Below are 57,352 nucleotides of genomic sequence, written 5' to 3'. Positions count from 1 at the left end.
GCTGACGGCAAACACCAACCGAAGGATAAAACTCATGCTGAAGATGACGCATCTCTCCAAGGTCTACCGCACCGAAGTCGTGGAAACGTACGCGCTTCGCGATTTCAACATCGACGTGAAGGAAGGCGAGTTCGTCGCCGTGACCGGGCCGTCCGGTTCGGGTAAAACCACCTTCCTCACCATCGCCGGTCTGCTGGAAACCTTCACGGGTGGCGAATATCACCTCGATGGTGTTGAAGTGAGCCGTCTGGACGACAACGCGCGCTCGAAGATTCGCAACGAAAAAATCGGCTTCATCTTCCAGGCGTTCAACCTGATTCCCGATCTCAACGTGTTCGACAACGTGGAAGTGCCGCTGCGCTATCGCGGCATGAAGGGGCCGGAGCGCAAGGAACGCATCATGGGCGCACTGGAGCGAGTCGGTCTGGCCTCGCGCGCTAAGCACTATCCCGCCGAACTTTCCGGCGGTCAGCAGCAGCGCGTAGCCATCGCACGTGCATTGGCCGGCAGCCCGCGCCTGCTGCTCGCCGACGAACCCACCGGCAACCTGGATACGCAAATGGCACGCGGCGTGCTCGAACTGCTGGAAGAAATTCATCGCGAAGGCGCCACCATCGTGATGGTGACGCATGATCCGGAACTGGCCGCACGCGCACAGCGCAACGTGCACATCATCGACGGTCAGGTGGTGGATCTTGCCGAAGATCCGCGTTTCCACACCGCGTACACCGCGGCTGCGGGTCAAGTTCGCGGCTGACGCTCTTCGCTCCCTCTCGCCCCTCTTTGATTAAGGATGGGCGAGAGGGCTGGGGTGAGGTGCCAACCTCGCCAAAAACTTTCACATCGAGATCGAACACATCCCCATGTTCGCCTACTACCTCCAGCTCGGCCTACGCAGTCTACGGCGCAACCCTATGCTCACCGCGCTGATGGTGATGGCCATCGGTTTCGGTGTGTCTGCGTCGATGATTACCTATTCGGTATTTCGCGCGGTGTCTGGCAATCCGATACCGGAAAAATCCGCGCAATTGTTCGTGCCGCAGGTCGACGCGTGGGGGCCGCAGCAGAATGAAAAAGGCGAGCCGGCCGGTGCGCTGACATATACGGATGCCATAGCCTTGATGCGGGCGCACCAAGCATCGCGTCAGACGCTCATCTATCCGGTGATGCTGTCTGCTCTGCCGTTCCGCGCCAACAGTGTGCCAGTGGCCGCCAGCGGCTATGCCGTGATGAGCGATTTCTTTCCGATGTTCGACGTGCCGTTTTCGTACGGCAGCGGCTGGAGCGGCGGTGATGACGAGCAGAGGGCGACCGAGGTCGTGCTCTCGCAGGAATTCAATCAGCGCATGTTCGGCGGAGCCAATAGCGTGGGGAAGGAAATCACGCTGTCGGGACATGACTATCGAATCGTCGGCGTAACGAAACATTGGAATCCCTCGCCCCGCTTCTATGCAGTCTGGGGCGAAAGCGGCTTCAACGATCCGCCCGATTTTTACGTGGTGCTCAATCGCATGCTTGATCTGAAGATCGATACCTTCGGTAGGAATAGCTGCCGCGGCCACCTGACCTTCACTACCTATGATCAATGGTTGCAAAGCAACTGTGTATGGCTGATGCCGTGGGTGGAACTGGATACGGCCGCTGACGTCGCGCACTATCGCCATTTTCTCGAGGCGTACGCGGCCGATCAACAGCACGCGGGACGCTTTGCGTGGCCGTCCAATGTGCGTTTGCGTGACGTGATGGAATGGCTCGAGCAACAGAAGGTTGTGCCGCCCGAAAGTCGTATTTCGCTGACGGTGGCGGCAGGTTTCTTCGCCATCTGTTTGGTCAACACGATCGGGCTGTTGCTGGCCAAATTCCTGCGCCGTGCTGGCGAGATTGGTGTGCGCCGCGCACTTGGCGCGACTCGTCATGAAATCTATGCGCAGTACCTGGTCGAGGCCGCCGCCGTCGGTCTGGCCGGCGGCTTGCTGGGTTTGCTGCTGACGGCAATAGGCATGTCCGGCGTGGGGCTGCTGTTTGCACCCGAGATCGCGAAGCTGGCGCATCTGGACATTTCGCTAGTGGGTATGACGCTGGTGGTGGCCATTTTCGCCACCGTGGCGGCTGCGTTCTATCCCGCTTGGCGGGCTGCGCAGGTGCAGCCGGCCTGGCAGCTGAAATCCAATTGAGGCGAGGAAGCAAGCATGCAGATTCAACCGATACTCGCCGCCCTGCGCCGCCACAAGGCCGGCACCCTGCTGATCGCCCTGCAGATTGCGCTGACCCTGGCGATTGTTTGCAACGCACTGTTCATCATCCATCAGCGTCTGTCGCATCTGTCCGAGTCCAGCGGCGTGGATGAAGCTAACCTGTTCGTGATTTCAAACATGTGGGGCGAGGAGTATTCAACGGAGGAGGCAGCCGCCAAGGTCAAGCAAGATCTCGCAGTCTTGCGGCAATTACCTAGCGTGCAAGATGCCACGCCCAGCAACAACTACCCAATGAGCGCCGGTGGATGGGACAACTTCATCACCATGACGCCGGAGCAGGTCAAGCCAACCACCGACGCATCGGTCTATACCGGCGACGAACAGTTTCTGCGCACGCTCGGCCTGAAGTTGATTGCGGGGCGGGATTTCCGCGCGGACGAAGTGCTCAACCTGGGCAACCGCGAGAACGTCATTCCACCCGTCACCATTGTCAGCAAGACACTGGCCGACAAGCTGTTCCCCAAGGGCGATGCGCTCGGAAAAGCGTTCTATTCCATGAGCAGCACGCCGACCACCATCATCGGCATCGTGGAAACCCTACATCGGCAGGACGTCGATACGTGGAGCGCGCCATACGCGGGTCAGTCGATGATCTGGCCCATACGTCTGGCTATGCCAGTGGGTGTGCGCTATCTCGTGCGTGCCAAGCCGGGCCAGCTAGAGGCCGCCATGCACGAAGCGCCCAAAGCGCTGTACGCCGAAAATCGCATGCGCATGATCGATCCGAAGGATGGCCTCCTCAGCTTTGCTCAAGTGCGCGAGCGCGCCTTCGAGCGCGACCGAGGCATGGCCATACTTATGGGCATCATCTGCGTTGTGCTGCTGGCGATTACCGGTGCCGGCATCGTCGGCCTCACCAGCTTCTGGGTCGGTCAGCGCCGTCGACAAATCGGTGTGCGCCGTGCACTGGGCGCCACACATCGCGACATCCTGCATTATTTCCTGACGGAGAACCTGCTGATCAGCCTGGGCGGCATCGCGATCGGCGTGCTGCTGACATTTGGCTTGAACCTCTGGCTGGTGACGCGCTTCGAATTGAAGGTGATGCCGCTGGCTTATGTGCTGAGCGGTGTGGTGATCCTGCTGTTGCTTGGCCAAGGCGCGGTGTTCGCACCAGCATTGCGCGCATCGCGCGTGCCACCAGTAGAGGCGACGCGACCGGTATGAGCATGCATTCGTCGGCCCGCAAGGGGAGGGAGTGATCAGCATGCTCGCTCACTATCTCCGTCTTGGCCTGCGCAGCCTGCGGCGCAATCCGATCCTCACGGTGCTGATGGTGCTTGCCATTGGCGTGGGCGTGGCGTCGTCGATGACCACTTATGCCGTTTTCCGTGCTGTATCGGGCAATCCGTTCCCGGAAAAATCCGCGCAGCTTTTCGCGCCGCAAATCGATATCTGGGGGCCGGAAGCCCGCGCTCAGGGACAGGACCTTCCCGACGCGCTCACTTATACCGACACCATTGCCTTGATGCGCGAGCACAAGGCAAAGCGCCAGACCGCGATCTATCCCGTCAACTTCACCCTCGTTCCGGATAGCGCGTCGAGTGAACCGTTTGCCGTAAGCGGTTATGCCGCCAGCGCCGATTTCTTTCCGATGTTCGAGGTGCCGTTCGTCTATGGCGGTAGTTGGAACGCTGCGCAAGACGAAGCGCGCGCCGCCGTGGTGGTGATCAGCGAGCAACTCAATCAGCAGCTGTTCGGTGGCGCCAATAGCATTGGCCGCACGGTGCGCCTGGGCGATCACGATTACGAAATCGTGGGTGTCGTGGCGAATTGGAATCCGCGCCCTCGCTTCTACGACGTGAACAATTCCAACGGTTTTACCGATCCGCCGGATTTCTTCCTGCCGTTCACGCGCGCGGTGGACATACAAACGGATACCGCCGGCAACAACAATTGCTACGGCAGCGCTGGACGCAAGCCTGGCTATGACGGTTGGTTGCAATCGGATTGTGCGTGGGTGTCCTACTGGGTGGAACTGCCGGACGCCCATGCAGCGAAGGCTTATCGCGATTATCTGGAAGGCTATGCGGCCGATCAGACCCACGCCGGGCGTTTCCACTGGCCACCCAGCATCACCTTGCGCAACCTCACCCAATGGTTGGATTACGAAAAGGTGGTGCCGCCCGAGGCGCGCATTTCCCTTTTGTTGTCGCTGGGTTTTCTGCTGGTCTGCCTGGTCAACACCATCGGCTTGATGCTGGCGAAATTCATGCGTCGCTCGGCGGAGATCGGGGTGCGTCGTGCACTGGGCGCTTCGCGGCGCGAAATCTGGGCGCAGTTCCTCGCTGAGGCGGCCATGGTCGGCATCAGTGGCGGCGTGGCAGGCGTGCTTTTTACCGGTGTCGGCGTGCTGAGCATCGGCCTGGTATTCGAACCGGATATTGCGCGGCTTGCGCATATCAACATCGCGCTGGTGGGCTTGACCTTGCTCGTCGCCGTGACGGCCACCTTGGCCGCCGCGTTTTATCCCACCTGGCGCGCATCGCGGGTACAACCCGCGTGGCAGCTCAAATCCAATTGAGGCGATGAGCATGCAAATTCGCCCGATCCTCGCCACGCTTCGCCATCACAAGGCCGGCACCTTGCTGATTGCATTGCAGATTGCGCTGACGCTGGCCATTGTCTGCAATGCGCTATTCATCATCCACCAGCGGCTGGTGCATCTGTCCCAACCTACTGGTTTGGACGAGGCAGACTTGCTGATGGTGCACAACCAATGGGTTGGCCAGCCCGCGTCCGGCAAGATTGCATCGTTAATGGCAGCGGATCTCGATACGTTGCGAAGAATGCCGGGCGTCGCCGATGCCTACGCCAGCAACAGCTATCCGTTGAGCGGGGACGGTGTTACCTACGGTATTGGCCATAACCCCGACAAGCGAAAATTTGTGTCCGCCACGGCCATCTATTTCGTGGATCAAAACAGCTTGTCCACGTTGGGCTTGAAACTCGTCGAGGGTCGCAACTTCCTCGCGGACGAGATAGGCCAACTTGGGCCGCGTGACAAGATCGCCGCTCCCGTCATCATCATCACCCGTGATCTGGCCAAGCAGCTTTTCCCGAATGGTTCCGCGGTAGGCAAGCTGGCTTATGCCAGCGATCGGCCAAGCACCATCATCGGTGTGGTCGAACGCATGCAATCGCCGTTCGTGGACACCAGCATGGCGAAATGGGCGGATTGCTCCACATTGCTGCCCTTTCAATGGTTGACCGGTACCACGCAATACATCGTGCGTGCACAGCCAGGGCAGTTGCTGAGCGTGGCGGGCCGTGTTCGCGCGAGCTTGTATGCAGCCAACCGCATGCGCGTGATCAGCCCGAAGGATGGTGTGCGAACCTTCAGTGACGTGCGCGAAGTCGCGTACAAGAGCGATCGCGGCATGGCGATCTTGATGGGCGCGATCAGCATCATTCTGCTCGGTGTGACGGGCGCCGGCATTGTGGGGCTCACCAGCTTCTGGGTCGGCCAGCGTCGCAAGCAGATCGGTGTGCGGCGTGCGTTGGGGGCGACGCGGCACGACATTCTGAGCTACTTCCTCACTGAGAACCTCTTGATCGGTGTGGCCGGCGTCACGCTGGGCGGCCTTCTGGCAATCGTGTTGAACCTCTGGCTGATGAACCAGTTCGAGATGGGAAGGCTGGCGCCGGGTTATGTGGTGAGTGGTGTCGTGATGCTTTTGCTACTGGGGCAAGGGGCTGTGCTGGCTCCTGCATGGCGGGCTTCGCATGTGCCGCCGGTGGAAGCGACGCGTTCGGTATGAACGGAAAAGTTCTTACGCAGGAACGAACAATAGAAACGGGGAGGTAATTATGTTGGGCTATTACTTTGATCTGGCACTACGAAGTCTGAAAAGAAGCCCTGGCCTCACCATGCTGATGATCTTGATCGTCGGCTTTGGCGTCGCCGCGTCCATGACCAGCTATTCAGTGTTCCGTGCTGTGTCGGGCGATCCGATTCCATGGAAGTCTTCGCAACTGTTCGTGCCGCAGATCGATATCTGGGGGCCGAAAGGGCAATCGGACGGTACCAACAACAACGAGCCGCCGGAAGCGATGGATTACACCGATGCAGTGGCGCTGATGCGTGAGCACCGCGCAAAGTTTCAATCGGCCATGTATCGCGTGTCGCCGTCGATCGTGCCGCCCGATGCAAGCAAGCATCCCATCAACGTTGGCGGCCATGCCGTGTACAGCGAGTTCTTCCCGATGCTCGACGTGCCGTTCAAGTTCGGTAGCGCATGGGGCGCAGATGGCGACGCGCAGCGCGCGGCCGTGATAGTGATCAGCGGCAAGCTCAACCAGAAGCTGTTTGGCGGTACCAACAGCGTGGGCAAGACGATCGACATCGACGGCAAGGATTATCGTGTCGTGGGCGTGCTGGGCGATTGGAACCCCAAGCCGGTGTTCTATGACGTCGTAAACACGGGCGGATTCACAACCGGGCAGGAAGACGTATTTCTGCCCTTTACCCGCGCCATCGACGTGGCTATGCCCAACGATGGCAACACCAATTGCTCGGAGATTCCCAAAGGTTCGGGCTTCGTCGGTCTGCAGCAATCCTCTTGCGTCTGGATCTCCTACATGGCCGAGCTGGACGACAAGGCTGCGGCATCGGCTTATAAAGACTATCTGGATGGCTACTTTCGCGATCAGAAGGCGGCTGGTCGTTTCAACTGGCCTGTCAACAATCGATTGCGCGATCTGCCTGCGTGGCTGGAAGCCGAGCACGTCGTGCCGAGCGACACCAAGATCTCGCTGATGGTGGCGTTGGGCTTGCTGTTGGCCTGTCTGGTGAATACCGCCGGTCTGTTGCTGGCGAAATTCCTGCGCCGCAGTTCGGAAATTGGCGTGCGTCGCGCACTGGGCGCACCACGTATGGCCATCTATTCGCAATTCCTGATTGAAGCGGCCACCGTCGGATTGACCGGCGGCGTGCTCGGCCTGTTGCTCACCTGGGTGGGTGTGCATAGTGTGAGTTGGGTATTGCCTAAGGAAATCGCCTCGCTGGCGCGTGTCGACGTTGTCCTGCTGATGCTCACCCTGGCGGTGTCTGTGATTGCCACCATGCTGGCGGGCCTTTATCCCACCTTTCGTGCTTCGCGCGTGCAGCCTGCGTTGCAGCTGAAAACGAACTGAGGAATTCCGCTATGACCTTGCATCCCATGATCGCGGCATTGCGCAAACACAAAGCGGGTGTGGTGCTGATTGCTCTGCAAATTGCGGTGACCCTTGCCATCGTCTGCAATGCGATCTTTATCATCTATGCGCGCATCGAAAACGTGCGCCGGCCTACCGGATTGAATGAGAACAACCTGTTCCTGGTGACCCAGCAGTGGGTCGGCGCGCCGAGCGGAGACGATCCTGCCAGTGTCCAGAAGCTCGATGCGATGTTGCGCGAGGATCTCAGTGCGCTGCGCGCGATGCCCGATGTCGAATCGGTGGCACCGGTCAACTCCGTGCCGCTGCTTCAATCGAGCTGGAATGGCTCTATATCGCTGAAGCCCGGTTCCGAACTGCGTTCGGGTAATGCGCGCAGTACCTACTATTTTGGTGACGAGCAGCTGTTGAAAACCATGGGATTGCACCTGGTTGCCGGGCGTGGCTTCACGGCGGCGGATGTGACCAACAAGGCCTTCCGCGACAACTCGGAGCCGAGCATCGTGATCGTTACCAAAGCACTGGCCGACAAGCTGTTTCCGCAAGGGAATGCGATCGGCAAAGTGGTCTATCTCGATGGCGCCTCCAGCCCAACCACCATCATCGGTGAAGTGGAACGTTTGCAGGTGCCTTCGGTTAGCACCTGGGCCAGCAGTTTCGTATGGAATTCGACCATCGAGCCGGTCCGGTTGAACGCCAACTTTTCGCGCACGCTGGTACGTGCCAAGCCAGGACGGCTGGAGGCGGCCATGCGTGCGGTGCCACCCACGCTGTATGCGGTCAATCCTATGCGCGTACTCGACGACGATAGCGTCAAGTCGTTCAAGGATATTCGCGCCGAAGCCTATCGTGCGGACATCGGCATGGCGGCACTCATGGGCGCGGTGTGCTTGATCCTGCTTGCGGTCACTGCGGCGGGTATCGTCGGCCTCACCAGCTTCTGGGTCGGCCAGCGCCACCGCCAGATCGGAGTGCGGCGCGCGTTGGGTGCGCGCAAGATCGACATCCTGCATTACTTCCAGCTGGAGAACCTGATGATCGCCGGCGGCGGCGCCGTCGTAGGCATCGCGCTCGCCGTTGCCTTGAACCGTGTGCTGATGAGCAAGTTCGAGATGGAGAGCATGCCGGTCTATTACGTGCTGATTGGTTTGGCCGTGGTGATGCTGCTGGGGCAAATCGCGGTATTCGTTCCTGCGCGACGTGCTTCGAACGTGCCGCCGGTAGTGGCGACGCGGTCGGTGTGAGGCGCAGGGTTACCCAGTCGTCAGCCAGCAGGGAAATGCCATGTTCGGTTATTACCTCGATCTCGCCGTCCGCAGTTTGAACCGCAGCCGCGTGCTTACCGCGCTGATGGTGCTGGCTGTCGCACTGGGCATCGGTGCGTGCATGACCACGTTGACCGTGTTGCACGTGCTGTCTGGCGATCCGCTGCCCGGACGCAGCGGGTCGCTGTATTACCCGCAGCTTGATCCGCGTGACATGCAGGCCTATACGCCGGGCGTCGAACCGCCCGGGCAGCTGACCTGGATCGACGGCATGTATCTGCTGCATGCGAAACGCGGAACGCATCAAGCCTTGATGACGGGGGGCATGGTGCCGTTGCAGCCGGCGCAATCGAGCATCGACCCGTTTCATGCCAACGCGCGCTACACCACCGCCGACTTCTTCCCCATGTTTGGCGTGTCGTTCCAATACGGCAGTGCTTGGGGTGATGCCGAAGACCAAAGCAAGGCGCGTGTGGTGGTGATCAGCTCCGAGCTGAACGACAAACTGTTTGGCGGCAAGAACAGCGTGGGCAACACGCTGCGCCTGCAAAAGGCAGATTTCCGCATTATTGGCGTGCTTGGCGATTGGCGGCCGAATCCGCACTTCTATGACTTGTACATGGGCGCTTATGCCAATTACGAGCAGGTGTATGTGCCGCTGTCGACAGCGCGCGATCTACAGATGGAGCACGATGGTTCCATGGATTGCTGGGGTAATGGCGGCGGCGATCAGGCGAATTTGGAGCAGTCGCCTTGCACATGGCTGCAGTTTTGGGTGGAACTGGATTCGCCGGCCAGTGTGGCGGCCTACAAGAGCTTTCTTGATCATTATTCGGATGACCAGCGCGCCGCCGGGCGTTTTGTGCGGCCGAACAACGTGCACTTGCGCAGCGTGATGCAGTGGTTGGATTACAACCAGGTAGTGCCCAGCGACACGCGCCTTCAGGCATGGCTGGCGCTGGGCTTTCTGGTGGTTTGCCTGGTGAATACGGTGGGCTTGATGCTGGCCAAATTCATGCGCCGTGCCGGTGAGCTTGGGGTACGCCGCGCCTTGGGTGCTTCGCGGCGCACGCTATTTGGGCAGTTGCTGATGGAATCGGGCGTGGTCGGTTTTGCTGGTGGCGTGCTGGGCCTTCTGCTGGCCTTGCTCGGACTTTGGCTGGTGCGCCAGCAACCGTCGGATTACGCCAAGCTGGCGCATATGGATTCGGCGATGTTGCTGGCGACCTTTGTCATCTCGGTGGCGGCAAGCATGCTGGCAGGTTTGCTGCCCGCCTGGCGCGCGTGCCGCATTGCTCCCGCATTGCAACTGAAGGCGCAATAACATGGATATTCGGCCGATATTCTTTACGCTGCGGCGGCACAAGCTGACCTGTTGCCTGTTGGTTCTGCAGATTGCGCTCACCTGCGCCATCGTTTGCAACACCATCTTTCTGATCAGCCAGCGCCTCGATCGCATGAATATGCCCAGCGGTATCGCCGAGCAGGAACTGGTTTATGTGCAGATGGCTTATATCGGCAGCCGTCCGGATGCAAAGGCGCGTGCGGCGGAGGATGTGGCCGCCTTGCAGTCGATTCCCGGCGTGAAATGGGCAACGCTGATCGGCGAGATGCCATTCGACTACGGCTCGAACAATATGGATGTGCGAACCGATCCCTCACAGCGCATGCCTACGCTAAGCTCTACTCAGTACTTTGGCGAAAACACGGCGAAAACACTTGGCGTGCAGATTGTGGAGGGGCGCGATTTGCGGCCCGAGGAATACATCTTCCTGTCTGACGTGTTTACACTGCTGGCGAAGAAGCAATACGACAAGTTGCCGAATGTCACGCTGATAACGCGCACCATGGCGGAGCGCATGTGGCCGGGACAAGACCCGCTCGGCAAGCGGTTTTACGTGGGACAAGGTATCCCGCTCACGGTGGTTGGCGTGATGGCCAATCTGATCCGGCCGGGCCGTGATCGGCTCGACTTGGGTGCTCAATACAGCACCCTGTGGCCGGTGCGTGTGACGATGGACCAGGACGCCTCTTTCCTCATCCGCACTGCACCGCAGGAGCGCGATAGGGTGTTGCGTGCGGCGGTGGACAAACTCAAGGCGTTGGACCCCAACCGCATCGTGCTGGACAAGGGCACGATGGAACAGCACCGGCGTGATTTCTTCCAGAACGACCGCGCTATGGCCGGCATTCTCGTCGGCGTTTGCATTGCATTGCTGGTCGTGACTGCACTTGGCATCGTCGGTCTCGCCAGTTTCTGGGTAGCGCAGCGCAATCGCAGCATCGGTGTGCGACGTGCGCTAGGCGCCACGCGCGGCAACATCCTGCATTACTTCCAGACTGAGAACTTCCTGCTCACCACCATGGGCATCGTGCTCGGCATGGTGCTGGCCTACGGCATCAACTTGTTCCTGATCGTGCATTACGAATTGCCGCGCCTGCCGGCGATCTACTTCCCCATGGGTGCGATCTTGCTTTGGAGTCTGGGTCAGGCCGCGGTACTCGGCCCGGCTCTGCGCGCGGCGGCGGTACCGCCGGTGGTGGCGACGCGATCCGTCTAGGGAGGGAGCATGTTCGGCTATTACTTTGAGCTGGCTTTGCGCAGCCTGAAGCACAACAAAGTGCTGACGGGCTTGATGGTGCTGGCGATTGCGGTGGGTATCGGCGCGAGCATGACCACGCTGACGGTGATGCATTTGTTGTCGGGTGACCCATTGCCAGGCAAGAGCGGCTCTTTGTTCTACGTACAGGTTGATCCCGATCCGACTAACGTATCAGCCCATAAGGAGCCGCCCGATGTCATGGACGATCGCTCCTCGTTGGATCTGTGGCGTGCGCGGCACGCAGACCGGCAGGCACCGGTGGTGGATAGCCCGACAAAGGTATTTGCACCGGGCCAGCGCATGCCGCCATTGATGATGTCGATGCTCTCCACCACCGCGGATTTCTTTGGGATGTTCGACGTGCCGTTCCAGTACGGCGCGGGCTGGAGCGCCGACGATGATACGCGTCGTTCGCGCGTTGCGGTGATCTCGGCCGATCTCAATAACAAGCTGTTCGGCGGCGCCAATAGCGTTGGAAAAACCCTGCGCTTGCGCAACACGGATGTGCGCATCATCGGCGTACTCAAGCCATGGCGGCCGTCGCCGCTGTTCTACACGGTAAGAGGTGGGCGCTTTGCGCACGGCGATACGGCGAGTTTTTATGGCAAGCCCGAGGACGTCTTCGTGCCGTACGAAAGCAGCATGGAGATCAACGACGGCAACTTCTATCAATTCACCTGCTGGAATTTGCCCAAGCAGCCTGGTCATTTGACCGATTCGCCCTGCGAGTGGGTGGCTTTGTGGGTGCAGTTGGGCGATGCCGGCAAGGTAGCGGCCTATCGTCGCTTCGTGGCGGACTATGCCGCCCAGCAGAAAGCGTTGGGCCGCTTCACGCATGCCGAGAACACGCGCCTGCGCAATCTGATGGAATGGCTCGACTATAACGGCGTGGTGCCGAGCGACGTGCATCTGCAAACCTGGTTGGCGTTTGCCTTTCTCGCCATTTGCCTGTTCAACACGGTGGGGCTTTTGCTCGCTAAGTTTCTTCGGCGCGGTGGCGAGATCGGCGTCAGACGTGCGTTGGGTGCCTCGCGTGGTGCGATCTTCATGCAGTTTCTGATGGAGGCAGGTGTGGTTGGCCTGCTTGGCGGCGTGGGTGGTTGGCTGTTGACGCTGGCCGGTCTGTGGTTGGTACGCCGACAGCCGACACCTTATGCGGACATGGTGCATTTGGATGTGGCGATGTTCGCCACGACCTTTGCGTTATCCATTATGACCAGTCTGCTGGCAGGTACCCTGCCGGCGTTGCGTGCCAGTCGGGTCGCGCCGGCATTGCAACTGAAAGCTCAATAGGGGATTCGTATGATGTGGCAGATCCGACCCATTCTTGCTGCGTTGCGCCGTCATCGGTTGGCGACCTTACTGATCGCGCTGGAAATCGCACTGGCTTGCGCCGTGCTCTGCAATGCTTGCTTTCTGATCACCAATCGCCTGCAGCGTATGAAGCTGGACATCGGCGTGGATGAAGCCTCACTCGCTACTATCCAGCTGACAGGCTTTGAGGGCGCAAACGTGAAGGATTTGAATGCGCGCATGCTGAGCGGCCTGCGCGCTATCGACGGCGTGCAATCGGTCAGTGTCATCAACACGGTGCCGTTCGGGCAGCAGGCAGGTACGGTTGGCATTTTCCTCAGTCCGTCCGCGCAACATGTCAGCGCCGTTATTGACGTCTATGTCGGCGGCCCGGGCAGTATGCAGGCGCTGGGCTTGAAGCTGATCGAGGGTCATGCACCACAGGAAAGTGATTACCAGCCTGTGGACAATATTTTTCCAAATGATGCACAGGTACTGATCACCCGCTCTCTGGCTGATCATCTATGGCCGGGCGTCGATCCGCTGGGCAAAGAATTCTGGTGCGACACCTATCACTTTCAGGTGATGGGGGTGATCGATCGTCTGGCCATCGCGCAGCCCGGCAGCCGCGGTGCCAGCAGCGTGGACTGGTCGGTATTCGCGCCAGGTCAACCTGGGCAATCACTTGCCGGCAGTTATCTGCTGCGTGCCGATCCGAAAGACATTCCCAGAGTATTGCGTGACGCGCGGCTAGCAGTATCCAAGCTTGCTCCGGACGCCGTGCTGGATCAGGAAGACAGCCAGCTGCTAAGTGATCTTCGCTATCGCTATTTCGAAAACGACCGAGCCATGAGCCGAGTGCTGATTGGCGTGATCGCAGCGTTGTTGCTGGTGACTGCGCTGGGCATCGTCGGCTTGGCCAGTTTCTGGGTTGGGCAGCGACGTAAGCAGATCGGCATCCGTCGCGCGATTGGCGCTACACGCGGCGATATCTTGCGTTATTTCCAGGTGGAAAATTTTCTGATCGTCAGCTTCGGTGTCGTGTTGGGTATCGTGCTGGCCTATGCCTGCAATCTGTTGCTGATGAAGCGCTACGAACTGGCGCAGCTTCCGTTCTATTACATGCCCATTGGGGCCATCGTTCTTTGGCTGCTCGGCCAACTCGCCGTGCTGGGCCCGGCTCTGCGCGCAGCTGCGGTGCCACCGGTGGTTGCGACGCGATCGGTCTAGTCACAGAGATAAAAGGGGCGATGTCACGGATGTTTGCGTACAGCGTGGAACTGGCTTTGCATGGTCTTCGTCGTTTTCCCAAGACAACGGCATTGGCTGTAATGACCGTGGCGATCGGTATGGCCGCAAGCGTGACGACGCTCGCGCTGTTGCATATGCTTTCTGCGGATCCGCTGCCCGGGTTGAGCCGGCATTTGTACATTGCCTGGGTCGATACGGTGCAGGCCAAACCGCAGAACTACACCTCGCTTGATGGCGCGACCACTTATGATTTCAAGCGCCTCAAGATGCCGGATACCGAAGTACTTATGGCAGCGCATAAGGCGGTCGAGCAAACCGTGGCAGCCGATATCTGGAAGCGGGTTGATGGCGATGCAGGGCGGCATTTCGATGAGGCCGTACTGGCCACGACCGGTGATTTCATTCCGATGTTCGGCGTAGCGCTGCGCGATGGACGCACCTGGACCGCGCAAGAAGACCAAGCCCATGCGCCGGTGGCAGTCATCGATACTGAGCTGGCCCAGAAGCTTTTTGGTACCGCCGGGGCAGTAGGCCGGGTGGTGCGCATCAACAATCATGCTTTCCGCGTAATCGGCGTCAGTCAACCCTACGCACCACAGCCGCATTTCTATGGCTTGAACGAATGGTCATTCAGCGGCAGTTCTCGGGAAAGCGTCTTCGTACCTTACCGGGCCGCGCTCGACGCGGGTATTGCACCTACCGGTACCGATGGCTGCGATGATGCGACAGATAAAAACATGACCATGCTGCATGTGGACCCTGTGCATTGTGCGTGGCTTGAGTATTGGGTGCAGCTCGATACACCGCAGGAAGTGGCGGCTTATCGCAGTTATCTTGATCGCTACGCTCAGCAACAAGCTTCGCTGTCGAGCTATGGAAAGAAGCCGCAATCTCAGCTACTGAGTGTGCGTGAATGGTTGATGCTGCAGAATGTGATTCCGGACAACGTGCGCCTCAATGCATGGCTCGCCGGGTCGTTCCTGATGCTGTGCATGATGAACGTGGCCGGATTGCTCGCGGCCAAATTCATGCGCCGCGGTACAGAGGTTGGCATTCGACGTGCCTTGGGAGCTTCTCGCCGTAGCGTAATGCTCCAGCATCTTGTCGAGGCCGGTTTGATTTGCCTGCTTGGCGGCGTATTGGCTTGGCCGCTCACGCTGCTCGGTCTGGCGCTGTTGCGCATGCAAGATCAAGGCTTTACCGATCTCGCCCGATTGGACGTGACGATGTTTGCTTCGCTGTTCGCCCTGGCATTGCTGGTGGGCTTGCTCGTGGGCTTGTTGCCGTCTTGGCGCGTGTCGCGCATACAGCCTGGCTTGCAGATCAAAAGTGCTTGAAGGAGATGTCCATGCGTATCATTCTGGCTCCCTTGCGTCGTCACAGTCTGATGCCTGCGCTGGTCTTGCTGCAGGTCGCTGTGGCGTGCGCCATTCTCTGCAACGTATTTTTTCTGGCCTGGCAGCGCTTGCAGCCGATGCTGGCGCCGAGCGGCGTGGACGCCGACAACTTGATACTGGTGGACAATTTGGCCGCGCAAGGGCGCAGCTTCACAGTTGCAGAATCTCAAGCGGGAGAAGAAGCATTGAGAGCGGCACCGGGCGTGCGTGCCGCATCGTCCGCATTCGGCCTGCCGATGGTGAGCATCGCCTCAATCATGATCAACCTGCAGGGGCCAACGCATGCAGCGGTAGGCGTCAACGGTTACTTCGGGCAGGGATTAATGCAGACGCTCGGGTTGCAGATGGTGGGAGGTCGCGACTTTGTGCCGAGCGAATATCGCCCATGGGGAATCGGCGCCAATAATGGAAGCAATTCGGAATGGGATACCGGCACGCCACAGCCCATCATTATCACGCAGGCGCTGGCGGACAAATTGTTTGGCTCAGCGCCAGCACTTGGAGGAGTGCTGACCGATCCGTCGGACAAGCAAGATCACGGCTATGTGGTAGTTGGTCTCGTGAAGCACTTGCTGCGCAATCAAGTCGGGCTGGCCACGGATGGTAGGGCGGACTATACGGTGCTTCTCGCACGCAATATCGGCAATACGGCCATGTTGAGCTATGCCGTACGCGTGGATCCGTCGATGCGTGAGATTGCTCTGCAAGGCGTCAGGGATGCGATCAAGCGCCAATTCACTGCGGCTACCGCAGGCGGGCCCCAAGCCAGGGTGGAAACCTATAACGAGAAGCGTGATGCTGCTTTCAAGGAATCTCGCGCCACGCTCTGGTTATTGTTGGGCATGGTGTTGGCGATCATGATCGTCACCTTGGTGGGCATCATGGGTCTTACCGGTTTCTGGGTACAGCGGCGCACGCGACAGATTGGCATTCGTCGTGCGCTTGGCGCGCGACGAGCAGACATACTGCGTTACTTCCTGTTGGAAAACGCAGTGATCGTTGGGGCGGGTATCGCCGTGGGCATGGTGCTGGCTTATGCGGCCAACGTCTTGCTCATGCACTATTACGAGCTGCCGCATCTGCCTTGGACATATTTGCCGGTTGGCGCGGCCGCGATGTTGGTGATGGGGCAGGTGGGTGTGCTCGGTCCAGCCCTGCGCGCTGCAGCAGTGCCTCCAGTAGTGGCAACGCGATCCGTCTAAGGGGGAAGCATGTTCGGCTATTGTTTCGATCTTGCACTGCGCAGCTTCAAGCACAACAAAGTGCTGATGGGGCTTATAGCGGTGGCCATCTCCGCGGCTGGTCTGTTTCCTGTTGTGCACGCGCGCGCGCATGACGCCATCGATGGGGCGGACCAGCTCGTGGTCGTTACCACCACCACCTGGAATAGCGTAAGCGGCAGGCTGCAACGGTTTGAACGCCATGGATCGGGTGATGGGTGGAAGGCGATCGGGCAGCCGTTTCCCATCGTCGTAGGGAAGACCGGGCTGGCATGGGGCGACGGCTTGATCACCAACGAACGGCTGGGGGCCGAAGCTGGCGATCCCATCAAACACGAAGGAGATGGCAAGGCGCCGGCAGGTGTGTTCGCGCTGGGAACGGCATTCGGGTACGAGCCAAAGCCTCTGGTCGGCTCGCGCATGTCGTACGTGCACCTGACTCCATCGGTCGAGTGCGTGGACGACACGAAGTCGCAGTACTACAACCGCATCGTCGACCGCCAGAACGTCAACGCGCCGGACTGGAGCAGTTCCGAACACATGCTGCGCGATGACGAGCTGTACCACTGGGGAGTCTATGTTGACCACAACGCCAACCCGGTCAAGCCAGGTGGCGGTTCGTGCATTTTCTTGCATGTCTGGCGCGGGGCCGGCCAGGGCACGGTCGGATGTACCGCCATGCCGATGGAGGATATCCAGCAGCTCATCACGTGGTTCGATCCGAAGAAATCGCCGCTCCTGGTGCAGATGCCACGCGGCCAATACGACAAGCTGCGCAAGCATTTGAAGTTGCCCGAACTCGCGACAACCGAATGACGTTAACGAAATAAAACTGGAGAAATGGATATGAAGACAGCTGGACTGATGTATCGGTTGGCGCTCATGGTTGCGATGCTGCCGATAAGCGTTTCGGCGGCAACGCACGGCGACGTTTCTTCGCAAGACAAGGCGTCGCCCATGACTCGCGCTGAGGTCACCCGAATCATCGCCAATAGCCGCCGCATCGTTAGCCCCAACGGTATCGAGACACTGGTCAAGGTGCCGATCAACGGTACGGATCAGTGGCTTTCGATTCGCGGCAAGAATCGCCGCAATCCCATTCTGCTAGTGCTGCATGGCGGCCCGGCATCGCCCAGCATGCCAAGTGACTACACCTATCAGTCGCCATGGGAGGACTACTTTACCGTGGTGCAATGGGATCAGCGCGGCGCGGGTAAGACCTATGCGGCGAATACCGAGCAGAAAATGGCCCCTGGCATGACCATCGAAGGTATGACGGACGATGCCGCACAAGTGGTGCAATACCTGCGTGAGCACTATGGCAAGCAGAAAATCTTCCTGATGGGTCATTCCTGGGGAACGGTGCTGGGCACGCGTCTCGCGCAGCAGCATCCCGAATGGTTCTACGCCTATATCGGTGTGGGACAGGTTGTTAACGTACGCCGCAATGAAGAAGTGGGTTATGACTTCGCACTAAGCAGTGCGAAGTCGAGTGGCAACGCAAACGCGATCAAGGAATTGCAAGCTATCGCACCGTATCCCGGTACGGCGCCCATAAACCTTGAGCGCCTTGGTGTGCGCAGCAAATGGGAGATGTATTACGGAGGGTTGACGTACGGTCGCCAGAATTACGCTTACGAATCCGATGTCGAGCAACTGTCGCCCGAGTACAGCCAGCAGGAGTTGGATGCCATCAACAAGGGCAGCGTGTTCACGATCGGTCACCTCGCGGCGCCGCTTCTATCCGTCAACTTCGACGACGTGACGCAGTTCGGTTGCCCGGTCATTCTGTTTGTTGGCGCGCATGACGAAACCACCTCGCATGAGCTTGCCGAACAATGGTTCGACAAGCTGCACGCGCCATCAAAGCGGTTGGTGATTTTCGCCGATTCCGCACACATGGTTATGCAGGAGCAGCCGGGTCGATTTTTGATGCATCTTGTAACCGATGCGCTGCCGCTAGCCCAGGCATCGGGTGATGCGTCGCCTGCAGAGGTCACCCGCCATTGATGGAGCGATCGACCAAGGTGGGCCATAGTGTTGGTACAGAGCGGGATTTACCTGACTATCGATGCGGCTGTCATGGCATTTAACCCCGCTCTGTGCCCCGCTGAGGCGGCCCTGGTCGTAGGTGCCCGCTCCATATGATCGATTTTGATATACGGATGCCGGTCGTCATGGCAACCTTTCCGGCGGGAGCGGCATCCATGCCTGCATGTGTAGACGACGAATGCGTACCGTACTGATCATTGACGATAACCCGGCCGTGGGCGAGGCGCTGTCGTTGCTGCTCTCGCTGCACGATGTGCGTCCGCTGGTGGCGCTTACGCCCGAGGACGGCCTGGCCACCTTGGCGCGCCAGTCCGTGGACGTGGTGATCCAAGACATGAATTTCACGGCCGACACTACCTCCGGTGAGGAGGGGGTGGAGCTGTTCCGCGCCATCCGTCAGCGCCACGCGGATCTGCCGTTGATTCTACTTACGGCGTGGACCCACCTGGAAACCGCGGTGGAGTTGGTGAAAGCCGGGGCGGCCGATTACCTGGCCAAGCCCTGGGACGATGCCAAGCTGCTGGCTACGGTGGAAAATCTGCTGGAGCTGTCCGAGTCCACGCGCGAGGTGAATCGCACGCGTATGGAGCGCCGCAAGCGTCGCGACGATCTGCAACGCCGATACGAGCTTGATGGGTTGGTGTTTGCCTCCGAGGGGATGGCGCGCACCATCGATCTGGCCTGCCAGGTGGCGCGCTCGGACGTGCCGGTGCTGATCACCGGGCCGAATGGTTCGGGCAAGGAACGCATCGCGGCCATCGTGCACGCCAATTCCTCGGTGCGGAACGGGCCGTTCGTAGCGGTGAATTGCGGCGCCTTGCCGGGCGAGCTGATCGAGGCCGAACTGTTCGGCGCCGAGGCCGGTGCCTATACCGGCGCCAACAAGTCACGCGAAGGCCGCTTCGAACTGGCCGATGGCGGCACGCTGTTCTTGGACGAAATCGGCAACCTGCCGTTGCCGGGCCAGATGAAGCTGCTGCGCGTGCTGGAAACCGGGCAGTTCGAACGATTGGGTTCGGGCCGCACACGCAAGGTGAAGGTGCGCGTGCTCAGCGCCACCAACGCCGATCTCAAGGGCATGATCCGCACGGGTACGTTCCGCGAGGATCTTTATTACCGCCTCAACGTGATCGATGTGAATCTGCCACCGCTATCCGAACGCATCGACGATATCCTGCCGCTGGCCGAGCATTTTCTGGCCGGTCGCGCGGAACTGAGCGATGCGGCGCGCGAAGCTTTGCTCACCTATGCGTGGCCGGGCAATGTGCGCGAACTGAAGAACGCGATCGAGCGTGCCGCTCTGCTGGCCGGCAACAACGCCATCACGCCCGAGCTGCTCAACCTGCCGCAGAGCGCCGGCGCCGTGGCGGTGCGCAACCTCGACGAGCCCAGCCGCGAGGTGGTGGAGGCGGCGCTGCACAAGGCCGATGGCGTGATCAGTCGCGCGGCGACCTCGTTGGGTTTGTCGCGTCAGGCGTTGTATCGGCGCATGGAGCGGTATGGGTTGATGACGCAGGCGTGAGTGCTTTCTCCCTCTAGCCCCTCAGCGTAGGTATCCACACAACTGTCTTGGAACCTCAAATTGCCCAGTCGTCATTCCGGCGAAGGCCGGAATCCAGTTCAAATACGCGTCCGAAGGACACAAAATCCCGCTTTTTGAGTGCTTCGCACGGCGTATTAAAACTGGATTCCGGCCTTCGCCGGAATGACGGTGAGGCAAGACCAAGCTTGGCCTCAAGAATGTGTAGCTACCCATGCCTCTGGAAAGAGGAACAAAAGCCTGCATTCCGGCAGTGGTACACACCGACTACAACGTGTAGAACAGCCGCATTCCATTGAGAGATCGGCCATGCCGAAACATGCACGTCAAAGGATCGCCTTATGCGCCTGAGGTCGCTGGAAGCCCGTCTGGCGCTCTGGCTGGCCTTGGCCGCGTTGATGGGCGCCCTGGTCTACGTCGGCGTTACGCAGTGGCCGCTGCCGCAGGCGCTGCAATGGATGCATACCGAACTGCAGCTGCACGTCGCCAAGCCGACCAGCACCGAAGCCATCATCATCTGCGCGGTCGTGCTGGCGCCGTTGTCGTGGTGGTTCGCATACATCGTAATGAATCCGGTCAAGCGCTTGCTGCGTGCACTGGAAGGCGCAGTGGCAAGTTATCGCGATGGCGATTTCAGCATTTCCATTGCACTCAATCGAGCCGACGAGCTGGGCGACCTGGTTCGCGTGCACAACGAACTTGGGCAGACGCTACGCGAACAGCGGCAAAACCTCGCGCAGCGCGAATTGTTGCTGGATACCGTCGTGCAGAACACGCCGGTGGCCTTGGTGCTTACCGATGTCAACGGTCGCGTCGCCTACGCCAACATCGCGGCGCGGCATTTGTTCAATGAAGGGCGCAGCCTCAACGGCCTGCATTTCGCCAACTTGATTGCCGATGCGCCCGAAGCACTCCGCAAGGCGACGGAAGGTTCGGAAGACGCGCTTTTCAGCGTGGAAATGGACGGTAGCGAGGAAACTTTCCACTTGTCGCAGCGTGCATTCCGCTTGCAGGGCCGGCCGCATCGGCTGCAATTATTCCGTCGCATGACGCGCGAACTGTCGCGGCAGGAAGTGGCGGCATGGAAGCGCGTGATCCGCGTGGTCAGTCATGAGTTGAACAACTCGTTGGCGCCGATTTCCTCACTTGCGCATTCCGGCGCCGAGCTAGCGCGACGTGGCGATGTGCAGCGGCTGCCGGGTGTGTTCGCCACCATCGGCGAACGTGCGCGTCATCTGCACGGCTTTATCGACGGCTATGCGCGTTTCGCCAAGCTTCCGGCACCGCGGCCGGTGGCGGTGCAATGGAAACCCTTTCTGGATGCGCTGACGCTGCATTGCCGCTTCCAGTTGCAGGGCGAGGCCCCTAAGCAACCGGGCTGGTTCGATCCGGTGCAGATCGAGCAGGTGCTGATCAACCTGGTCAAGAACGCTCATGAATCGGGCAGCGCACCGGAAGGTGTGACATTGGCGTTGACCCTCATCGGACACGAACTGCGCATCGAAGTGGGCGATCGCGGTCCCGGCATGAGCGAAGCGGTGCTGGCGCAGGCGCTGCTGCCGTTCTACTCCACCAAGCGCTCGGGTACAGGACTGGGGTTGGCGCTGGCGCGCGAGATCAGCGAGGCGCATGGCGGGCGCATTGCGTTGGCCAACCGCGAGGATGGCGGCTTGCGCGTTACCTTAGTGCTGCCGCAGTCGCCGGGCGCGGCGTAGCGGCGTAGGCTGGGATGACAATCCCAGCTTTCTTGCAGTTTCCTGATGCTGGGATTGTCATCCCAGCCTATTTATGGCCGTCATTCCCGCGAAAGCGGGAATCCATTTTGCTCTGATGCAAAAGCGAAGATGGATTGACCAGCTTCGCTGTTGAAAAGCGCCTCCGCTTTCGCGGGAATGACGGCCATTGGGGTTACAAGGGGAGTTGCGTAGGTTGGAGTTCGCATGCGCTCACTCCAGCCTGAGCCTGCGAAGTGAGCCGACTACCCTATACTCCCCGTAAGTCAACAAGGAGGACAGGTCATGGGACAAATCTTTGCATTGGTTGTCGTGGTGGTGGCGATCATCGTGCTGGCCAAGCTGGTGCGTATCGTTCCGCAGGGTTACGAATGGACGGTCGAATGTTTCGGCAAATACACCCGCACGCTATCGCCGGGTCTGCATTTTCTTATTCCTTTCATGTACAACGTGGGCCGCAAGGTAAACATGATGGAGCAGGTGCTGGATGTGCCGAGCCAGGATGTCATCACCAAGGACAACGCGGTGGTACGCGTGGACGGCGTGGTGTTTTATCAGGTACTGGACGCGGCCAAGGCTGCGTATGAAGTCTCCAATCTAGAACAGGCCGCGCTTGCATTGGTGATGACCAATATACGCACGGTGCTCGGTTCCATGGACTTGGACGAATCGCTGAGCCAGCGCGATGCGATCAACGCGAAACTGTTGAAAGTGGTCGACGAGGCCACGCATCCATGGGGTGTGAAGGTTAATCGCATCGAGATCAAAGACATTGCGCCACCGCGTGACTTGATCGATTCGATGGCGCGTCAGATGAAAGCCGAACGCGAAAAGCGCGCCAACATCCTCGAAGCAGAAGGCTTCCGCCAGGCCGCCATTCTCAAGGCCGAAGGCGAAAAGCAGTCGGTGATTCTGGCCGCCGAAGGCGAGAAGGAAGCGGCCTTCCGCGCGGCTGAGGCGCGCGAACGCTCGGCTGAGGCCGAGGCCAAAGCGACGGCGATGGTGTCTGATGCCATCGCCAATGGCAACGTCAACGCGCTCAATTACTTTGTCGCCAACAAATACGTGGAAGCGCTGAAGGAAATGGCCAATTCGCCCAACCAGAAGATGCTGCTGCTGCCGATGGAAGCCACGGGCATTCTCGGCTCGCTGGCGGGCATCGCGGAGCTGGCGAAGGAAGCGTTCGGACAGCAGCAGGACAAGCTTGCAGCGCCACGCCGCAATCCGCCGTCGATGAGCTGAGCGCGAGGAACCAATCATGTTTGCAAGCGTGGCTGCGCATTACCTCTGGTGGATCGTTGCGCTGGTGCTGATTGCCATCGAAGTGATCATGCCTGGCTATTTCATGTTGTGGATCGGCATCGGCGCGGCCGCGACGGGCTTGCTCGTGCTGGTGATGCCGGGGCTACCGCTGCTGGCCCAGGCGGTGATCTTCGTGGTGCTGGCGTTCGTGTCGTGTGCGGTGTACTGGTACGCCGTGCGGCCGGCATTGCAGAAAGACGAGCAGAACGACGGGCGGCTTAACCGGCGTGCCGAGCAGTTGATCGGCGGGCGCTATGTGCTGATCGAGGCCATCGTCAACGGACGCGGCAAGGCGCGGGTGGGCGATGGGCAGTGGCTGGTCAGCGGGCCGGATTTGCCGGCGGGTAGTACGGTGGAAGTGGTCGCAGTGGACGGGACGACGTTAAAGGTGCGGGCTGCTTGAATATTCTTCTTCTTCTTCTTCCTCCGGAAGTTTAGCTGGCGTCGAATCTCAACTCGCCATCATTTGCTCCCTCCCCTGCTTGCAGGGGAGGGCTGGGGTGGGGTGAACACTTACGATGAACTTTTCCGCAAGTGTTCACCCCCTCCCGACCTCCCCCTGCGAGCAGGGGGAGGAGAAAAGCGGGAGGCAAGCTTCATGACATACCCAAGCGACACGCTTCCGGTAAGAATGGCGCCATGCCCGCATCCACCCTCCGATCGCCGTTGCCATCCTTCGCCACCACGGCGCTCAACACCCGTATCGCCTTCCTCGTGGAACTCGCCACTCGCTTGCACAAATACGGCGCTGCTTCGCCGCGCCTGGAAATGGCGATCTCAGGTTCCGCGCAACGCATTGGGCTGAATGCGGAAGTGTGGTCCAGCCCCACGGCCATCATCATCTCCTTCGCCGATCTCGCACAGGGCGAGGAAGGACGGATTGCGCAGGTCACGCAGGTCATCCGACTGCTGCCGGGCGACGTGAACCTGGACAAGTTGTGCCGTGCGGATGAGATTGCCGATCGCGTAATTGCCGGCGAGCTGGATCTGCGCGAAGGGTTTCGTTTGCTGCGCGCGCTGGAGTTGCCGGATACACCGCGCCAGAAGGCTGGCGTGATCGTGAGCTACGGCTTGTCAGCAGCGGCCATCGATGCGTTGTTTCTGCACAGTTCCTGGGTGGATCTATGCGTGGCGGCGTTCGTCGGGTTGATCATCGGCACCATCACGATCCTGTCGGCGACGCGTCCACGCCTGCAGGTGGCTAGCGATGCCATCTGCGCGATGGTGGCGACGCTGGTCACCATCGTCTTCAGCGCGTTTGTGGTGCCGTTGGCGATCAAGTCGGTGGTGCTGGCGGGCTTGATCGTGTTGATGCCCGGCATGTCGCTGACCACCGCGGTGCGCGAAATTTCCAGCCAGCATCTCGTGGCAGGCATGGCGCGCATGGGTGGGGCGATGTCGACGCTGCTCAAGCTCACCTTCGGCACGGTGGCGGCCACGCAGATTTGCGCGGTGCTGCACATCGAACCGCGCGATTTTGCGCTGCCGGCCTTGCCGGTGTGGATGGATTATCCGGCGTTGTTGGTGGCGGCGATCGCCTTCGCGATGTTGTTCCGTGCGGCGTGGCGCGATTGGCCGGCGGTGATCGCCGCGGTGATCGTGGGCTATGTCGCCACGCGACTTGGCGGTGCGATTTCCGTCAACTTGCCTGGCGCGCCGTTTGGGGTGTTCCTGGGTGGTTTGCTGTTGAGCGCGCTGGCGAATCTTTATGCGCGTTATGCCGGGCGTCCCGGTGCGGTGATACGTGAGCCGGGCATTTTGTTGCTGGTGCCGGGAAGTGTGGGGTTTCGCAGTGTTTCTTATCTGCTGGACCGCAATGCGTCGCTAGGATTTGATTCCACCGTGTTGCTGGTGACGATATTGATTTCGCTGGTGGCGGGATTGATGTTTGGCGAGTTGTTGATTGCGCCGAGAAGGTCGTTGTAGACGCGCTAACGCGTCAGGCTAGCGTGGGGCGTATATCTGCCCCATCGTCATTCCGGCGAAGGCCGGAATCCAGTGTAAATACGTTGTGCGCAGCACACAAAACCTTTTTGTGTCGAGTGCTTTGCACAGCATGTTTGTACTGGATTCCGGCCTTCGCCGGAATGACGCTGAGGCTGGGTTTCAGCTCTTTCGAATTTCTGAAGGTTCAAAGAAAAAACGCCGGCATAAGCCAGCGTTTTTTTCACGATCCCAAACCAAATCAGATCGCCAGATCCTTTTCCTTCTTGCCCGCCTTCAGCGCTTCGTTGAACCAGCGCGGACGCTTGCCGCGGCCCGACCAGGTCTGCTCCGGATCGGCGGGATTGCGGTATTTCGGTGCCACCACGCCGGTGCCGCGGCGCTTGCCGCGTACGCCGCCGGCACCCGCGCCGAACACGTCCTCAAAGCTGACGCCTTCGGCCTTCAGCAGGGCATGCACCTTTTCACGCGCTTTGGTGACTTTTTCCTTGCGCAATTCGTCTTGGCGCAGCTGCGCCTTCTGAATCAGGTCATTGAGCTGGCTTTGGTTGAGGCTCTTGATATCAATGGCCATAAGCGGGACTCCGGTAAAAGAAAATGAGAAGGACATTCCGGGCTATTGGATTATGAATAAATGCCTGGACGTATTTTTCATTCTCCCGCATGAAACCTGAAATTGCAAAGCAATAGATATGAAAAAGGCCGCGCAAGGCGGCCTTTTTCGAGTTTTGCGCAAAGGCAAATACATCAAGTAAGTATTTCAAATAGCTCGTCGCGCGTAATAGCGCTGCTGTCGGCTGACGTGCGGGCGCGATATTCCAAGGTGCCGGCGGCCAGGCCGCGTTCGCTCACTACTACGCGATGCGGAATGCCAATCAGTTCCATGTCGGCAAACATTGCGCCAGGGCGTAGGCCGCGGTCGTCCCATACGGTTTCGATGCCGCGTGCGGTGAGTTCGTTATAGAGCGACTCGGCGGCGGCTTCGACTTCAGGCGAGTTCTTGGGATTGATCACGCACACTGCCACGCGCCAGGGCGCCATGGCTTCTGGCCAGATGATGCCGGCGTCGTCATGGCGCTGCTCGATGGCGGCGGCGGCAATACGGCTTACACCAATGCCGTAGCAACCCATCAGCATCACCTGCTTCTTGCCCTGGTCGTCGAGCACGGTGGCGTTCAGCGCTTCGGCATATTTGCTGCCGAGCTGGAACACGTGGCCCACTTCGATGCCGCGTGCGATCTGCAGGGTGCCACGGCCATCCGGCGAAGCATCGCCCGCCACCACCTGGCGGATGTCTTCCACGCGCGTGATGCGCGCGTCGCGTTCCCAGTTGGCGCCGGTGTAGTGAGTGTCGTTGGCGTTGCCGCCGCAGACGAAATCGGCCAGCACCGCGGCGCTGCGATCGACAATCACCGGAATGGAATCGGGCAGGCTGACCGGGCCGATGAAACCGGGACGCACGCCGACGGCGGCGAGGATTTCCTCATCGGACGCCAGCACGGATTCTCCCGGTAGCTCGGGCAGTTTGCTGGCTTTCACTTCATTGATCTCGTGATCGCCGCGCAGGCACAGCGCAACCAGGCCTTCTTTGCCGCGCACCAGCACCGTCTTGACGATGCGCTCGGCGGTGATGCCGAAGTGCTTGGTAACGTCTTCCACCGTGCGCACGCGCGGCGTGTCGACGCGCTGCAGCGCGGCCGAGGGAGCAGGGCGGCTGATAGCGGGCGCCACGGCTTCGGCTTTCTCGGTGTTGGCGGCGTAGTCGGAGCCGTCGGAGAAGGCGATCAAGTCCTCGCCCGAATCGGCCAGCACCTGGAATTCGTGGCTGGCATTGCCGCCGATGGCGCCGGTATCCGCCTGCACGGCGCGGAACTTCAGCCCTAAGCGCGTGAAGATGCGCGAGTAAGCCTGATACATCACCTCGTAGGTTTCGCTCAGCGACTCCTGCGTGAGATGGAAGGAGTATGCATCCTTCATCAGGAATTCGCGCGCGCGCATGACGCCGAAGCGTGGGCGGATCTCGTCGCGGAACTTGGTCTGGATTTGATAGAAATTCACCGGCAACTGCTTGTAGCTTTTCAGCTCGTTGCGCGCGAAGTCGGTGACGACTTCTTCATGCGTGGGGCCGTAGCAGAATTCCTGTTCCTTCCGGTCCTTGATCTTAAGCAACTGCCCGCCGAATTTCTGCCAGCGGCCGGTTTCTTCCCACAGTTCGCGCGGCTGCACCGAGGGCATCAGCATTTCGATGGCGCCGGCGCGATTCATTTCCTCGCGTACGATCTGCTCCACCTTGCGCAGCACGCGCAGACCCAGCGGCGACCAGGTGTACAGGCCGGCGGCGAGCTTGCGGATCATGCCGGCGCGGATCATCAGCTGATGGCTGGCGATCTCGGCATCGGCGGGGACTTCCTTGACGGTGGCCAGGTGGAATTGGGTAAGGCGCATGGGTTGTGGGCAGCAGGCGATGTAAAGGGGCGATTATAGCCTGCAGCTTCGTTGTAGCTGGGAACGGGGAACAGGGGACGGGGAGCATGAAGTGTTAGGCGAGGAGGAAATCACGCCCTCGTCCAAATGGGCGAGGAAAGTGCCGTGGAAGTGCTTGCATGCGAAGCTCGCACCGTTCCCCGCTTTTATTGATTCGCGCAGTACTCGTTGTACTGCGACTGGCTAGCATCGAGCTGTTGCTTGCGCTGGTCCGCATTGAGCAACTGCTGCTGCCCGCCGTTGCTCATCACCACCGGGCCGCTGCCCTGCAACGTGCCGATATTGGCCTTCAGCGAGGTGCACAGCTTGGCGCGGTTCTCGGGGGTGTCTTCCACGGGACCTTGTGGAGCATTGTTGCCGCCGCTTTGCGAGGGCGCGCTGGTGCTGCTCGACGTGGCGGCGGACGCATTGTCCCCACCGGCTGGCGCGGAGGCGCCGGTGTTGACACTGACCTGGCTGTACTTGGTGCCGGTCGGCGGGGGTGTTTCCGAGTAATGGACGGTGCCGTGGGCGTCGGTCCACTTGTAAACCTGGGCGAAGGCCAGGGGCGCTACCAGCAGCAGCGCCAGAGCAATGGACAGTCGACGCATGGGGCAGACTCCGAAAAAGGCGGTAAGTGGGAGAACACGCCTAGTTAACAACCGGCGCGGCTGGGACTCAAGCGGCGGCGCAAGCCGAATGCCGGGAACGTGCTGGCTCGCACGCTTGTACCGGGCGAAACAGGTGAAAGGCGAGCGGCGAGAGCGACCTGTCCAGCCTGCTAAACTGCCGTCCATCCCATCACGGATGGCTTCATGAGCGAAACGACACCAGCCCGGGTGCCACGGCATCGCGGGATTTATCTCCTGCCGAACCTGTTCACCACCGGCGCCATGTTCGCCGGCTTCTACGCCATTGTCGTTAGCATCGGCGGGCATTTCACGGATGCTGCCATTGCCGTGTTCGTGGCCGCCTTGCTGGACGGCATCGACGGCCGCGTGGCGCGCCTTACCCACACGCAGAGCGAGTTCGGCGTGCAGTACGACTCGCTGTCCGATCTGGTGAGCTTCGGCCTGGCGCCGTCGCTGGTGATGTACAACTGGTCGCTCTCCGGCCTGCGCGAGTACGGGCCGCTGCCGGCCAAGATCGGCTGGGCGGCAGCCTTCATCTACGCCGTCTGCGCCGCGCTGCGTCTGGCGCGCTTCAATACCCAGGTGGGTGTGGCCGACAAGCGTTACTTCCAGGGTTTGCCCAGCCCCGCCGCAGCGGCGGTGTGCATGTCGTTCGTGTGGAGCATGGAGAACTGGGGTTTCTCCGGCGACGAACTGGATATGATCATGCCCTTCATGGCGGTGATCGTAGGCTTGCTGATGGTGAGCCGCTTCCGCTATTACAGCTTCAAGTCCCTGCCGATGGGGGATAAGGTGCCGTTTCTGTGGATTCTTATTGCTGTGCTGATCCTGGTGCCATTCTTCGTCGATCCGCCGCGCGTGCTGCTGGCGGTGTTTTCGCTGTTCCTCCTGTCCGGGCCGGTGGTGACGCTGTGGGGCCTCGCCTCGCGTCGCAAGCGCCCGCGTCGTGGAGCGGTATGAACGCAGTGGCGGCCAGTTCGGCACATCGGGCGCGTGTTCTGCGCATGCTGGGCGTGGTGGCCTGGCGCAAGCGGGAGCTTGGCGCAGTTGAATCCATGGCGCAGGCAACGACGCTGGCCGAGCCGCAGTCGATGCCCGCCACCGCCGGCGTAGTGGTTGTGGTGCCGCCGCGCTGCGCGGTGCGCGAGTTGGATTTGCTCGGACGTGCGCTGTCCGCCTTCGGCCCGCAACTGGCCCGTGCACCGCGCATCGAGGCGGTGGATGGCGAAACCATGCAAGTACCGCACGCGCCGGCCTATCTGGTGTTCGGCCAGGCTCAGGCCCATGCACTTGGGCGTGCACTGCCGGCCAACGTGATGCGCGACGCGCACATCGTACTGGCGGATGCGCCGTCGGAGATCCTGGCCCAAGCCAGTTCCAAGCGCAGGCTGTGGCTGGCCTTGCGTACCCTGCGCCGCGCATTGGGGGCTGGAGGCAGGCCGTAATGGTTGCGGTGGCGCGCCCCTCGCTGGAAATGCGAGCAATGCGGCGCGAAGACCTGTCGCGCGTGAGCGAACTGGAAAGCGCATCCTACGACTTCCCTTGGAGCATGGGCATCTTCGGCGATTGCCTGAAGGCCGGGCATCCGTCGTGGGTGCTGTGCCTGGAAGGCCGAGTCATCGGCTACGGCATTCTCTCGGTAGGCGCCGCCGAGGCGCATGTACTGAACGTGTGCATCGCGCCCGACCAGCGTGAGCAGGGCTTTGGGCGTCATCTGATGAAGCGCCTGCTGGACATCGCACGCTGGAACGGCGCCGAGCGCGTATTCCTGGAAGTGCGGCCGTCCAATCCGAATGCGCAGGCCTTGTATTTGTCGTTGGGCTTTCACGAGATCGGGCGGCGGCCACGCTATTACCCGGCGCACGAGGGACGCGAGGATGCGATCGTGATGGCGTTGGAGTTTCGGTTGCCGTAGGGCTGCTATCCACTGAGTGGAAACACCGCGCGCTCTACATGTAGTCAAACCACGCACTTTTGCATGACTACGAAAAGATACTTGGGAGTGTGACATGCCCGTATACGTTTTCTTGGCAGACGGGTCGATTTTTTTGAAGCTGGAGTCCAACTTTAATGAACACGACTACCACCATTGATGCGCAAGATGTCAGTTACACCGCACCTTATACGGGTGCTGTAACGGCTACGCAAAGCGAGCTTAACCAATGGACGTCTCTAAATGTCCTTAACTTCATGACAGAGACGCAACGTGCCGACATTTTGAATAATGTCGGTTCCATTGATTGCACAGCGGCCTTTCAGGCGGCTATCAATGCACTTCCGGTGCAGGGCGGTATCATCGAGCTGCCGTCAGGAACCATCTTTATGACGACGGTGCAAATAAACCGCGGCTATCTGTATATACGCGGCAATCCCAAAGGTACGCGCATTATCGATTCCAGTACGACGGCGGATCTGTTTCAAATCGGTGATGGCTCGACCAAGGTGTCTGGTGTTCGGTTCGAAAACCTGAGTATTTGGGCGTCTTCCACTAAGACAGCAGGCACCGTCTTCAACTGCAACCAGCTTGAAAGTTTTCAGTTCGTCAATGTTTGTGTTGGCTCCAATGACGACTATGTGGCCAACGGGAATGTGAATCGCCTATGGAACGGTTATATCTTCAACCGTTTTGCTCAAGGCCTCGTATTCGGCGGTGAGATTGTATGTGCCAACTATCCGGTGCAGGCTAATGGGAACGTCGACCAGAGTTTCGGCGCGGAACTTGTCTTTGACGGAGGTCTCGATATTCAATATTCCACAAAGAACAACGCGGTACTGCTTGGGGGTGGCACGGGTGGAGTATATTTCGGCCGCGTCAATATTTCTTCCTGCGCCGGAGGCATCTGGTGGTCCAAGACATTGACTGACGTCAATAACCGTGAGGCGTTTGTTTCCGACCTGTGTACTATCGACAGCTGTCCAAGTCGAGCGATCAGCGTTGCTAGCGATTCACTTGAAACCTTGGATCTAAAGGGCTGGATTTCGGCGTGTGGCAATGACAAGTCCAACCCCCTTTTATCGTCGATCTGGGTCGATATCACTACGGCGACGCCGCCGGTGGCCTGCGAGATCAATGCTTCGGGCTTGCGAGTGCAAGACTCCCTTTTTGATGGAGTGCAGGTTTCGTCGGGTACGCTCAATTGGGTGGGTGGCCTCTTGCGAAGCAATGGTACAGGAATCAATGGTGGGCATGGCCTCGTGTTCGGGGCTGGCAGACTTAACCTCAGCGGTGTGCAGGTCTACAACAACGGTAACAGCACGCGTGGTTATGGGCTGTTGATCAATGGCGCTATAAGCTATACCGTCATTGGCAACAACTTCTTCTCCAACGGCCAGGGCTCTATCAACAACGACAACGTGGGCTTTAGCACGACAGGGCTAATTAGAAGTAATGTGGGCTACGTGACCGAAAATATCGGTTCCACACAAATTCTTTCGGGGCAGACGACAGTTGCCGTCAATCACGGTTTGGCCGCTGCTCCGTCATTGGTATTGATCACCATGGCCGGGCAGCAGGATGGCGGTGCGTATGCCTATGTGGCTCCGTCGTCCTATACGGCCACGCAGTTCACGATCACTTACTCGGTCCCCGCGGGCGCCAATCGTCCCTTTGTGTGGCAGGCTTTCATGGGAACGGAATGATGCATTGCCAAGCAGAACATTCCTGCCATTGCTATCGTGAGCTCGGACAGTTTCGCACTGCGCATATCCATGATCACGCAACGGCCGCATGGCGCGGCCGTTGCGATTGAACCAGCACTTAGTCTCGTAGGCTGGGATGAAATCCCAGCCTACGAATTGATTTGAGGCCAGCCTTGGCCCCTCACCTTAGCCAAGCTTGAGCATCTGCTCACGCAACGCGCCAAGCTGCGTACTCCAATCGGCAATACGCTGACGCTCCTGCGCCACTACTTCAGCCGGCGCGTTCGCCACGAAGTTCGCGTTGCCCAGCTTGTTCTCGCACTTCTTAATCTCGCTTTCGATGCGTGCGATTTCCTTGGCCAAGCGCGATTTTTCGGCACCGAGATCGATCAATCCCGCAAGCGGAATCAACACGCGCAGCGAACCGACCACCGCGGCCGCGGCAGCAGGTTCGTCGGCGCCAGAAGCGATCCACTGCGGCGCTTCCACACGTGCGAGAAAGCTGATCTGCGCCGCGAATTTTGCCGCGCGTGCGCGATCGCTGGCATCGCCATCGGCCAGCAACAGCGGAATGGTTTTGCCGGGTGCGATGTTCATTTCAGCACGGATGCGGCGGATGCCGCTGAGCACGTTCTTGAACCATTCGATCTCGGCGGTGGCTGCTTCATCGGCGGGAATCTCGCCTGCGTTCGGCCACGGGCGAAGCAGAATGCCGTCGCCCTGGATGCCGAGCTTCGGCGCCACCGATTGCCAGATTTCCTCGGTGATGAACGGAATGACCGGATGCAGCGCGCGCAGCACGGTTTCGAGGACCACCAGCAACGTGTGACGCGTCGACGCCGCTGCCGCTGCATCGTCGCCGTTCAACGCCGGCTTGGACAGTTCCAGGAACCAGTCGCAATACTCGTTCCACACGAACTCATACAACGTCTGCGCAAGTAAATCGAAGCGGTAAGTAATGAAGTGTTGTTCGACCTCGCCAAGCGTCTGCTTCAAGCGCGTGAGAATCCAGCGCTCGGCTTCTGTAACGGGTGCGTTCCCCGTTTCCCGTTCCCCGTTCCCCGCTTCATCCAGATTCATCAACACAAAGCGCGCCGCATTCCACAACTTGTTGCAGAACGCCTTGTAGCCTTCCGCGCGTTTGATGTCGAAGTTGATGGTGCGGCTGTAACTGGCCAGCGCGGCGAAGGTGAAGCGCAGCGCGTCGGTGCCGATGGCGGGAATGCCTTGCGGATAATCCTTGCGGATGCGCTTTTCCACTTTTTCGCGCACCTGCGGAATCAGCAGCGATTTGGTGGATTTCTCCACCAGCGGTTCCAGCTCGATGCCGTCGATCAGGTCCAGCGGATCCAGCGTGTTGCCCTTGGATTTCGACATCTTCTGGCCTTCCGCATCGCGCACGATCGCGTTGATGTACACCTCGCGGAACGGCACCTTGCCGGTGAAGTACTTGGTCGCCATCACCATGCGTGCGACCCAGAAGAAGATGATGTCGAAGCCCGTGACGAGCACGGCGCTGGGCAGGAAGATTTTGTCGTGCTCCCAGTTCGCGATCACCTCGCCGCGCTCGTTCTTCACCGGACCGTTGAAGGGCCAGCCGAGCGTGGAGAATGGCCACAGCGCGGAGCTGAACCAGGTGTCGAGTACGTCTTCATCTTGCTTCAGCACGCCGACCGGTTCGACGGTGGCGTGCGTGCGTGCGTCGGTTTCGCTCTCGCCGACGAAGATGTTGCCGGCTTCGTCGTACCACGCCGGAATGCGATGGCCCCACCAGAGTTGGCGACTGATGCACCAATCCTGGATGTTTTCCAGCCACTGCGTATAGGTGGTGGTCCAGTTTTCCGGCACGAACTTGATCTCGCCCGAACGCACTGCATTGAGTGCGGGTTCGGTGATCGCCTTGCGGCCGCCGGGACGGCCATCTTTTTGTGTGTCGCTGGTGAGATCGACGAACCATTGATCGGTGAGCATCGGCTCGATCACTGCATCCGAGCGCTGGCTGACTGGCACCTGCAGCTTATGCGGTTTGGTTTCGATCAGGAAACCGCCGGCATCTAGATCAACCAAGATTTGTTTGCGTGCCTCGAAGCGATCCAATCCTTGGTACTTCGCTGGTATGAAGTCGGTGAGGAATGGAGTGTCGATGGTGATGAGGCGATGCTTTGTGATTCGTGGTGCAACGCCGCTTCCCCAAATCTTTTCTTCATCGGTACGACTGATGACTTTTGCATCCAACGTGAGCATGGATTGAATGCCAATGTCGAGATGGCGTTCCATCACCGCGTAGTCGTTGAAGTCGTGCGCGGGGGTGATCTTCACGCAGCCGGTGCCAAATTCGCGATCCACATATTCGTCGGCAATCACTGGAATCTTGCGGCCAGTGAGTGGCAAGTCGACCATCTTGCCGATCAGATGCTGATAACGTTCGTCATCCGGATGCACCGCCACAGCAGCGTCAGCCAGCATGGTCTCCGGGCGGGTAGTGGCAACAACGAGGCTCTCGTCACTGCCACTGACCGGATAGCGAATCGACCACATGTGCCCGTCGCGCTCGACGTTGTTCACTTCCAGATCGGACACCGCCGTGCCCAGCACCGGATCCCAGTTCACCAGGCGGTTGCCGCGATAGATCAAACCGGCGCGATACCACTCCACGAACACCTTACGCACGGCGGCGGACAGGCCCTCGTCCATGGTGAAGCGCTCGCGCGACCAATCGGCGGCCACGCCGAGGCGGCGCATCTGGTTGGTGATGGTGGAACCGGACTCCTCCTTCCACTGCCACACGCGTTCCACAAACGGCTCACGGCCCAGATCGTGGCGGCTCTTGTTCTCCACCGCGAGCTGGTTCTCCACGATCTTCTGCGTGGCGATGCCGGCGTGGTCGGTGCCCACCTGCCACAGCGTGTTCATGCCGCGCATGCGCTGGTAGCGGATCAGCATGTCCATCACCGTCTGTTGGAACGCATGGCCCATGTGCAGCGTGCCGGTGACGTTCGGTGGCGGCAGTTGGATGCAGTAAGGCTCGCCATGCCCGGACGGCCGAGACGTGTCCATTTTGGACATGTCTATTTTGAATTGGCCGCTCCGTTCCCAGCGGGCGTACCACTTCGACTCGATCGGGCGGGGCTCGAAACTCTTTTCCATCGGGGACTCGCAGTGGCGCGCCAGGTGGCGCGCGCGTGTGGAAGGCACAGAAACCGGCATTGTAAGGGGGCGGGTGGAGGTGTGCCAAAGCGCTCGGTTCTAGACTCCCTTCCCTGCTTGCAGGGGAGGGCCGGGGTGGGGTGAGCACTTGCCTGAGACTTTCCCGCAAGTGTTCACCCCCTCCCAACCTCACCCTGCAAGCAGGGGAGGAGCAAGAGGCTACGCGCAGCGGGAGAGCCCACCGCCGCATCCGCTATAGTGCCCCGCTGATTCACTGGCATCCCATGGGGATGGGTCGTATGGAAGTACGAAACGAGGTCGATATCGCCACCGCAGGTCTGCCCAGGCAGGCCGCGGACGCGTCTCGCCCCAAGGTAGTGGTCTGCATGACCAACCACGAGCGCCCGGATTGCGCGCGCATCAACCAGGAAATCATCAAGCTCAACTATCCAGAGCCGTGGCCGATCGTGCATGCCTGCTCGGACGTCACTTACGAGCCGCACATGGAAGACGTGCTGGTGCGCTGCCAGCCGCGCTCCATCATCGAAGGCGCGTTGAACTTGTTGCAGCAGTCGTGCCGGGCGGCGGCGGAGGTGTACAACCCGCAATATCTGCTGCATGTGGAAGCCGATACCTGGGTGTTCGACCAGGGTATTATCCAGCGCTACATCGATCTGCTCGATCGCCATCCCAAGGCGTGGCTTGCCGCGTCCACGTGGAGCACCGATCAGCGCGTGCAATGGCGCCGCCTACAGCATCCGTTCGCCAAGGTGAAGCTGGGCACGGCCAAGGTACTCAATGCCCTGGGCAGCGATTTCGGCGTGAAGCGCAAGCAGACGTTGTCTACGCAGTTCTTCATCGCGCGCAATGATCCTCGTTTCTTCAAGGTGATCGACGGTATCCGGCCGACGTTCGAGAACACGCTGGAATACGACTTCTACCAAGCTTTCGTCGCGGAATTCGGCAAGCGCGCAGTGCTGCACATCAAGGAGCGCGAACCGGTGCATCCGGACAATCGCCATTGGTGCCCCGCGCTTACGCTGCACGCTCAGCATTGGCCAGAGCAATTGGCGCGCCCGGCGGATCTACCCGTTGGCACGCAACGCGAAGGCGTTTCCGGTCAATACGACATTCCCGGCAAGAAGGAAGTGCTGGCGGCTTACGGCTTCAAGCATCTCGGCCCGGCGATGCGCAAATTGCTGGAGGCGAGCGATACCAGCTACTACAACCCGAAGGCAAAGCGGTATTGAGCTGATTCGTAGGCTGGGATTGGCATCCCAGCCTACGAACTGCGGCGATGACCCGGGCGGTAATGACCTCCCCCTCATGCGAGAATCGCCCGATGAATCTGCTAGCCATCGAAACCGCCACCGAAGCCTGCTCCGTCGCCCTCGTGCATGGCGAAACCGTCATCGCCCGCACTGAGCTGGCGCCACGCCGCCAAGCCGAGCGCGTGCTGCCGATGGCGGACGAACTGCTGGCGGAAGCGGGTATCGGCAAGCATGCGCTGGATGTGATTGCCGTGGGGCGTGGCCCCGGGGCGTTTACCGGCGTGCGGCTGGCGGTGTCGCTGGCGCAGGGCATGGCGATGGCGCTGGATCGGCCGGTGGTGACCATTTCCTCACTGGCTGCGCTGGCGCTGGAATCGCCGGATGACGATGCGGCCATCCTGGCCGTGATCGATGCGCGCATGGGCGAGATCTACGCAGCCTGCTATCGACGCGATGACGAAGGCGGTTTGATCGCATTGGATGAAGAGCGTGTCTGCACGGCCGAGTCGCTAGTGTTGCCGCAGGCCGATGCGTGGAATGTGGTCGGCACCGGCTGGGCCACGTACCAGGATGCTTTGCGCAACCGGCTGGGAAGCGAACCGCGTTCGACCGATGGCGCTTGCTATCCGCAGGCGCAGCACGTGGCGACGTTGGCAGTACGAGAGTTCAAGGCAGGTCGTGCGGTGGCACCGGAGCACGCGTTGCCGGTGTATCTGCGGGACAAGGTGGCGTTGACGCTAGCGGAGCAGGGGCGCTGACCGTTTTTCTTCCTCCTCCCATCCTCAATCAAAGATGGAGGAGGGAGCCGCAATCCATCACAACTGCCCCATCACCACCTGCACCAGCAGACTGCTCACCGCCACCGCCGCCCACACACCCAGGCCCAGCAGAATTGGCCGTACACCGGTCGACGCCATCTTGCGCAGATTCGCCGACAGGCCGATTGCAGTGAGTGCCACGATGATCATGAACTCCGCGGCCAGATGGATCGCCGGTTGGATCGCCACCGGCACCAAACCCGCCGTGCGCACCGCCGATGCCACCAGAAACCACAGGATGAACCACGGAAAGATGCGGCGCAGGCTGAAATCGCTGGTGACGCCCGCATGCTTCGCCGCGCGCTTCTCGCGCATGGCCACCGCGATGGCAAGCACCAGGCAGATCGGAATGATCAGCGTGGCGCGCGTCAGTTTCACGATGGTCGCGTAATCGCCCGCGGCCGTGCTGTAGCTGTAGCCTGCGGCCACGACCGACGAGGTGTCGTTGATCGCCGTGCCGGCCCACAGCCCGAAGCCCAGGTCGGATAGATGCAGCGCATGCCCCAGCAGCGGAAACAGCAGCACCGCCACGATGTTGAACAGGAAGATGGTGGAGATCGCAAACGCCGTGTCGTGATCGTCCGGCTTGATGATCGGCGTCACCGCGGCAATCGCCGAGCCGCCGCAAATCGCCGTGCCCACGCCGATCAACAGCTTGAGCTTGTCGTGCACCTTCAATACGCGGCCCAGTAGCAGTGCGGTGACGAAGGCAACGGTCATGGTCACCAGCGTGACGGCAAGCGAATGCAGTCCCGTCTTCGCCACCTGCGTAAGGCTGAGACCGAAACCGAGCGCGATGATCGACCACTGCAGAATCTGCTTGCTGGCGAATTGAATGCCGGGACTGAAGTTTTCGCCCGGCGCAAACAGGTTGCGCACGGCGATCCCGATCACGATGCCGAACACCGGGCCGCCGATCAGCGGCACTTGGCGCCCTAGCCACCAGGCAGCCAGGGCGATGGCGAAGGCAAGCAGCAGGCCGGAGGCGTGAAGGCGCAGGGCAGGGGAGGCGGCGGGGAGGGATACGGCGTTCATGGCAGATGGCCCTTGGGGATGGGCGCATTGTCCATTTCGTCATGTATTAGGAAAATTTGAAATATCTAATGGAAGGCATAAACTAAGCTGATGCTTAATGTCAGCCTGCGCCAGCTCGACGTCTTCGTGCAGATCGCCCTGCACGGCAGCGTGCGCGCCGCCGCCGAGCGGCTGCACCTCACCCAGCCGGCGGCCAGCATGGCGCTGGCGGAAATGGAGCGGCAGCTCGATGCCCCCGTGTTCGATCGCGAGCGTGGCCGGCTGCGCCTCAACGCGCGCGGGCGCGAACTGCTGCCATTGGCGCAGGAACTGCTGGAACGTCACGCCGAATTCGGGCGTCGCGCTGCCGGCAACACCGAGGCGCTTGCTGGCGAGCTGCGCATCGGCACCAGCAACACAGTCGGCAATTACCGCGTGGGCGAACTGCTGGGCGAATTCGTGCGTGCGCATCCGCACGTGGCCATCCGATTGCGTGTGGCAAACACCGACAACATCGCCGCAGCCGTGCTCGATCACAGCCTTGAAGTCGGCTGCGTAGAAGGGCCTGTCACACACCCGCTGCTGGAAGTGCACCCGTGGCGCGACGATCTGTTGCTGGTCTGCGCACCGCCCGATCATCCCTTGGCGAAAAAACGCAGCCTGAAACCCGAGCATTTCGCTGGCGCACGCTGGGTGCTGCGCGAACCCGGCTCCGCCACGCGCACCACCGCTGAGCGCGCATTGGCGCAACTGCCGCCCGGCGAAACGGTGATGGAGCTGGATCAGATCGAAGCGATCAAGCAGGCTGTCACCGCCGGCCTCGGCATCGCCTGCCTGCCGCAAGTAGCCGTGACCGATGCATTGGCGACCGGGCGATTGGTGGCGCTGAAGACGCCGTTCCTGGATTTGCAGCGCAAGCTTTCGATACTTCTTCATCGCGAGAAATATCGTGGCGCGGTGCTGGAGGCGTTTTTGGATTCGGTGAAGTAGCAGCGCTCGTGCCTGGCCGCGGCTGGTTTTCGTAACGACTCATTCTTGTTGGGTCATCATTGACCAGCTTCGCTGCTGTGAAGCGCCTTCGCGAAGGCGCATTGCTGTCTGGGGATTTTCCTTGATGTTTTGTCGACGGACTACACGTCCTTATGACGTTCCATCTTGCTAGGCCGTCATTCCCGCGCAAGCGGGAATCCATGTTGCTCTGAGGTTGAAAGCGAAGATGGATTGACCAGCTTCGCTGTTGAAAAGCGCCTCCGCTTTCGCCGGAATGACGGCAAGGAACAATTAGGTTTGTGAATGTTGTGTAGCCATCCGTGTCTGCGCTTCGCAGCCCTATCTGCTGTTACGCGATCGCCCCATGCACGGCATGCCGATAAGCACGTCGAACAATATCGAATCGACCTATCGTAAATATCATAAATTTAGCGTTATACGCCTTCATGCCATACCGTGCCGTTCTTTAGATTCTCAATAAAACCTCAAGAAAATCATTTGTATCTGAACCTGTTGGTAATCCAGCGACCGTGTCGCGCGGATTTTAGTATTACTCCTATGGGTTGAGTGTTTCCGTCTCCCTACGATGGCTCCATCGGGTTAGCGCATATCGCGCAACTGCGACTTCAAAGGAATCGCTTCACGACATCGAAAGGACCACTGCACGGCTACGGCCAGCGCAGCGGTGAAGTGCGCACCGAAAAATTTTCAACCATCAGGAGACTGTCGTTATGAATATCAACTATCGCATTATCTGGAACGCCACGATCGGTAAATGGGTGGTGGCTTCCGAGTTGGCCAAGGGCCGCAAGAAGGCCAGCCGCACCGTGCTGGCTGGAGCTTTGGTTGTTGCGCTGGCTGCGTCCGCGCCGTTTGGTGTGGCGTTCGCTGCCGACACCGTCAGCGCCGAAACATGCACCACGCCAGGCGGTCAGTCGGGCACGTTGAATACAACGGGTGTTTGCACTGTAGATACGGTCGGTGGTGCGGTGATGAATATGTCTCTCGCCAGCAATTCGGTCAATGACATAGGGGTATTGGCAGCGGGAGTTGCTCTAGGCACCGGCGTCGCTACAGGTGTCGATTCCATATCTCTTGGCAATTCATCACTTGTGTCAACCGCCAGCGGCGAAGCCTCGATTACCATCGGGCAAAATCTAAATGCACAGCAGTTGTGGGATGTCGCGATTGGCGCCGACTCGACAGTAAATGCCGGCGGTGGCGTTAGCATAGGGCGAAATATAAATGTTACGGGGGCCTCTGCTGTTGCCATTGGTCAGAATTCAAATGCATCAGCAGCTACCGCAGTGGCATTGGGTGCGAATTCGATGGCCGATCGTGCCAACACGATCTCGGTGGGTAGCGATGTCGCCGGTTCAGCCTTCACCCGCCAGATCGTCAACGTGGGCGCCGGTACGCAGGCCAACGATGCCGTCAACGTCAGCCAGCTCTCGCCGGTGGTAACCGCGCTGGGCGGCGGCGCATCGATCAACACGACGACGGGCGCCGTCACCGGCCCGACCTACACGCTGGCCAATGGCGGCACGCAGACCACCATCGGCGGTGCGCTGGGTGCGCTCGACAGCAGCCTCACGACGACGAACACCAACGTCACCAACCTCGACGGCCGCGTAACGACCAACGAAGGCAGCATCACCAACCTGCAGCAGCAGCTCAGCGACGGCACCGTCGGCCTGGTGCAGCAGAACGCCACTACCGGTAACATCACTGTTGCTAGTGGCATAGGTGGCAGCACGGTGGACTTCACCGGCACTTCTGGCGCACGTGTGCTGACTGGCGTAGCTAACGGTGTGAACGACACCGATGCTGTGACCATTGCGCAGCTCAAAGCCCTTGGCGTGGATCCGGAAGGCCAACTGCTGGGCGCGCTCCACTATGACGACTTGACGCTGGCCACCGCCACACTAGGTGGCACCAACGGTACGACCATCAACAACCTCGCACCCGGCCTGATTGCATCGGGCAGCATGCAGGCGGTGAACGGCGGCCAGCTGTTCGACATGCAGCAGAACCTCCAGAACCAGTTCAGCCTGCTCAACGGCCAGTTCGCCTCCCTGGATGGTCGTGTGACCACGATCGAACAAGGCATTGCTGATGGCACGATCGGCGGCGGCGGTGGTGTCTCTCCGGGCACGGGCAGCGACAGCACACAGGTCGGCGACGGCGCCATTGCGTCGGGCAACAGCAGCACGGCGGTTGGCAGCGGCGCGGTAGCGTCGGGCGACAGCAGCACCGCGACGGGCGCAGGCTCGCAAGCGACGGGCAGCAACAGCACGGCCACCGGCGCGGGCTCGATCGCTTCGGGCAACAACAGCACGGCCAATGGTGCCAACTCGGTGGCCTCCGGCAGTGGCAGCACGGCAGTGGGCGAAAGCGCTTCGGCCACGGGCACCAACAGCACCGCGTTGGGCTCCAACTCCAGCGCGACAGGCAACAACTCCGTTGCACTGGGTGCGGGTTCGGTGGCGGATCGTGACAACACCGTCTCGGTCGGCTCGCCGGGCAACGAACGCCAGATCACCAACGTGGCTGCCGGCACGCAGCGCACCGATGCGGCCAACTGGGGCCAGGTGCAGGATGCCGTCAACGGCGTGCAGGACTGGGCCAACCAGAAGTTCCAGCAAGTGGACAAGCGCATCGACCGCATGGGCGCGATGAGCGCCGCTTACGGCCAGATGGCGTTCAGTGCCAACGGTCTGGACACCAAGAATCGTATGGGCGTGGGTATCGGCGCGCAGAACGGGCAGTCCGCGCTCGCGGTGGGCTACTCCCGCCAGATCAGGCCGAACATGAACCTCTCGTTCGGTGGCTCGGCCTCGGCTGGTGACGTGTCTGTGGGTGCAGGCTTGGCGGTGGGTTGGTAATAGGTAATAACAACGACAGTCGCAAATGCGACCTTGACCGGCACCTTCGGGTGTCGGTTTTTTTTTGAAGTGCGCCCGGCAGGAGGCAGGTGATTGGTCGAAATGCTTGTCGCCCCGATTTCGCCCATTGTTGTTCGGGAAATGCTCCGAAGATGTAGCACTGCTTTGATCGCAAGAAGTATTTTTCGCAATGATGATGACTTGCGTGCAGTTTCCTAAGTGGTTCCTCCCCCTGCTTGCAGGGGGAGGGCAGGAGGGGGTGAACACTTGCGGGAAAGTTTGAGGCAAGTGTTCACCCCACCCCAGCCCTCCCCTGCAAGCAGGGGAGGGGGCCGTCTCTCGCTACGTTGAACGCTATATCGACATGTTGCAGGTGACGGAAGCGAGCAATGCTTCGGCTTCTTCATGCGTGCACGCGCGAATAAGGCGTGGTGCAAAGCTGCGCAACTTTGCGTAATTGAGCGTGGCTAGGCGATCGCGCACGTGCAGGATGCGGCTGGGATGCATGCTGAATTCGCACAGGCCCAGGGCGAGCAGCAGTGCGGTGAAGTTCTCGTCGCCACCAATTTCGCCACACAAGCTCACCGGCTTGCCGGCACGTCGGCCTGACGAGATCACATGCGAGATCAAGCGCAGCAACGCGGGCTGCAGCGGGTTGTAGATGTTTTCAAGCGCATCGTTGCCGCGATCGGCAGCGAGCACGTATTGCGCCAGGTCATTCGTGCCGATGGCGAGGAAGTCGGAGTGCTCGAGCAGGGCGCGCACGTTGATCGCCGCGGCGGGCACTTCGATCATCGCGCCCAGTGCCAGTTTTTCCGGCAGGTCGATGTTCTCGCGCTTGAGTTCCTGTCGCGCCAGCTTGAACAGCGTGCGCACAGCGATCAGTTCATCCGGCTGGGTGACCATCGGCACCAGCACGCGCACCGGACCGTAGCAGGCAGCACGCAAGATGGCGCGGATCTGCGTGGTGAATACCGCCGGATGGCGCAGCGACAATCGCACGCCACGCACGCCGAGCGCAGGATTTTCTTCGCCTCGGATCACCAGGCCCGCGGCATCGGCTTTATCGGCGCCGAGATCGAGCGTGCGGATCGTCACCGGCGCACCGCCCATGCCCAGTACCGCGTCGCGATAAGCGATGAACTGTTCGTCTTCCGACGGCAAGCCTTTGTGGCTCAGGAACAGGAATTCCGTGCGGTACAGGCCGATACCGTCCGCACCGCGCGCGCGGGCCATAGCGACATCACTGGGCGATTCGGCGTTGGCCAGCAGGCGCACGTCCGCGCCGTCGCGCGTGCGCGTGGGCGCGTTCGCCAAGCTGGCCAGACGGCGGCCTTCCTGTACGGCTTCGCGCTGCCATGCGCGGTAGCGGGCAAGATCCTGCGCGGTAGGGTGCACCACCGCTTCGCCACGTTCGGTGTCGAGCAGAATCAGGTCGTCGTCGTGGATGGTGGAGAGCGCATCGCGCGTGCCCACCAGCATCGGCAGGTTGAGGCTGCGCGCGAGAATCGCGCTGTGCGAATACGGACTGCCGGAACTGGTGATTACGCCAAGCAAACCGTTGCCGGCCAGATGCGCCATGTCGGCTGGCGCGATGGTATCGGCCACCAGGATTTCGCCGACACGCGCGGCGAGCTTGCGTTCTTCCGCGCTGGTTTGGCGTTGCAGGGCAGAGATGACGCGGCCGATCACCTGGTCCACGTCTTCCATGCGGCTACGCAGATACGGATCGTCCATGGCCGCGAAGACACCGGCGAGACGGTCGCGCTGCTTTTTCAGCGCGGCCCCTGCGCGGTAGCGGCCGATGGTGATCATCTCGTCCAGGCCGCGCAGCAGTTCGGCATCGTCCAATAAAAGACTGTGCGCGTCGATGAACTCGTTGACCTCGCGCGCCAGCGCACCGTGCAGCTTGCCGCGCAGTTCGTGCAGCTCCTGCCGCGCGGTGTCGAGCGCGATGTGCAGGCGTTCGAGTTCGGAGGGAATTTCTTCCTCGCTCAGCGGGCGGGTGTCGACCAGGTAGCGGCTGGGCTGCACGAGACGGGCGCGACCCAATGTCATGCCGCGCGAGGCCATGGTGCCGGCGAGGATTTGCCTCACGGGCACCTCCTTGCGGAGGTGCGGGGAACGAGGAACGGGGAACGGGGGACGTGAGCAGCGCGCAAGGACGAGTCACGCCGCAAACGTGACGTTCCTCGTTCCCTGTTCCCCGTTCCCTGTTTCATCATGCCCCCTCGTCGAATTTTCGTTCGAACAGATCGATCACCGCGCTGAGCGCCGTGTCTTCATCCGGCCCATCCGCACGAATGGTCAGCGGGGTGCCGATGCCAGCGGCTAACATCATCACGCCCATGATGCTTTGCGCATTCACTTCACGACCTTTGCTGATCAACCATACGGTGGATTTGAAACTTTGCACGAGCTGCACCAGCTTTGCCGATGCGCGGGCATGCAAGCCCAGTTTGTTGGAGACGACAATTTCTTTTTCAAGCATGGTCTATGAAAATTCCTCCGCGACCGCCGCTGGCCGCGATTTCTGCAAGTTCGTCCAGCGGCTTGTCGGCGTAGTTGAGTACGCGCAGCAGCATGGGCAGGTTCAATCCCGAAACACAGCGCAGCCTTACACCCACCGCACTCAACGACAGCCCGATGTTGCAGGGCGTGGCGCCATAGAGATCGGCCAACACCAGCACGCCTTCGCCTTGATCCAGTTCGCGCGCATGCTTGGCCGTGAGCGTGCGCATGACATCCGGATCGGCCCGTGCAGGCACTTCCACGGTGGCGACCCGTAGCGGCAGCTTAGGCAGCACGTGACGTGCGGCTTTCACCAGCGCCTGGCCGACCGATTCGTGGGTCATCAGAAGCACGCCGACAGTCATGACACGGCGGCTTCGGTTGGGTTAGTTAAGGACATAAGCATCACTCGAGTTCGCGATGGAATGTGAGAACGCCTTCGCGCGCGGTGCGATAGTGCGCGGCAAGTTTCTCTACCAGGTACACCGAACGGTGACGACCGCCGGTGCAGCCAATGGAAATGGTGACGTAGCTGCGATCGTCTGCCTCGAAACGGGGCAGCCACGCATCCAGCCAGCGTGTGGTGTCGGCGAAGTATTCGCTCACTATCGACTGCTGTTCGAGGAACTCGCGCACCGGTGCGTCCTTGCCGGACAGCGGGCGCAGCGTGGGTTCCCAGTGCGGGTTGGGCAGGCAGCGCGCGTCGAACACGAAATCCGAATCCAGCGGCAGTCCGCGGCGGAAAGCGAACGACTGAAACATCAGCGTAAGCCCGGCGGTGGTCTGCGCGTAACCGGTGGCAATCAGCCGACGCAACTGATGCACGTTCAAGTCGCTGGAATCGATCACGCGTTCGGCGATGGCCACCAGTGGACGCAGCAGGCGGCGTTCCTCGGCAATCGCATCGGCCAGCGACATGCCGCGAATGGCCAGCGGATGGCGGCGGCGCGTTTCGGAGAAGCGCTTGGTCAGCACCGCATCGCTGCAGTCGAGGAAGATCAGATGCACCTGCACGGTGGCGGCCAGCGTGGACAGCACCTGCGGCATATGCTGGAAATCTTCGGCGCGGCTGCGCACGTCCACGCCGACGGCGATGCGACGACGACGGCTGTCGCCGCGCGTGGCCGCTTCCACCAGTTCCGGCAGCAACACGCTGGGCAGATTGTCGACGCAGTAGAAATCCAGGTCTTCCAGCGCGCGCAGGGCGACGGTCTTGCCGCCGCCGGACATGCCCGTGAGCACCACCAGGTGGATGGCGTTCGGGTCGTCGTTGTTGATCAGTCCTTCGTATTGAGTCATGCGATTACCATGGCGGCAGTCGGCGCATCTGGTGGGCTTGACGGTCCATGAAGCTCTGCGCCGGATCGATGCCCTTGCTCTTCAACATATGGCTGCGCACCGCCGCTTCCACCAGTACCGCCAGGTTGCGGCCGGGCGCGACGGGCAGGGTGATCATCGGCACCTGCACATCGAAGATTTCACGGTGACCCACGTCGCCGGTGAGGCGCGTCAGCGCATCGACGTTCTCGCCGTCGCGCAAGGGCTTGAGATGGATCAGCAAGCGCAGGTACTTGGAGGTTTTCACCGAGGTGTGGCCGAACATCTCGCGCACGTTGAGCACGCCCAGGCCGCGCACTTCCAAAAGGTCCTGCAGTAGTTCGGGGCAGGCGCCGTCGATCACGTCCGGCGCGATCAGGGTGAATTCCGGGGCGTCATCGGCCACCAGGCGATGGCCGCGGCTGATCAACTCCAGCGCCAGCTCGCTTTTGCCGGAACCGGCCTCGCCGGTGATCAGCACGCCGATGGAGAACACCTCCAGCAACACGCCGTGCAGAGTGAGGCGCGGCGCCATGGTGCGCGCGAGGTGATATTGCATCCAGGTGAGCAGCTCGTGGCCGCGTTTGGCGCTGATCCACAGCGGGGTGTCGGTTTCCTCGGCCACTTCGCGCAGGTCGGAAGGAATCGCTTGATCCTTGGTGACGATGAAGGCCACCGGATGCGTGGCGGCGGCCTTGTGGATCACTTCCCAGCGCTGGCGGGAATCGAGGCTGTCGAGGTAGCTCAGCTCCTCGGTGCCGACGATCTGGATCTTGTTCGGATAGATGACGTTGAGATAACCCACGAGAGACGGGCGGCGCGCTGGCGTGGAGCCGTAGTCGAGCACGCGCGTTTCGCCGCGCATGCCGGCCACCCAGCGCAAAGCCATGCGCTCGTGGATGTCATCGAAGAGTTGTCTTGCGGTAAGGCGGTCCAAGAGGTTCCCTTTGCGCCGCGTGGCTGCCTGGGGCGGGGCGGCGGCAAGGGACATTGTGCCAGCTTTGCGGCCCTCTCTCCCTCGTGAGAGGTTCGCTGCTTATTCCCGCTCCCCTCCAGGGAGAGGGAAGGGTGAGGGGGCAATCTTGCGTGGGAGTACATCGGAGTGGGGGTTCTATTGAGGTCCGGGGCAAGCCGTGGCCCCTCACCCCTGCCCCTCTCCCCTAAGGGGAGAGGGGGAACACTTGGCGGTGTTATTAACCGTACTGACGGATTTCCCTTACTTCACGTTGATGCTTATCGCACAGCTTGTCGCGATGGCGGCGAAGTTGGTCGACGAGCTTGTCGAACAGGTTGTCGATCGAGGCGTACATGTCGTTCTCGGTGGCTTCGGCGTGCATGGTATTGCCCGCTACCTTGAGCGTTCCCTCGGCGCGCTGCTGAAGCTTGTCCACCGAGAGCACCACGTTCAGGCTGACGATGCGGTCGTCGAGGCGGGTCAATCGGTCAAGTTTGGCTTCGGCGCGGCTGCGCAAAGCGGGAGTTACTTCGATCCGTTGGCCACTGAGTTGGAATTGCATGGTACGCCTCCTTCAAGAGCTGCCGCCATTGGCGGCGTTGGTCGATGCGCAGATCAAAGTGACGTGATCGTTGCATCGTGAAGCAAGACCTTGTGTATGAAAGTGGGATCGTTCTATCGCAACGCAAGTTCCCCGGCAGCGCCGAAGCAACGCGTTCAGATATTGCGCTGTCGCTCGCTGGAGCTGGGAATACGCAGAATTTCCCGGTACTTCGCGACCGTGCGACGCGCTACCTGAATGCCCTTGCCGTGCAACTCCTCGGCAAGCGCCTGGTCGGAGAGCGGCTTGCGCGGGTCTTCGTTGTCGACCAGCTTGCGCAGCATGGCCTGGATGGCGGTGGCGGACGCGCTGCCGCCGTCTTCGGTGGAAACGCCGCTGGAGAAGAAATACTTCAGTTCGTACGTGCCGCGCGGCGTGTGAATGTATTTGCGGGTAGTTACACGTGAAATCGTCGACTCATGCATACCTACCTCCTCGGCCACTTCGCGCAGCACCAACGGCTGCATCGCTTCCGGACCGTAGTCCAGGAAAGCGCTCTGCCGCCGCACGATGGCTTCGGCGACCTTCATCAGTGTTTCGGCACGGGACTCCAAACTTTTAATCAGCCAACGCGCTTCCTGCAGCTGGCCGCGCATCCAGCTGGCATCGTCGCCGCGCGCCCGTGCAATCAGGCTGCAGTAGTGCTGGTTGAGGCTGAGCTTGGGCTGGCTGTCGGGATTCAAGAGCACGCGCCAGCGCGTACCATCCTTGCGCGCGTATACGTCCGGCGCCACGTATTCCACCGGCGTGGTGTCCATGGCGGCGCCCGGGCGCGGATCCAGGCTGCGGATGAGAATGGCCGCGCCGGTGGTGTCTTCTTCGGTGGCGTGCAAGCGACGGGCGAGCTTGGCCATGTCGTTGCGCGCCAGCAGTTCCAGTTCTTGCTCGACGATGCGCAAGGCAAGATCGCGATACGGCGTGCTCGGATCGAACTGCTCGAGCTGCGCGCGCAGACAGTCCGGGAGATCGATGCTGGCCACGCCAGCCGGATCGAAATGCTGCAGCTGGCGGCGCACGGTTTCCACTTCTTCGTGCGTGGCTTTGAGGTGCGGCGGCAGTGCGGCGAGTACCGCATCAATACCTTCGACCAGGTAACCATCCGTGTTCAATGCGTCGATCAGCACCGTGGCGATCAACTTGGCACGCGGATCCATCGGCGTGAGGTTGAGCTGCCACAGCAGGTGTTCCTGCAATGACTCCGGCGCGGCGCCTTGCGGCTCCATGCCTTCTTCGTCGCGATTGCTCGAACTACTGCTGCCGTTACCGTTACCGTTGACGGTGGAGAAATCGATCGGCTCGTCGGAACTCATTTCCGGCTCGGTCCATTCCGGCGCTTCGTCGTTGGCGTCGCTGCCGGAAGCGGAGCTGCTGCTGACCCCGTTCAAGGGTTCGAATTCGTGGTCGAATTCACCATCCGCTTCGGTTTCGTCCTGCTCCTCCTGCGTGGCATCTTCGGCGAACTCGAGCAGAGGATTGCTCTCGGCGAGTTGACGCAACTCGGCAGCCAGCTCCAATTGCGACAATTGCAACAGGCGAATGGCCTGTTGCAGCTGCGGCGTGAGAGCCAGCTGTTGATTGAGACGAAACTGAAGCCCTGGTTTCATGCCTGCCAAAAGGGATAAGACGGCCTCATCCTAACCCTTCGACGGAACGCCGGCCATAGCTGCAGAGGCGGAAATTGCGGCGCGGTAATGCGGATGTGAAGCGGCGCAAATTAAGCTTGTGCGGGCGAAAAAGTTGGAGTATTACAGACGGAATTCCCGTCCCAGATAGACCTCGCGCACCCGCTCGTCGGCGAGGATGTGCGCCGGGGTGCCGCGCGAAAGTACTTCGCCCTCATTCATGATGTAGGCACGGTCGCAGATGCCCAGCGTCTCGCGCACGTTGTGATCGGTGATCAGCACGCCGATGCCGCGTTCCTTCAAGTGCCGCACGATGCGCTGGATTTCGCCCACCGAGATTGGGTCGACGCCGGCGAACGGTTCATCCAGCAACATGTAGCGCGGCTGCGCGGCGAGGGCGCGCGCGATTTCCACACGACGCCGTTCGCCACCGGACAGGCTGATGCCTTTCTGTCCAGCGATGTGTGCGATTTTCAGTTCGTCCAGCAGGCTTTCCAGTTCGCCGTCGCGCTTGCGCGGCTCCAGCCCTTCGCGCAGTTCCAGCACGGCCATGATGTTGTCCGCCACGCTCAGACGGCGGAACACCGAGGCTTCCTGCGGCAGGTAGCCGATGCCGAGCTTGGCGCGCGCGTGCATGGGCAGGCCGGTGATGTCCTGCTTGTCGAGCTTGATCGCGCCGGCATCGGCCTCGATCAGTCCCACGATCATGTAGAAGCAGGTGGTTTTGCCGGCGCCGTTGGGGCCGAGCAGACCCACTACCTCGCCCTGGCGGATCGAGAACGCGAAGTCGCGCACTACTTGGCGCGCGCGGAAACTCTTTTGCAGGCCTTCTGCGGAAAGCATGGGTAACGGTTATTCCTTGGAGGCGCTGCTGGCGGACGCCGGTGCGCGGGTGCTGGATGACGATGCCGGCTTGGACGAGTTCGGCGCGGGATTGCCCACCGGCTTGGCGGGCACGGGTGGGTTGGCTGGTGCGCCTTTCTTCGGCGGTGGCAGCGGTTTCTGCTTCGGCAGGAAGGTCATGACGACGGGGGCGCCGTTACCGCTCTCGCCGACCATGTAACTGGTCTGCGTGTTGTAGGTGAGCTTGGCGCCGCGTGCGTCGCCCTTGTTCTGCTGGTGGACGTAGGCGTTGCCGGTAAGAATCGCGATACCGTTGACGTTGTCGTAATACAGCTGATCGGCATCGCCGGTCATCAGGTTGCCGTTGTCGTCGATTTGCTCGATGTGCGGGCGCTTTTGCGGAGTGCCGGTGACGACGACGTGATCGACCGACGTGTCTTCCTTGGCCGTGTAGATTTTTGCGATATCGCCGGTCAGCTTCATCGTGCCCTGTGTGATCAGCACGCTGCCTTTGAAGGTACTGATGGTGTTGGGCTGGTTGTAACCGTCCATGCTGTCGGCATGCACCACGTGGATCGGTTGATTGCGATCATCCTGCTTTGCCAGCGCCGGTTGCAGAAGCAGCAGCCCCGCGGCCAGCAGGCTGAGTCGTAGCATTTTTCTGGCGCGGATACAGGATGCCGTGCACGTCATGGAGCAACTCCAGATGGTTATCGTTGAGGTTGGCACGCATGCCAACGCCGTTCATGATGCTTTCGCCTTGCGTCATGGTGGCCGGATCCGCAGTTTCCATGCGGTTCTCCTTCGGCCAGCCGGTGACGTTGGAGGTGCGTAATGTTGCCATGGGACCCTGCGTGTAGGCAGGGCGGTACATGTAGACCGCACCATCCAGGCGCATCAGTGTGCCTGTTTTGTTGACCCAGCCGAACGGTGCATTGCCGTGCCAGTCCGGGACGCCGGGGTTTTTCGAGGTGATCTGGAACACCGGCGCGTTGATGTACAGCGATTCGTCGCCGCCGCGGCGATCCATGCGCGGCGCTGTCATAGTGAAGCTCAGGAGCCCGTCCACGTCATAGCTCCACACCGTGGCGTTGTAGAGCACGTAATCGGCAATCGGCGGGCCGATGAAATCGTTGGCCGGTGGCGCGCCTACCACCCAACTGCGCAGCATCCAACTGGCTGGCGCTGCGATGGCGAGCAGCACGATGGCGACGTTGAGGCGATTGTCGCGTAGGTATTGGCGAAAGTTCACCGCCAGTGCTCCTGTTCGGCCGCGCTCTTGCCCTGCGCATGCAGGATCAGGTCGCACACTTCGCGCACAGCGCCCATGCCGCCGCCCAAGCTCGTCTGCCAATGCGCACGCTGCACCACCCACGGATGCGCATTCGCCACCGCTACGGCGAGGCCGGCGAGATGCATGGCGGGGAGGTCGGGCAGGTCGTCGCCGACGAAGGCGGCTTGCTCGGGCGCAAGTTCCAGCGCTTCGAGGATCTGGCGCATGCATTCGCGCTTGTCGGACTGGCCTTGATAGACGTGCGCGATGTTTAGTTCTTCCGCGCGCAAGGCAACAGGATGACTGATGCGCGCGCTGACGATTGCGACCTCGATGCCATGCGCCTGCAGCCGCTTCAAACCGAGACCGTCATGCACGTGAAACACCTTGGTTTCATGGCCACTTTCGCTGTACCACAGGCGACCGTCGGTGAGCGTGCCGTCCACGTCGAACGCGGCCAAGCGAATCTTGGCGGCGCGAGCGAGCACGTCGGCAGTCAAATTGGAAAGATATTCCATGCAACGTTTCCGTCAGACCACGCGCGCGCGCAGCAGGTCGTGAATGTTGAGGGCGCCGACTACGCGCTGTGCGTTGTCGACCACCAGCAGGGCGTGAATCTGGTACTTCTCCATCACCTGCGCCGCCTCGATGGCGAGCTTGTCGGCACCGATCACTTTCGGGCCGCGCGTCATCAGGTCACTGACGCGCGCATTGCGCAGGTCCACGCCGTCGTCGTCCAGTGCGCGGCGCAAGTCACCGTCGGTGAACACGCCCAGCAGGCGCTGCTCGGTGTCGACCACGGCGGTCATGCCTAGGTGCTTGCGTGTCATTTCCATCAGGGCTTCGGTGAGGCTGGCGTCGGGGGAAATCATCGGGATGCCCGGGCCGGTGTGCATCACATCGCTGATGTGCAGCAACAGACGGCGCCCCAGGCTGCCCGCCGGGTGGGAACGCGCGAAGTCCTCAGAGGTAAACCCGCGCGCTTCCAGCAGCGCGATGGCCAGCGCATCGCCCATCACCAGCGCGGCAGTGGTGCTGGCGGTGGGGGCCAGGCCCAGTGGGCAGGCTTCCGCCGAAATGCCGGCGTCCAGATGCACATCGGCCTGACCGCCGAGGGAGGAATCCGGATTGCCGGTGATGGCGATCAGCGGAATGCCCTGGCGCTTGATCACTGGCAGGATGAACAGGATCTCGTCCGTTTCACCCGAGTTGGACAGGGCCAGCACCACGTCTTGCGGCAGGATCATCCCCAGGTCGCCATGGCTGGCCTCACCCGGATGCACGAAAAAGGCCGGCGTGCCAGTGGAAGCCAGGGTGGCAGCGATCTTGCGCCCCACGTGCCCGGATTTGCCCATGCCGGTGACCACCACGCGCCCCTTGCAGCTCAGAATCAGCCGGCAAGCATCGACGAAAGTCTGGTCGATGCGCGGTTCCAGCGCCCGGATGGCAGCCGCTTCGGTGGCGATGACCGTGCGCGCGCTGCGCACGATGGCGGCGGCATCCACGCGGCTGGCTTTGGCTTTGGTGATGGGGGCGTTCATGCGTCCTCGCGGCGGGCTGGGCAGGGGCTGCCAACACGTGTGTCGTTTCTGCGACAGCAGATTTCCATTAACATGGCATATTCGCATTCTATCTTGATGCCTGTCGCCAATGGCTCGACCTGTACGGGTTGGCAGCCGGCGTTCAGTATCTCAGCAATTGGAAAACCGATGGACGCAGCCAGCATCCAGGCAATGATCGAAACGGGCCTGCCCGGCGCAAAGGCGAACGTGCAGGGTGACGATGGGGTGCACTTCGAGGCGGAAGTAGTGGCCGCGCAGTTTGCGGGTAAGCTGCCGTTGGCGCGTCACCGTCTCGTTTACGGCACCTTGGGTGACCTCATGGGTGGCGCGATTCACGCGCTTGCGCTCAAGACTCTGACACCGGAAGAAGCCGCTGCGCGCCGTTGACGGCGCCGCGATCGCTCCCGGTTTCGCTTATTTCAAGGATTCCCGATGGCAAAAATCCTGATCAGCGGCGGCGAGCCGCTACGCGGTGAAGTGGGCATTTCCGGCGCGAAAAACGCCGTGCTGCCCATTCTCGCCTCCTGCCTGCTGGCCGACGAGCCGGTCACGATCAGCAACGTACCGCACCTGCACGACGTCACCACCACCATGGAACTGCTCGGCCAGATGGGTGTGCAACTGGTGCTGGACGATCGCATGAAGATCCAGGTGGATCCACGCTCGGCCGATCGCTATTTCGCGCCGTACGAACTGGTGAAAACCATGCGCGCCTCGATTCTGGTGCTGGGGCCGCTGGTGGCGCGCTTTGGCCAGGCCGAGGTCTCGCTGCCCGGCGGCTGCCAGATCGGTTCGCGTCCGGTGGATCAGCACATCCGCGGCCTGCAGGCGCTGGGCGCAGAGATCGAAGTGGAGAACGGCTACATCAAGGCTCGCGCCAAGCGCTTGAAGGGCGCGCGCATTGTGATGGATATGGTCACCGTCACCGGCACCGAGAACGTGATGATGGCGGCGGTGCTCGCCGACGGCACCAGCGTGATCGAAAACGCAGCGCAGGAACCGGAAGTAGTGGACCTGGCCAATTGCCTCAATACGCTAGGCGCGCAGATCGAAGGCGCGGGCACGTCCACCTTGGTGATTCACGGCGTGGAACGCCTGCATGGCGGCCACTACGAAGTGCTGCCCGATCGCATCGAAACCGGCACCTTCCTGGTCGGCGCGGCGATGACCGGCGGCAAGGTGCGCGCCCGTAATGCGCGCTCCAACACGATGGATGCCGTGCTGGTGAAGCTGGAAGAAGCCGGCGCACACGTTTCCACCGGTCCAGACTGGATCGAGCTGGACATGCAGGGTCGCCGCCCGAAAGCGGTGAACATCACTACCGCGCCGTACCCCGCATTTCCCACCGACATGCAGGCGCAATTCACTGCGCTCAACTGCGTGGCCGAAGGCGTGGGTGTGATCACCGAAACCGTGTTCGAAAACCGCTTCATGCACGCGCATGAATTGCAGCGTTTGGGCGCGGACATCCGTCTGGAAGGCAACACTGCGATCATCCGCGGCGTGGGCAAGATGAGTGGCGCGCCGATCATGGCGACCGATCTACGTGCGTCGGCTTGCCTGGTTCTGGCTGGACTCGTGGCGGAAGGCGATACGACGGTGGATCGCGTGTATCACATCGATCGCGGTTACGAGAATATTGAAGAGAAACTCAGTACGTTGGGCGCGAAGATTCGTCGCCTTCCCACGTAATCTTCAATGTCGTCATTCCGGCGAAGGCCGGAATCCAGTTTGAATACGTCGTGCGAAGCACACAAAATCTTTTATGTAGTGTGCTTCATCTTTTATGTAGTGTGCTTCGCACGTCATTTTTGACTGGATTCCGGCCTTCGCCGGAATGACGAGCGAAAAATCTACGGCGAACTGTAGCGAATCAGCTCCAACGTCAAATCTCCACCATCGCTCTGCGCCAATTTCACCGGCACCGAGTACTGCTTCGGCACGTACCACGCATCGAAATGCTTGTCCGAATCGGTGCGCGTCACGCGCTCGGCCTGGAAGCTGCCGGCTGGTACTTTCACCGTCTCGGTGCCCTGCACCTTGAACTGTTGTTGCTCCACGCGCTGTTTCACGCCTACCGGTAGCGTCACGTTCTGGTTGCCGTTGCGCAGCGCCAAGCCCAGCGCGAGCGACATCGTGTTGCGATCGACCAAGCCCGGCACTGCGGCATAGTTCGTGACGCCTTTGCCTTCGTCCACGCTCACCTGCTTGGTGTTCCAGTTCACCTGCATCGTGCGCTGCTTGGTTTTCAGCGCAGAAACTTTGGAGTTGTAGGTTTCGGTTTCGGGTGTTTCATTGTTCCAGCGGAAACGCGTGACGTCGCTGGAGTTCGCGCCAAGCATCGCAGCCAGCCCGGACGTGCCGTGAATCTGGTTGCTGTATTCGTATTCGCCGTTACCGAGCGATTTCAGCGTGATGGTCGCTTCGCCCATCGCCTCGCCCTGGCGCGAGACCTGGTAAGTGGCGGTGAACGGCGTCGGCTGTGCGGCGAACGCGGCGCTGGTGGAGACGGCCAGCACAAGGCCGGCGAGAAGGGAGCGAGGGAGGTTGAGTGTGCGCATGGATCGGCAGTGTACCCGTCGAGCCTGAACGCGTATTCAGCGGACGAGTTTTTCGTCCTACCACCGTAAGGGTTTGCGAAGCGGTTCACCATCGAAAGCAATGCCTTGCTCGCCCAGCGTCAGGCGGCCGGCGGCAATCAGAGCGACCACGGCAGGCAGCAATTGGTGTTCCAAAGGCAACAGCCGGGTGGCCAGCGTGGCTTCGTCGTCGCCGGTTTCGATCGTCAGCGTGGCCTGCGCAATCACCGGGCCGCCGTCGAGTTCGGCCGTTACGTAGTGCACGCTGGCGCCGTGTTCAAGATCGCCGGCTTTCAACGCGCGGCGGTGCGTGTGCAGGCCGCGGTACTTGGGCAACAGCGAGGGATGGATGTTGATCATCCGCCCGGCCCAGGGTTTCAGCGCGTCACCATCGATGATGCGCATGAAGCCGGCCAGCACGAGCAGATCTGGCTTGCTGGCGGCGATGCGATCGAACAGTGCGAAATCGTAAGTGCGGCGATCGGCGTAATCGCGCGGATCGAGCACCATGGTTGGCACGCCCGCGCCTTGTGCAAGTTGCAGCACGGGCGCATCGGCTTTGTCGCTGGCGACCAGCACGAATTCCACCGGCAGTTCTCCGCGCTCGTGCGCAGCCAGCAGCGCGGCGAAGTTGCTGCCGCGGCCGGAGGCAAGGATGGCGATGCGTAGAGGGGTGGGCATTGAGAATGGGCTGCCGATAGCGAATTTTATGCTGCCGTCATTCCCGCGAAAGCGGGAATCCATGTTGCTCTGATGCAAAAGGCAAAGATGGATTGACCAGCTTCGCTGTTGAAAAGCGCCTCCGCTTCCGCGGGAATGACGGCCAAAAAACAGTTGCCGCGAGTTTGCTAAAGGCATCAACCAATATGCACGCGCTCGTCGCCTTGCGCCTTCACCACTTCGCCGATCACCCAGCTCTTCAAACCATGCCTGGCCAGCAAATCAGATGCTGCGCCCACCGCGTCGCGCGGCAGCAGCACGGTGAAACCCACGCCGCAATTGAAAGTGCGCCACATTTCCTCGCGTGCCACCTTGCCTTCGTGCATCAGCCAGTCGAACACCGGCGGCAGCACGATAGCGTTGGCGTCGATCTGCAAGCCGAGGCCGTCCGGCACCACGCGAATGATGTTTTCCTTCAGGCCGCCGCCAGTGATATGGGCCATGCCATGCACCGGTGTCGATTTCAGGAGTTCCAGCATCGGCTTGACGTAGATGGTGGTCGGCGCCATCAGCGCATCGGCCAGCGTCACGCCGCCGAGATCGAGATCCAGCGGGCTGCCGGCGCGCTCGACGATCTTGCGGATCAGCGAATAGCCGTTGGAGTGCGGACCAGACGAAGCGACGGCGAGGATCACGTCGCCGACGACGATGCCGTCACCGCTGAGCAGCGCGTCTTTTTCCACCGCACCGACGGTAAAGCCGGCGAGGTCGTATTCGCCCGGCGGATACATGTCGGGCATCTCGGCGGTTTCGCCGCCGATCAGCGCGCAGCCGGCCAATTCACAGCCCTTGGCGATGCCGCCGACCACGGCCACAGTGGTGTCCACGTCAAGCTTGCCGGTGGCGAAGTAGTCGAGGAAGAACAAGGGCTCTGCACCTTGCACCAGCACGTCGTTCACACACATGCCGACCAGGTCGATGCCGATGGTGTCGTGCCGGTTCAATTGCTGCGCCAGCTTGAGCTTGGTACCCACGCCGTCGGTGCCCGAGACCAGCACCGGCTCCTTGTAGCGCGTGCCCAGATTGAACAGGCCGCCAAAGCCGCCCAGCCCGCCCATCACTTCGGGACGGAAGGTGCGCTTGACCAGCGGCTTGATGCGTTCGACCACGGCATTGCCGGCATCGATATCCACGCCTGCGGCGCGGTAGGTGAGGGCGTCGGACATGGCCAACCTGGCTTTTGGAAAACGTCCAATGATAGACGTTAAGGGCTGGATTGGGCAGACTTTCCTCCGATCCCCATTCCAAACACGGCCCCCAACTCATGCGTCTGTCACGCTTGCCGATCGCCATTCTGCTGTTTGGTCTCTTCCTGGGGCTTGTCCCGGTCGTGCAGGGTCAGACCACCTCGCCCTACACCGTGGTGGTGCCAGTGCCCGATACCAGCGGGACCCAGCGCAACCAGGCGTTCCAGACCGCCCTGGGTCAGGTGCTGGTGCGAGTTTCCGGTGGTCAGGATTTGAGCGACAAGCCCGGCTACGCCGAGGCCATGCAGAAC

Annotated in this window: 52 protein-coding genes (2 of these 52 only partly in view); 32 read left to right on the top strand and 20 right to left on the bottom strand. The window is 60.8% G+C overall.

What is annotated here, in order from left to right; genetic code table 11:
- The 21 genes from ISP18_RS13045 to ISP18_RS12945 all read left to right on the top strand — a co-directional run.
- On the top strand, positions 1–5 hold the 3' end of the coding sequence (locus tag ISP18_RS13045) for an efflux RND transporter periplasmic adaptor subunit (protein WP_380012482.1). The gene continues 1,267 nt to the left of window position 1, outside the view; 5 of the gene's 1,272 nt are visible here — the last part of the coding sequence; its start codon lies off the left edge, out of view; its stop codon occupies positions 3–5.
- A gap of 29 nt (positions 6–34) precedes the next feature.
- Positions 35–757, top strand: a complete 723-nt coding sequence (locus ISP18_RS13040) for an ABC transporter ATP-binding protein (protein WP_380012479.1) — start codon at positions 35–37, stop codon at positions 755–757.
- Positions 758–863: 106 nt separating this feature from the next.
- A complete protein-coding gene (locus ISP18_RS13035) occupies positions 864–2,174 on the top strand; it encodes an ABC transporter permease (RefSeq protein ID WP_380012476.1) in 1,311 nt (436 codons plus the stop codon).
- Positions 2,175–2,189: 15 nt separating this feature from the next.
- A complete protein-coding gene (locus tag ISP18_RS13030) occupies positions 2,190–3,422 on the top strand; it encodes an ABC transporter permease (RefSeq protein WP_380012473.1) in 1,233 nt (410 codons plus the stop codon).
- Between the two features lie 40 nt (positions 3,423–3,462).
- The gene (locus ISP18_RS13025) at positions 3,463–4,779 is read left to right on the top strand and encodes an ABC transporter permease (RefSeq protein ID WP_380012470.1); all 1,317 of its coding nucleotides are present in this window, start codon (positions 3,463–3,465) and stop codon (positions 4,777–4,779) included.
- Positions 4,780–4,789: 10 nt separating this feature from the next.
- Positions 4,790–6,016, top strand: a complete 1,227-nt coding sequence (locus ISP18_RS13020; RefSeq protein ID WP_380012467.1) for an ABC transporter permease — start codon at positions 4,790–4,792, stop codon at positions 6,014–6,016.
- A gap of 49 nt (positions 6,017–6,065) precedes the next feature.
- Positions 6,066–7,391, top strand: a complete 1,326-nt coding sequence (locus tag ISP18_RS13015) for an ABC transporter permease (RefSeq protein WP_380012464.1) — start codon at positions 6,066–6,068, stop codon at positions 7,389–7,391.
- 11 nt (positions 7,392–7,402) lie between these two features.
- Entirely contained in the window at positions 7,403–8,656 is a 1,254-nt protein-coding gene (locus tag ISP18_RS13010) for an ABC transporter permease (RefSeq protein ID WP_380012461.1), read from the top strand.
- Positions 8,657–8,696: 40 nt separating this feature from the next.
- The gene (locus ISP18_RS13005; RefSeq protein ID WP_380012458.1) at positions 8,697–10,001 is read left to right on the top strand and encodes an ABC transporter permease; all 1,305 of its coding nucleotides are present in this window, start codon (positions 8,697–8,699) and stop codon (positions 9,999–10,001) included.
- 1 nt (position 10,002) lies between these two features.
- Positions 10,003–11,238, top strand: coding sequence for an ABC transporter permease (locus ISP18_RS13000; protein ID WP_380012455.1), 1,236 nt, complete (start codon positions 10,003–10,005; stop codon positions 11,236–11,238).
- 9 nt (positions 11,239–11,247) lie between these two features.
- Positions 11,248–12,573, top strand: coding sequence for an ABC transporter permease (locus ISP18_RS12995; protein ID WP_380012452.1), 1,326 nt, complete (start codon positions 11,248–11,250; stop codon positions 12,571–12,573).
- 12 nt (positions 12,574–12,585) lie between these two features.
- Complete coding sequence (locus ISP18_RS12990) at positions 12,586–13,803, top strand: ABC transporter permease (RefSeq protein ID WP_380015827.1); 1,218 nt, start codon at positions 12,586–12,588, stop codon at positions 13,801–13,803.
- 20 nt (positions 13,804–13,823) lie between these two features.
- Positions 13,824–15,161, top strand: coding sequence for an ABC transporter permease (locus ISP18_RS12985; RefSeq protein WP_380012449.1), 1,338 nt, complete (start codon positions 13,824–13,826; stop codon positions 15,159–15,161).
- A gap of 11 nt (positions 15,162–15,172) precedes the next feature.
- Positions 15,173–16,423, top strand: a complete 1,251-nt coding sequence (locus tag ISP18_RS12980; protein WP_380012446.1) for an ABC transporter permease — start codon at positions 15,173–15,175, stop codon at positions 16,421–16,423.
- A gap of 9 nt (positions 16,424–16,432) precedes the next feature.
- Positions 16,433–17,257: a L,D-transpeptidase family protein gene (locus ISP18_RS12975; protein WP_380012443.1), complete on the top strand. Its 825-nt coding sequence runs from the start codon at positions 16,433–16,435 to the stop codon at positions 17,255–17,257.
- A gap of 30 nt (positions 17,258–17,287) precedes the next feature.
- Positions 17,288–18,451, top strand: coding sequence for an alpha/beta fold hydrolase (locus tag ISP18_RS12970; protein WP_380012440.1), 1,164 nt, complete (start codon positions 17,288–17,290; stop codon positions 18,449–18,451).
- A gap of 220 nt (positions 18,452–18,671) precedes the next feature.
- Complete coding sequence (locus ISP18_RS12965) at positions 18,672–20,015, top strand: sigma-54-dependent transcriptional regulator (protein ID WP_380012437.1); 1,344 nt, start codon at positions 18,672–18,674, stop codon at positions 20,013–20,015.
- Between the two features lie 359 nt (positions 20,016–20,374).
- On the top strand, positions 20,375–21,748 hold the full coding sequence (locus ISP18_RS12960) for a sensor histidine kinase (RefSeq protein WP_380012434.1): 1,374 nt from the start codon (positions 20,375–20,377) through the stop codon (positions 21,746–21,748).
- Positions 21,749–22,051: 303 nt separating this feature from the next.
- Entirely contained in the window at positions 22,052–23,008 is a 957-nt protein-coding gene (locus tag ISP18_RS12955; RefSeq protein ID WP_380012431.1) for an SPFH domain-containing protein, read from the top strand.
- Positions 23,009–23,024: 16 nt separating this feature from the next.
- Complete coding sequence (locus ISP18_RS12950; RefSeq protein ID WP_380012428.1) at positions 23,025–23,471, top strand: NfeD family protein; 447 nt, start codon at positions 23,025–23,027, stop codon at positions 23,469–23,471.
- Positions 23,472–23,707: 236 nt separating this feature from the next.
- Positions 23,708–24,994 (top strand): threonine/serine exporter family protein, encoded by a 1,287-nt coding sequence (locus ISP18_RS12945; protein ID WP_380012425.1) that lies wholly within the window; start codon positions 23,708–23,710, stop codon positions 24,992–24,994.
- Between the two features lie 259 nt (positions 24,995–25,253).
- Here ISP18_RS12945 and ISP18_RS12940 read toward each other — a convergent pair whose 3' ends face one another.
- The 3 genes from ISP18_RS12940 to ISP18_RS12930 all read right to left on the bottom strand — a co-directional run bounded on the left by ISP18_RS12940 (position 25,254) and on the right by ISP18_RS12930 (position 28,086).
- The gene (locus tag ISP18_RS12940; RefSeq protein WP_380012422.1) at positions 25,254–25,586 is read right to left on the bottom strand and encodes an H-NS histone family protein; all 333 of its coding nucleotides are present in this window, start codon (positions 25,584–25,586) and stop codon (positions 25,254–25,256) included.
- Between the two features lie 173 nt (positions 25,587–25,759).
- Positions 25,760–27,457, bottom strand: a complete 1,698-nt coding sequence (locus ISP18_RS12935; RefSeq protein ID WP_380012419.1) for a proline--tRNA ligase — start codon at positions 27,455–27,457, stop codon at positions 25,760–25,762.
- 185 nt (positions 27,458–27,642) lie between these two features.
- Entirely contained in the window at positions 27,643–28,086 is a 444-nt protein-coding gene (locus tag ISP18_RS12930; RefSeq protein WP_380012416.1) for a DUF4124 domain-containing protein, read from the bottom strand.
- 204 nt (positions 28,087–28,290) lie between these two features.
- On the opposite strand from ISP18_RS12930, the gene pssA reads away from it, so the two are divergent.
- From pssA to ISP18_RS12910, 4 genes are all read left to right on the top strand, one after another.
- A complete protein-coding gene (gene pssA / locus ISP18_RS12925) occupies positions 28,291–29,067 on the top strand; it encodes a CDP-diacylglycerol--serine O-phosphatidyltransferase (protein WP_380012413.1) in 777 nt (258 codons plus the stop codon).
- On the top strand, positions 29,064–29,552 hold the full coding sequence (locus tag ISP18_RS12920) for a hypothetical protein (protein WP_380012410.1): 489 nt from the start codon (positions 29,064–29,066) through the stop codon (positions 29,550–29,552). The genes pssA and ISP18_RS12920 overlap by 4 nt, the downstream gene beginning before the upstream one ends.
- The gene (gene rimI, locus ISP18_RS12915) at positions 29,552–30,022 is read left to right on the top strand and encodes a ribosomal protein S18-alanine N-acetyltransferase (protein ID WP_380012407.1); all 471 of its coding nucleotides are present in this window, start codon (positions 29,552–29,554) and stop codon (positions 30,020–30,022) included. Before ISP18_RS12920 ends, rimI begins: the two co-directional genes overlap by 1 nt.
- A 155-nt stretch (positions 30,023–30,177) precedes the next feature.
- Positions 30,178–31,746 carry a hypothetical protein gene (locus ISP18_RS12910; RefSeq protein WP_380012404.1) on the top strand — a complete coding sequence of 523 codons (1,569 nt, stop codon included), beginning with the start codon at positions 30,178–30,180 and terminating at the stop codon, positions 31,744–31,746.
- A gap of 186 nt (positions 31,747–31,932) precedes the next feature.
- Here ISP18_RS12910 and ISP18_RS12905 read toward each other — a convergent pair whose 3' ends face one another.
- Complete coding sequence (locus ISP18_RS12905; protein ID WP_380012401.1) at positions 31,933–34,893, bottom strand: valine--tRNA ligase; 2,961 nt, start codon at positions 34,891–34,893, stop codon at positions 31,933–31,935.
- Between the two features lie 299 nt (positions 34,894–35,192).
- Here ISP18_RS12905 and ISP18_RS12900 point away from each other — a divergent pair, with 299 nt between their 5' ends.
- On the top strand, positions 35,193–36,143 hold the full coding sequence (locus ISP18_RS12900; RefSeq protein WP_380012397.1) for a hypothetical protein: 951 nt from the start codon (positions 35,193–35,195) through the stop codon (positions 36,141–36,143).
- 92 nt (positions 36,144–36,235) lie between these two features.
- Positions 36,236–36,922: a tRNA (adenosine(37)-N6)-threonylcarbamoyltransferase complex dimerization subunit type 1 TsaB gene (gene tsaB / locus ISP18_RS12895; protein WP_380012394.1), complete on the top strand. Its 687-nt coding sequence runs from the start codon at positions 36,236–36,238 to the stop codon at positions 36,920–36,922.
- A 57-nt stretch (positions 36,923–36,979) separates the two neighbouring features.
- On the opposite strand, the gene ISP18_RS12890 is transcribed toward tsaB, so the two are convergent.
- Positions 36,980–38,017, bottom strand: coding sequence for a YeiH family protein (locus ISP18_RS12890; protein ID WP_380012391.1), 1,038 nt, complete (start codon positions 38,015–38,017; stop codon positions 36,980–36,982).
- A 90-nt stretch (positions 38,018–38,107) separates the two neighbouring features.
- On the opposite strand from ISP18_RS12890, the gene ISP18_RS12885 reads away from it, so the two are divergent.
- Positions 38,108–38,986, top strand: coding sequence for a LysR family transcriptional regulator (locus ISP18_RS12885; RefSeq protein ID WP_380012388.1), 879 nt, complete (start codon positions 38,108–38,110; stop codon positions 38,984–38,986).
- Positions 38,987–39,717: 731 nt separating this feature from the next.
- Entirely contained in the window at positions 39,718–41,871 is a 2,154-nt protein-coding gene (locus ISP18_RS12880) for an ESPR-type extended signal peptide-containing protein (protein WP_380012385.1), read from the top strand.
- Between the two features lie 354 nt (positions 41,872–42,225).
- On the opposite strand, the gene ptsP is transcribed toward ISP18_RS12880, so the two are convergent.
- The 12 genes from ptsP to ISP18_RS12820 form a co-directional block, all read right to left on the bottom strand.
- Positions 42,226–43,968, bottom strand: coding sequence for a phosphoenolpyruvate--protein phosphotransferase (gene ptsP / locus ISP18_RS12875; protein ID WP_380012382.1), 1,743 nt, complete (start codon positions 43,966–43,968; stop codon positions 42,226–42,228).
- Between the two features lie 124 nt (positions 43,969–44,092).
- Positions 44,093–44,362, bottom strand: a complete 270-nt coding sequence (locus ISP18_RS12870) for an HPr family phosphocarrier protein (protein WP_380012379.1) — start codon at positions 44,360–44,362, stop codon at positions 44,093–44,095.
- Positions 44,355–44,747, bottom strand: coding sequence for a PTS sugar transporter subunit IIA (locus tag ISP18_RS12865; protein ID WP_333680383.1), 393 nt, complete (start codon positions 44,745–44,747; stop codon positions 44,355–44,357). The genes ISP18_RS12870 and ISP18_RS12865 overlap by 8 nt, the downstream gene beginning before the upstream one ends.
- Before the next feature lie 40 nt (positions 44,748–44,787).
- Entirely contained in the window at positions 44,788–45,681 is an 894-nt protein-coding gene (gene rapZ / locus ISP18_RS12860) for an RNase adapter RapZ (protein ID WP_380012376.1), read from the bottom strand.
- A gap of 4 nt (positions 45,682–45,685) precedes the next feature.
- A complete protein-coding gene (gene hprK, locus ISP18_RS12855; RefSeq protein WP_380012373.1) occupies positions 45,686–46,636 on the bottom strand; it encodes an HPr(Ser) kinase/phosphatase in 951 nt (316 codons plus the stop codon).
- A gap of 256 nt (positions 46,637–46,892) precedes the next feature.
- Positions 46,893–47,216: a ribosome hibernation-promoting factor, HPF/YfiA family gene (gene hpf, locus ISP18_RS12850; protein ID WP_380012370.1), complete on the bottom strand. Its 324-nt coding sequence runs from the start codon at positions 47,214–47,216 to the stop codon at positions 46,893–46,895.
- 155 nt (positions 47,217–47,371) lie between these two features.
- Positions 47,372–48,859 (bottom strand): RNA polymerase factor sigma-54, encoded by a 1,488-nt coding sequence (locus ISP18_RS12845; RefSeq protein WP_380012367.1) that lies wholly within the window; start codon positions 48,857–48,859, stop codon positions 47,372–47,374.
- A gap of 141 nt (positions 48,860–49,000) precedes the next feature.
- Positions 49,001–49,720, bottom strand: coding sequence for an LPS export ABC transporter ATP-binding protein (lptB, locus tag ISP18_RS12840; RefSeq protein WP_380012364.1), 720 nt, complete (start codon positions 49,718–49,720; stop codon positions 49,001–49,003).
- 9 nt (positions 49,721–49,729) lie between these two features.
- A complete protein-coding gene (lptA, locus tag ISP18_RS12835) occupies positions 49,730–50,413 on the bottom strand; it encodes a lipopolysaccharide transport periplasmic protein LptA (RefSeq protein WP_380012361.1) in 684 nt (227 codons plus the stop codon).
- Positions 50,310–50,972, bottom strand: coding sequence for an LPS export ABC transporter periplasmic protein LptC (lptC, locus tag ISP18_RS12830; RefSeq protein ID WP_380012358.1), 663 nt, complete (start codon positions 50,970–50,972; stop codon positions 50,310–50,312). The genes lptA and lptC overlap by 104 nt, the downstream gene beginning before the upstream one ends.
- Positions 50,969–51,511: a KdsC family phosphatase gene (locus tag ISP18_RS12825; protein ID WP_380012355.1), complete on the bottom strand. Its 543-nt coding sequence runs from the start codon at positions 51,509–51,511 to the stop codon at positions 50,969–50,971. The genes lptC and ISP18_RS12825 overlap by 4 nt, the downstream gene beginning before the upstream one ends.
- 12 nt (positions 51,512–51,523) lie before the next feature.
- Complete coding sequence (locus ISP18_RS12820; RefSeq protein ID WP_380012352.1) at positions 51,524–52,534, bottom strand: KpsF/GutQ family sugar-phosphate isomerase; 1,011 nt, start codon at positions 52,532–52,534, stop codon at positions 51,524–51,526.
- Between the two features lie 168 nt (positions 52,535–52,702).
- Here ISP18_RS12820 and ISP18_RS12815 point away from each other — a divergent pair, with 168 nt between their 5' ends.
- Together ISP18_RS12815 and murA are read left to right on the top strand one after the other, a co-directional pair.
- Positions 52,703–52,942, top strand: coding sequence for a BolA family protein (locus ISP18_RS12815; RefSeq protein ID WP_380012349.1), 240 nt, complete (start codon positions 52,703–52,705; stop codon positions 52,940–52,942).
- A 45-nt stretch (positions 52,943–52,987) separates the two neighbouring features.
- Entirely contained in the window at positions 52,988–54,247 is a 1,260-nt protein-coding gene (gene murA, locus ISP18_RS12810) for a UDP-N-acetylglucosamine 1-carboxyvinyltransferase (RefSeq protein ID WP_380012346.1), read from the top strand.
- Between the two features lie 161 nt (positions 54,248–54,408).
- Here the strand turns inward: murA and ISP18_RS12805 are convergent, their stop codons facing one another.
- The 3 genes from ISP18_RS12805 to purM form a co-directional block, all read right to left on the bottom strand.
- On the bottom strand, positions 54,409–55,116 hold the full coding sequence (locus ISP18_RS12805) for a DUF3108 domain-containing protein (RefSeq protein WP_380012343.1): 708 nt from the start codon (positions 55,114–55,116) through the stop codon (positions 54,409–54,411).
- A gap of 57 nt (positions 55,117–55,173) precedes the next feature.
- Complete coding sequence (gene purN / locus ISP18_RS12800) at positions 55,174–55,815, bottom strand: phosphoribosylglycinamide formyltransferase (RefSeq protein WP_380012340.1); 642 nt, start codon at positions 55,813–55,815, stop codon at positions 55,174–55,176.
- A gap of 176 nt (positions 55,816–55,991) precedes the next feature.
- On the bottom strand, positions 55,992–57,020 hold the full coding sequence (gene purM, locus ISP18_RS12795; protein ID WP_380012337.1) for a phosphoribosylformylglycinamidine cyclo-ligase: 1,029 nt from the start codon (positions 57,018–57,020) through the stop codon (positions 55,992–55,994).
- Positions 57,021–57,118: 98 nt separating this feature from the next.
- On the opposite strand from purM, the gene ISP18_RS12790 reads away from it, so the two are divergent.
- Positions 57,119–57,352 carry the 5' end (the start) of a DUF2066 domain-containing protein gene (locus ISP18_RS12790; RefSeq protein WP_380012334.1) on the top strand. The gene runs 759 nt beyond the window's last position, so the window shows 234 of its 993 coding nt (coding positions 1–234); it begins with the start codon at positions 57,119–57,121; the stop codon falls past the right edge of the window.

This window comes from Dyella humi (genome assembly GCF_044904605.1).
Taxonomy (GTDB): domain Bacteria; phylum Pseudomonadota; class Gammaproteobacteria; order Xanthomonadales; family Rhodanobacteraceae; genus Dyella_B; species Dyella_B humi.
Note: the sequence above shows the minus strand (reverse complement) of the source record. Positions and strands in the feature narration are given on the sequence as shown.

Excerpts from the sequence above, each read along its gene's own strand:
- ISP18_RS13030 (WP_380012473.1), top strand. The coding sequence starts at position 2,190 with ATGCAGATTCAACCGATACTCGCCGCCCTGCGCCGCCACAAGGCCGGC.
- ISP18_RS12880 (WP_380012385.1), top strand. The coding sequence starts at position 39,718 with ATGAATATCAACTATCGCATTATCTGGAACGCCACGATCGGTAAATGG.
- rapZ (WP_380012376.1), bottom strand. The coding sequence starts at position 45,681 with ATGACTCAATACGAAGGACTGATCAACAACGACGACCCGAACGCCATC.
- purM (WP_380012337.1), bottom strand. The coding sequence starts at position 57,020 with ATGTCCGACGCCCTCACCTACCGCGCCGCAGGCGTGGATATCGATGCC.
- ISP18_RS12935 (WP_380012419.1), bottom strand. The coding sequence starts at position 27,457 with ATGCGCCTTACCCAATTCCACCTGGCCACCGTCAAGGAAGTCCCCGCC.
- ISP18_RS12985 (WP_380012449.1), top strand. The coding sequence starts at position 13,824 with ATGTCACGGATGTTTGCGTACAGCGTGGAACTGGCTTTGCATGGTCTT.
- ISP18_RS12960 (WP_380012434.1), top strand. The coding sequence starts at position 20,375 with ATGCGCCTGAGGTCGCTGGAAGCCCGTCTGGCGCTCTGGCTGGCCTTG.
- ISP18_RS13000 (WP_380012455.1), top strand. The coding sequence starts at position 10,003 with ATGGATATTCGGCCGATATTCTTTACGCTGCGGCGGCACAAGCTGACC.
- ISP18_RS12815 (WP_380012349.1), top strand. The coding sequence starts at position 52,703 with ATGGACGCAGCCAGCATCCAGGCAATGATCGAAACGGGCCTGCCCGGC.
- ISP18_RS12825 (WP_380012355.1), bottom strand. The coding sequence starts at position 51,511 with ATGGAATATCTTTCCAATTTGACTGCCGACGTGCTCGCTCGCGCCGCC.
- purN (WP_380012340.1), bottom strand. The coding sequence starts at position 55,815 with ATGCCCACCCCTCTACGCATCGCCATCCTTGCCTCCGGCCGCGGCAGC.
- ISP18_RS12805 (WP_380012343.1), bottom strand. The coding sequence starts at position 55,116 with ATGCGCACACTCAACCTCCCTCGCTCCCTTCTCGCCGGCCTTGTGCTG.
- ISP18_RS12870 (WP_380012379.1), bottom strand. The coding sequence starts at position 44,362 with ATGCTTGAAAAAGAAATTGTCGTCTCCAACAAACTGGGCTTGCATGCC.
- ISP18_RS12970 (WP_380012440.1), top strand. The coding sequence starts at position 17,288 with ATGAAGACAGCTGGACTGATGTATCGGTTGGCGCTCATGGTTGCGATG.
- ISP18_RS12980 (WP_380012446.1), top strand. The coding sequence starts at position 15,173 with ATGCGTATCATTCTGGCTCCCTTGCGTCGTCACAGTCTGATGCCTGCG.
- ISP18_RS12945 (WP_380012425.1), top strand. The coding sequence starts at position 23,708 with ATGCCCGCATCCACCCTCCGATCGCCGTTGCCATCCTTCGCCACCACG.
- ISP18_RS12950 (WP_380012428.1), top strand. The coding sequence starts at position 23,025 with ATGTTTGCAAGCGTGGCTGCGCATTACCTCTGGTGGATCGTTGCGCTG.
- ISP18_RS13010 (WP_380012461.1), top strand. The coding sequence starts at position 7,403 with ATGACCTTGCATCCCATGATCGCGGCATTGCGCAAACACAAAGCGGGT.
- ISP18_RS12890 (WP_380012391.1), bottom strand. The coding sequence starts at position 38,017 with ATGAACGCCGTATCCCTCCCCGCCGCCTCCCCTGCCCTGCGCCTTCAC.
- ISP18_RS12865 (WP_333680383.1), bottom strand. The coding sequence starts at position 44,747 with ATGACTGTCGGCGTGCTTCTGATGACCCACGAATCGGTCGGCCAGGCG.
- ISP18_RS13015 (WP_380012464.1), top strand. The coding sequence starts at position 6,066 with ATGTTGGGCTATTACTTTGATCTGGCACTACGAAGTCTGAAAAGAAGC.
- ISP18_RS13020 (WP_380012467.1), top strand. The coding sequence starts at position 4,790 with ATGCAAATTCGCCCGATCCTCGCCACGCTTCGCCATCACAAGGCCGGC.
- ISP18_RS13040 (WP_380012479.1), top strand. The coding sequence starts at position 35 with ATGCTGAAGATGACGCATCTCTCCAAGGTCTACCGCACCGAAGTCGTG.
- lptB (WP_380012364.1), bottom strand. The coding sequence starts at position 49,720 with ATGCTTTCCGCAGAAGGCCTGCAAAAGAGTTTCCGCGCGCGCCAAGTA.
- ISP18_RS12820 (WP_380012352.1), bottom strand. The coding sequence starts at position 52,534 with ATGAACGCCCCCATCACCAAAGCCAAAGCCAGCCGCGTGGATGCCGCC.
- ISP18_RS12940 (WP_380012422.1), bottom strand. The coding sequence starts at position 25,586 with ATGGCCATTGATATCAAGAGCCTCAACCAAAGCCAGCTCAATGACCTG.
- ISP18_RS12910 (WP_380012404.1), top strand. The coding sequence starts at position 30,178 with ATGAACACGACTACCACCATTGATGCGCAAGATGTCAGTTACACCGCA.
- hpf (WP_380012370.1), bottom strand. The coding sequence starts at position 47,216 with ATGCAATTCCAACTCAGTGGCCAACGGATCGAAGTAACTCCCGCTTTG.
- ISP18_RS13005 (WP_380012458.1), top strand. The coding sequence starts at position 8,697 with ATGTTCGGTTATTACCTCGATCTCGCCGTCCGCAGTTTGAACCGCAGC.
- pssA (WP_380012413.1), top strand. The coding sequence starts at position 28,291 with ATGAGCGAAACGACACCAGCCCGGGTGCCACGGCATCGCGGGATTTAT.
- murA (WP_380012346.1), top strand. The coding sequence starts at position 52,988 with ATGGCAAAAATCCTGATCAGCGGCGGCGAGCCGCTACGCGGTGAAGTG.
- ISP18_RS12975 (WP_380012443.1), top strand. The coding sequence starts at position 16,433 with ATGTTCGGCTATTGTTTCGATCTTGCACTGCGCAGCTTCAAGCACAAC.
- ISP18_RS12955 (WP_380012431.1), top strand. The coding sequence starts at position 22,052 with ATGGGACAAATCTTTGCATTGGTTGTCGTGGTGGTGGCGATCATCGTG.
- ISP18_RS12845 (WP_380012367.1), bottom strand. The coding sequence starts at position 48,859 with ATGAAACCAGGGCTTCAGTTTCGTCTCAATCAACAGCTGGCTCTCACG.
- tsaB (WP_380012394.1), top strand. The coding sequence starts at position 36,236 with ATGAATCTGCTAGCCATCGAAACCGCCACCGAAGCCTGCTCCGTCGCC.
- ISP18_RS12885 (WP_380012388.1), top strand. The coding sequence starts at position 38,108 with ATGCTTAATGTCAGCCTGCGCCAGCTCGACGTCTTCGTGCAGATCGCC.
- ISP18_RS12990 (WP_380015827.1), top strand. The coding sequence starts at position 12,586 with ATGTGGCAGATCCGACCCATTCTTGCTGCGTTGCGCCGTCATCGGTTG.
- ISP18_RS12930 (WP_380012416.1), bottom strand. The coding sequence starts at position 28,086 with ATGCGTCGACTGTCCATTGCTCTGGCGCTGCTGCTGGTAGCGCCCCTG.
- ISP18_RS12920 (WP_380012410.1), top strand. The coding sequence starts at position 29,064 with ATGAACGCAGTGGCGGCCAGTTCGGCACATCGGGCGCGTGTTCTGCGC.
- ISP18_RS12905 (WP_380012401.1), bottom strand. The coding sequence starts at position 34,893 with ATGGAAAAGAGTTTCGAGCCCCGCCCGATCGAGTCGAAGTGGTACGCC.
- rimI (WP_380012407.1), top strand. The coding sequence starts at position 29,552 with ATGGTTGCGGTGGCGCGCCCCTCGCTGGAAATGCGAGCAATGCGGCGC.
- ISP18_RS13025 (WP_380012470.1), top strand. The coding sequence starts at position 3,463 with ATGCTCGCTCACTATCTCCGTCTTGGCCTGCGCAGCCTGCGGCGCAAT.
- ISP18_RS12995 (WP_380012452.1), top strand. The coding sequence starts at position 11,248 with ATGTTCGGCTATTACTTTGAGCTGGCTTTGCGCAGCCTGAAGCACAAC.
- ISP18_RS13035 (WP_380012476.1), top strand. The coding sequence starts at position 864 with ATGTTCGCCTACTACCTCCAGCTCGGCCTACGCAGTCTACGGCGCAAC.
- lptA (WP_380012361.1), bottom strand. The coding sequence starts at position 50,413 with ATGACGTGCACGGCATCCTGTATCCGCGCCAGAAAAATGCTACGACTC.
- ISP18_RS12965 (WP_380012437.1), top strand. The coding sequence starts at position 18,672 with ATGCGTACCGTACTGATCATTGACGATAACCCGGCCGTGGGCGAGGCG.
- ISP18_RS12900 (WP_380012397.1), top strand. The coding sequence starts at position 35,193 with ATGGAAGTACGAAACGAGGTCGATATCGCCACCGCAGGTCTGCCCAGG.